The 57,671-nt window shown below is 40.0% G+C and carries 44 protein-coding genes, 10 tRNA genes, 3 rRNA genes and 1 riboswitch (2 of these 58 cut by a window edge); of the genes, 11 read left to right on the forward strand and 46 right to left on the reverse strand.

The window, feature by feature from the left end; genetic code table 11:
* The 18 genes from rlmB to RHP64_RS09145 form a co-directional block, all read right to left on the reverse strand.
* Positions 1–134: the beginning of a 23S rRNA (guanosine(2251)-2'-O)-methyltransferase RlmB gene (rlmB, locus tag RHP64_RS09060; RefSeq protein WP_025268494.1), read on the reverse strand. It extends 616 nt beyond the left edge of the window; only the first 134 of its 750 coding nucleotides appear in the window; the start codon lies at positions 132–134; its stop codon lies beyond the left edge, outside the window.
* Positions 131–538 (reverse strand): Mini-ribonuclease 3, encoded by a 408-nt coding sequence (locus RHP64_RS09065; protein WP_010287891.1) that lies wholly within the window; start codon positions 536–538, stop codon positions 131–133. The genes rlmB and RHP64_RS09065 overlap by 4 nt, the downstream gene beginning before the upstream one ends.
* 216 nt (positions 539–754) lie before the next feature.
* Positions 755–4,417 (reverse strand): DNA-directed RNA polymerase subunit beta', encoded by a 3,663-nt coding sequence (gene rpoC / locus RHP64_RS09070; RefSeq protein WP_011680407.1) that lies wholly within the window; start codon positions 4,415–4,417, stop codon positions 755–757.
* Positions 4,418–4,440: 23 nt separating this feature from the next.
* Positions 4,441–8,049, reverse strand: coding sequence for a DNA-directed RNA polymerase subunit beta (rpoB, locus tag RHP64_RS09075; RefSeq protein WP_011680408.1), 3,609 nt, complete (start codon positions 8,047–8,049; stop codon positions 4,441–4,443).
* 249 nt (positions 8,050–8,298) lie between these two features.
* A tRNA-Leu gene (locus RHP64_RS09080) sits at positions 8,299–8,382 on the reverse strand.
* A 26-nt stretch (positions 8,383–8,408) separates the two neighbouring features.
* Positions 8,409–8,481: transfer RNA gene (locus RHP64_RS09085), tRNA-His, on the reverse strand.
* 2 nt (positions 8,482–8,483) lie between these two features.
* A tRNA-Trp gene (locus RHP64_RS09090) sits at positions 8,484–8,557 on the reverse strand.
* Between the two features lie 98 nt (positions 8,558–8,655).
* Positions 8,656–8,729: transfer RNA gene (locus RHP64_RS09095), tRNA-Asp, on the reverse strand.
* Between the two features lie 2 nt (positions 8,730–8,731).
* A tRNA-Val gene (locus RHP64_RS09100) sits at positions 8,732–8,804 on the reverse strand.
* Between the two features lie 4 nt (positions 8,805–8,808).
* A tRNA-Ser gene (locus tag RHP64_RS09105) sits at positions 8,809–8,899 on the reverse strand.
* Between the two features lie 40 nt (positions 8,900–8,939).
* Positions 8,940–9,056 (reverse strand): 5S ribosomal RNA (gene rrf, locus RHP64_RS09110).
* Positions 9,057–9,154: 98 nt separating this feature from the next.
* A 23S ribosomal RNA gene (locus tag RHP64_RS09115) occupies positions 9,155–12,070 on the reverse strand.
* A gap of 188 nt (positions 12,071–12,258) precedes the next feature.
* A tRNA-Ala gene (locus tag RHP64_RS09120) sits at positions 12,259–12,331 on the reverse strand.
* A gap of 114 nt (positions 12,332–12,445) precedes the next feature.
* Positions 12,446–13,996, reverse strand: a 16S ribosomal RNA gene (locus RHP64_RS09125).
* Together the 16S, 23S and 5S rRNA genes with 7 tRNA genes alongside form the textbook arrangement of a ribosomal RNA operon.
* Before the next feature lie 504 nt (positions 13,997–14,500).
* Entirely contained in the window at positions 14,501–15,559 is a 1,059-nt protein-coding gene (locus tag RHP64_RS09130) for a PTS sugar transporter subunit IIC (protein ID WP_025268495.1), read from the reverse strand.
* Between the two features lie 34 nt (positions 15,560–15,593).
* Entirely contained in the window at positions 15,594–16,583 is a 990-nt protein-coding gene (locus tag RHP64_RS09135) for a D-2-hydroxyacid dehydrogenase (protein WP_025268496.1), read from the reverse strand.
* Positions 16,580–17,773, reverse strand: a complete 1,194-nt coding sequence (locus tag RHP64_RS09140) for an aminotransferase class I/II-fold pyridoxal phosphate-dependent enzyme (protein WP_025268497.1) — start codon at positions 17,771–17,773, stop codon at positions 16,580–16,582. The genes RHP64_RS09135 and RHP64_RS09140 overlap by 4 nt, the downstream gene beginning before the upstream one ends.
* A 275-nt stretch (positions 17,774–18,048) precedes the next feature.
* On the reverse strand, positions 18,049–18,639 hold the full coding sequence (locus tag RHP64_RS09145; RefSeq protein WP_011680410.1) for a nucleoside/nucleotide kinase family protein: 591 nt from the start codon (positions 18,637–18,639) through the stop codon (positions 18,049–18,051).
* 116 nt (positions 18,640–18,755) lie between these two features.
* Between RHP64_RS09145 and RHP64_RS09150 the strand changes: the two genes are divergently transcribed.
* Positions 18,756–20,156 (forward strand): APC family permease, encoded by a 1,401-nt coding sequence (locus RHP64_RS09150; protein WP_025268498.1) that lies wholly within the window; start codon positions 18,756–18,758, stop codon positions 20,154–20,156.
* A gap of 51 nt (positions 20,157–20,207) precedes the next feature.
* Here RHP64_RS09150 and ezrA read toward each other — a convergent pair whose 3' ends face one another.
* Entirely contained in the window at positions 20,208–21,923 is a 1,716-nt protein-coding gene (ezrA, locus tag RHP64_RS09155; protein ID WP_025268499.1) for a septation ring formation regulator EzrA, read from the reverse strand.
* Between the two features lie 305 nt (positions 21,924–22,228).
* On the opposite strand from ezrA, the gene rpsD reads away from it, so the two are divergent.
* Positions 22,229–22,840, forward strand: coding sequence for a 30S ribosomal protein S4 (gene rpsD / locus RHP64_RS09160; protein WP_011680413.1), 612 nt, complete (start codon positions 22,229–22,231; stop codon positions 22,838–22,840).
* 124 nt (positions 22,841–22,964) lie between these two features.
* Here rpsD and RHP64_RS09165 read toward each other — a convergent pair whose 3' ends face one another.
* Complete coding sequence (locus tag RHP64_RS09165) at positions 22,965–24,674, reverse strand: ABC transporter substrate-binding protein (RefSeq protein ID WP_025268500.1); 1,710 nt, start codon at positions 24,672–24,674, stop codon at positions 22,965–22,967.
* Between the two features lie 110 nt (positions 24,675–24,784).
* Here RHP64_RS09165 and RHP64_RS09170 point away from each other — a divergent pair, with 110 nt between their 5' ends.
* From RHP64_RS09170 to RHP64_RS09185, 4 genes are all read left to right on the forward strand, one after another.
* Positions 24,785–26,014: an MDR family MFS transporter gene (locus tag RHP64_RS09170; protein WP_462785046.1), complete on the forward strand. Its 1,230-nt coding sequence runs from the start codon at positions 24,785–24,787 to the stop codon at positions 26,012–26,014.
* A gap of 94 nt (positions 26,015–26,108) precedes the next feature.
* Positions 26,109–26,483, forward strand: a complete 375-nt coding sequence (locus RHP64_RS09175) for a DUF1694 domain-containing protein (RefSeq protein WP_011680416.1) — start codon at positions 26,109–26,111, stop codon at positions 26,481–26,483.
* Positions 26,484–26,489: 6 nt separating this feature from the next.
* Positions 26,490–27,776, forward strand: coding sequence for a replication-associated recombination protein A (locus RHP64_RS09180; RefSeq protein WP_011680417.1), 1,287 nt, complete (start codon positions 26,490–26,492; stop codon positions 27,774–27,776).
* A 390-nt stretch (positions 27,777–28,166) separates the two neighbouring features.
* Positions 28,167–28,610, forward strand: a complete 444-nt coding sequence (locus RHP64_RS09185) for a universal stress protein (protein WP_011680419.1) — start codon at positions 28,167–28,169, stop codon at positions 28,608–28,610.
* A gap of 56 nt (positions 28,611–28,666) precedes the next feature.
* Here RHP64_RS09185 and RHP64_RS09190 read toward each other — a convergent pair whose 3' ends face one another.
* Together RHP64_RS09190 and RHP64_RS09195 are read right to left on the reverse strand one after the other, a co-directional pair.
* On the reverse strand, positions 28,667–30,106 hold the full coding sequence (locus RHP64_RS09190) for an amino acid permease (protein WP_011680420.1): 1,440 nt from the start codon (positions 30,104–30,106) through the stop codon (positions 28,667–28,669).
* Positions 30,107–30,179: 73 nt separating this feature from the next.
* A riboswitch (Lysine riboswitch) is annotated at positions 30,180–30,347 on the reverse strand.
* Between the two features lie 17 nt (positions 30,348–30,364).
* Entirely contained in the window at positions 30,365–30,793 is a 429-nt protein-coding gene (locus RHP64_RS09195; RefSeq protein ID WP_223318531.1) for a hypothetical protein, read from the reverse strand.
* A gap of 679 nt (positions 30,794–31,472) precedes the next feature.
* On the opposite strand from RHP64_RS09195, the gene RHP64_RS09200 reads away from it, so the two are divergent.
* Complete coding sequence (locus tag RHP64_RS09200) at positions 31,473–32,651, forward strand: LCP family protein (RefSeq protein WP_011680422.1); 1,179 nt, start codon at positions 31,473–31,475, stop codon at positions 32,649–32,651.
* 228 nt (positions 32,652–32,879) lie between these two features.
* Here the strand turns inward: RHP64_RS09200 and RHP64_RS09205 are convergent, their stop codons facing one another.
* Together RHP64_RS09205 and trpS are read right to left on the reverse strand one after the other, a co-directional pair.
* Positions 32,880–34,211 carry an APC family permease gene (locus tag RHP64_RS09205; protein WP_025268502.1) on the reverse strand — a complete coding sequence of 444 codons (1,332 nt, stop codon included), beginning with the start codon at positions 34,209–34,211 and terminating at the stop codon, positions 32,880–32,882.
* Positions 34,212–34,296: 85 nt separating this feature from the next.
* The gene (gene trpS, locus RHP64_RS09210) at positions 34,297–35,316 is read right to left on the reverse strand and encodes a tryptophan--tRNA ligase (protein WP_002815607.1); all 1,020 of its coding nucleotides are present in this window, start codon (positions 35,314–35,316) and stop codon (positions 34,297–34,299) included.
* A gap of 293 nt (positions 35,317–35,609) precedes the next feature.
* Here trpS and hflX point away from each other — a divergent pair, with 293 nt between their 5' ends.
* Positions 35,610–36,911 (forward strand): GTPase HflX, encoded by a 1,302-nt coding sequence (hflX, locus tag RHP64_RS09215; protein ID WP_025268503.1) that lies wholly within the window; start codon positions 35,610–35,612, stop codon positions 36,909–36,911.
* Between the two features lie 29 nt (positions 36,912–36,940).
* On the opposite strand, the gene RHP64_RS09220 is transcribed toward hflX, so the two are convergent.
* From RHP64_RS09220 to mutY, 4 genes are all read right to left on the reverse strand, one after another.
* Positions 36,941–37,013, reverse strand: a tRNA-Thr gene (locus tag RHP64_RS09220).
* A gap of 75 nt (positions 37,014–37,088) precedes the next feature.
* Positions 37,089–37,170 (reverse strand) — tRNA-Leu (locus RHP64_RS09225).
* A gap of 90 nt (positions 37,171–37,260) precedes the next feature.
* Positions 37,261–38,370, reverse strand: a complete 1,110-nt coding sequence (locus tag RHP64_RS09230) for an AI-2E family transporter (RefSeq protein ID WP_462785047.1) — start codon at positions 38,368–38,370, stop codon at positions 37,261–37,263.
* A complete protein-coding gene (gene mutY, locus RHP64_RS09235; protein WP_014325137.1) occupies positions 38,354–39,382 on the reverse strand; it encodes an A/G-specific adenine glycosylase in 1,029 nt (342 codons plus the stop codon). The genes RHP64_RS09230 and mutY overlap by 17 nt, the downstream gene beginning before the upstream one ends.
* Positions 39,383–39,470: 88 nt before the next feature.
* On the opposite strand from mutY, the gene RHP64_RS09240 reads away from it, so the two are divergent.
* The 3 genes from RHP64_RS09240 to proC all read left to right on the forward strand — a co-directional run bounded on the left by RHP64_RS09240 (position 39,471) and on the right by proC (position 41,920).
* The gene (locus RHP64_RS09240; protein WP_002815612.1) at positions 39,471–39,614 is read left to right on the forward strand and encodes a hypothetical protein; all 144 of its coding nucleotides are present in this window, start codon (positions 39,471–39,473) and stop codon (positions 39,612–39,614) included.
* 84 nt (positions 39,615–39,698) lie between these two features.
* Positions 39,699–41,096 (forward strand): MDR family MFS transporter, encoded by a 1,398-nt coding sequence (locus tag RHP64_RS09245; protein ID WP_025268505.1) that lies wholly within the window; start codon positions 39,699–39,701, stop codon positions 41,094–41,096.
* 56 nt (positions 41,097–41,152) lie between these two features.
* The gene (gene proC, locus RHP64_RS09250) at positions 41,153–41,920 is read left to right on the forward strand and encodes a pyrroline-5-carboxylate reductase (protein ID WP_002815619.1); all 768 of its coding nucleotides are present in this window, start codon (positions 41,153–41,155) and stop codon (positions 41,918–41,920) included.
* 72 nt (positions 41,921–41,992) lie between these two features.
* On the opposite strand, the gene RHP64_RS09255 is transcribed toward proC, so the two are convergent.
* The 18 genes from RHP64_RS09255 to helD all read right to left on the reverse strand — a co-directional run.
* Positions 41,993–42,064: transfer RNA gene (locus RHP64_RS09255), tRNA-Glu, on the reverse strand.
* A gap of 55 nt (positions 42,065–42,119) precedes the next feature.
* Positions 42,120–43,364 (reverse strand): NADH-dependent flavin oxidoreductase, encoded by a 1,245-nt coding sequence (locus RHP64_RS09260; RefSeq protein WP_025268506.1) that lies wholly within the window; start codon positions 43,362–43,364, stop codon positions 42,120–42,122.
* 60 nt (positions 43,365–43,424) lie between these two features.
* Positions 43,425–44,063, reverse strand: a complete 639-nt coding sequence (locus RHP64_RS09265) for a LysM peptidoglycan-binding domain-containing protein (protein WP_011680432.1) — start codon at positions 44,061–44,063, stop codon at positions 43,425–43,427.
* A gap of 369 nt (positions 44,064–44,432) precedes the next feature.
* Positions 44,433–44,879, reverse strand: a complete 447-nt coding sequence (locus RHP64_RS09270) for a F0F1 ATP synthase subunit epsilon (protein WP_011680433.1) — start codon at positions 44,877–44,879, stop codon at positions 44,433–44,435.
* A 14-nt stretch (positions 44,880–44,893) separates the two neighbouring features.
* Positions 44,894–46,294, reverse strand: a complete 1,401-nt coding sequence (atpD, locus tag RHP64_RS09275; protein WP_002815624.1) for a F0F1 ATP synthase subunit beta — start codon at positions 46,292–46,294, stop codon at positions 44,894–44,896.
* Positions 46,295–46,456: 162 nt separating this feature from the next.
* Entirely contained in the window at positions 46,457–47,365 is a 909-nt protein-coding gene (locus RHP64_RS09280) for a F0F1 ATP synthase subunit gamma (protein WP_011680434.1), read from the reverse strand.
* Positions 47,366–47,379: 14 nt separating this feature from the next.
* A complete protein-coding gene (gene atpA / locus RHP64_RS09285) occupies positions 47,380–48,897 on the reverse strand; it encodes a F0F1 ATP synthase subunit alpha (protein WP_014325140.1) in 1,518 nt (505 codons plus the stop codon).
* 12 nt (positions 48,898–48,909) lie between these two features.
* Complete coding sequence (gene atpH / locus RHP64_RS09290) at positions 48,910–49,452, reverse strand: ATP synthase F1 subunit delta (protein WP_025268507.1); 543 nt, start codon at positions 49,450–49,452, stop codon at positions 48,910–48,912.
* Positions 49,453–49,463: 11 nt separating this feature from the next.
* Complete coding sequence (atpF, locus tag RHP64_RS09295) at positions 49,464–49,967, reverse strand: F0F1 ATP synthase subunit B (protein ID WP_002815628.1); 504 nt, start codon at positions 49,965–49,967, stop codon at positions 49,464–49,466.
* A gap of 26 nt (positions 49,968–49,993) precedes the next feature.
* Positions 49,994–50,221 (reverse strand): F0F1 ATP synthase subunit C, encoded by a 228-nt coding sequence (atpE, locus tag RHP64_RS09300; protein ID WP_002815630.1) that lies wholly within the window; start codon positions 50,219–50,221, stop codon positions 49,994–49,996.
* Between the two features lie 172 nt (positions 50,222–50,393).
* Positions 50,394–51,119 (reverse strand): F0F1 ATP synthase subunit A, encoded by a 726-nt coding sequence (gene atpB / locus RHP64_RS09305; protein WP_002815631.1) that lies wholly within the window; start codon positions 51,117–51,119, stop codon positions 50,394–50,396.
* Positions 51,120–51,476: 357 nt separating this feature from the next.
* Entirely contained in the window at positions 51,477–52,748 is a 1,272-nt protein-coding gene (locus tag RHP64_RS09310; RefSeq protein WP_036092568.1) for a uracil-xanthine permease family protein, read from the reverse strand.
* A 126-nt stretch (positions 52,749–52,874) separates the two neighbouring features.
* A complete protein-coding gene (gpmA, locus tag RHP64_RS09315; protein WP_011680438.1) occupies positions 52,875–53,588 on the reverse strand; it encodes a 2,3-diphosphoglycerate-dependent phosphoglycerate mutase in 714 nt (237 codons plus the stop codon).
* Between the two features lie 107 nt (positions 53,589–53,695).
* A complete protein-coding gene (locus RHP64_RS09320; protein ID WP_002815634.1) occupies positions 53,696–53,896 on the reverse strand; it encodes a cold-shock protein in 201 nt (66 codons plus the stop codon).
* 178 nt (positions 53,897–54,074) lie between these two features.
* On the reverse strand, positions 54,075–54,752 hold the full coding sequence (locus RHP64_RS09325; RefSeq protein WP_011680439.1) for a DUF4811 domain-containing protein: 678 nt from the start codon (positions 54,750–54,752) through the stop codon (positions 54,075–54,077).
* Entirely contained in the window at positions 54,749–56,260 is a 1,512-nt protein-coding gene (locus tag RHP64_RS09330) for an MDR family MFS transporter (protein ID WP_025268509.1), read from the reverse strand. The genes RHP64_RS09325 and RHP64_RS09330 overlap by 4 nt, the downstream gene beginning before the upstream one ends.
* Positions 56,261–56,380: 120 nt before the next feature.
* On the reverse strand, positions 56,381–57,070 hold the full coding sequence (locus RHP64_RS09335; protein ID WP_462785048.1) for a nucleoside/nucleotide kinase family protein: 690 nt from the start codon (positions 57,068–57,070) through the stop codon (positions 56,381–56,383).
* Positions 57,070–57,671, reverse strand: partial view of an RNA polymerase recycling motor HelD gene (gene helD / locus RHP64_RS09340; RefSeq protein ID WP_025268511.1) — the 3' end only. Its footprint extends 1,762 nt past the window's final position; only the last 602 of its 2,364 coding nucleotides appear in the window; its start codon lies beyond the right edge, outside the window; the stop codon is at positions 57,070–57,072. The genes RHP64_RS09335 and helD overlap by 1 nt, the downstream gene beginning before the upstream one ends.

Below are 57,671 nucleotides of genomic sequence, written 5' to 3' on the forward strand. Positions count from 1 at the left end.
TGCGTAATTTCGTTACGAATTTTGTCTTGTAATCCTGTTTGTAGCCAAACCTTATTTATTTCTTGCGTGCTTTTTAACGATTCAACACTGGCATGATGCCCGTAAACGAATTCTGTTGGTTCTGTTGGTTTCATTTGTTTGTACTCCCTGTCTCCACCTGTTCAAAAATCCATGTCATTAGTTCTAAGATGCGCTCATGTTGTTCAGACATATACAAATAACCAAATAATGCTTCAACCCCTGTTGAAATTCGATACGTAATGACATCGGTATTTTTTGCTTTTGTATGTGACTTAGCATTACGTCCACGTTTGAAGTAATCTAATTCATCATCGGTTAGGATATTGCTTACCATCATTTGCTCAAATAACGCAGCATGCGCTTTCGCGGAAACATAATGTTTACTACGTTTTTGTAGTTCATTTACTTTTGTTAAGCCTAAAGACAATAAGTGCCGTCGTACTTCTAGTTCATAGATTGCATCGCCAATATAAGCCAGCGATAATCCGTTCATTTGTCTGTAATTTAAATTATGCATAATTCAATTATACGCAATTATATTGACTTGCGTACAAATTTCAATAAATGTTCTGCAGAACTATTTAAGTTTACCTATTTTTAATGAATATGAGAAGCTCTTTGGCATAAACGGTATCATTTTTGGCATAATATGCACATTTGTTTTAAAAATACTTTTTTTATAATTAAAAAAAACACTTATCATATATGATAAGTGTTTTTTAATACTATGCTTTTAGTTGTCAAATGTTTTTGCAACATCGTCTAACTTAGGAATATCTGAAGCTTCTTCGCTTTCAGACTCAGGTTGAGCGATAACATCCCCGACAACTTTACTCTTGATCTTGCGATATTCAGCCATACCAGTTCCGGCAGGAATAATCTTACCAATAATAACGTTCTCTTTCAAACCAACAAGTGGATCGTTTTTGCCACGAATAGCAGCATCTGTCAAAACACGTGTTGTTTCTTGGAAGGATGCGGCAGATAAGAATGAATTTGTCTCAAGCGCAGCCTTAGTAATTCCCAACAGAACTGGACGAGCAGTCGCTGGTACTAAGCCTTCAAACAAAGCTGGTTCGTTAGCGCGCTTGAAATCAGCGATATCCATTAATGTTCCTGGCAACAGGTCTGTTTGACCTGGATCCATGACACGGATTTTACGTAACATTTGACGAATCATTACTTCAATATGTTTGTCAGAAACTTCAATACCTTGCAAACGGTAAACCTTTTGAATTTCAGTTAGCATATATGATTCTGTTGTCAAAGTGTCTGTAACAGCTAACAACTCTTTAGGATCAATTGGTCCTTCGTTGATAGCCTCACCACGCTTAATTTCGTCACCTTCACCAAAACGCATACGTGTTGTCAAAGGTAATGTATAAGTTCTTGTATCAGTTTCGCCTTCAATTGTAACTGACTTTGTGCGGTCTGCAGGATTTTCTTCAATCACAGTAATTGTACCCGTAACTTCAGAAATTTCTGCACGTCCCTTAGGAATACGCGCCTCAACAATTTCTTGAACACGAGGCAAACCTTGCGTAATATCATTACCACCGGCAACTCCACCCGTGTGGAAGTTACGCATTGTCAATTGCGTACCTGGCTCACCGATTGATTGTGCAGCAACAGTTCCAACGGCTTCACCAACTTCAACTTCTTCACCAGATGCTAAGTTTCGACCATAGTCAAGCACTGAAACACCATGTTCCGTTGTTGATGTAAAGACTGAACGAATAGTTACTTCTTTAATGCCAGCATTCACAATCTTCTTGGCAACATCTTCATCAATCATTTCATTACGTGAAACAATCTTTTCATCTGTTTCAGGGTCAAATACAGACTTCATTGCATAACGACCGAGAATACGATCGTACAATGGTTCAACCACAGATGTGCCATCCATAATTGCTTGAACAGCAACACCACGATCTGAATCATTGTCAAACTCACGCACAATAACATCTTGAGCCACATCAACTAGTCGACGTGTCAAGTAACCTGAGTTAGCTGTCTTCAAGGCCGTATCTGACATTCCCTTACGAGCTCCGTGAGTAGAAATAAACATTTCCATCACTGTCAAACCTTCACGGAAGTTAGCTGTAACTGGCAATTCAATAATCTTACCACCAGGTCCAGCCATCAATCCACGCATACCAGCCAATTGAACGAAGTTCGAAATGTTACCTCGAGCCCCAGAATCTTGCATCATAAAGATAGGGTTCGTTGGTTCAAACGATTCAATCAACTTGTCTTGAATAATATCCTTGGCTTTTGTCCAAATTTCGGTTACACGTTGATAACGTTCCGAATCAGTTATCAAACCACGACGGAACTGCTTTGTTACTGTGGCAACTTGACTATGAGCGTCTTCAAGAATAGCAGGTTTTTCCTCTAATTCCAATACATCCGTCATTGACACTGTTAAACCAGATTCAGTAGACTTGTCGTAACCCAAATCTTTCATACGATCCAACAATAATGAAGTTTCTGTCACCTTATAACGCTTATATACTTCAGCGATAATATCTGACAAGAAGCCCTTCTTGAAAGGATTAACGATCGATGTATCAGCCAAATAATCATGTATATTTTCACCAGCATCAATAAAGAAACTATCATCAACTCGCTTAAAGTTATCTTCTGATGGTTCGTTGATATATGGGAAATCTGAAGGCAAGATTTCGTTAAAGAATAACTTACCTACCGAAGTGATCATAATCTTTGAACGTTGCTCGTCAGTAAATGGCTTTTCGCTTGGAAATGAAGAAGTCTGAATACCTACTCGTGTATGATAATGAACAACCTTGCTTGCAAAAGCAATTCGTGCTTCATCAACGCTAGAGAAGATCATTCCTTCGCCTTCACGACCGGCTTCTTCAGTAGTCAAATAGTAGTTTCCAATAACCATATCCTGTGATGGCGCAACAATTGGCTTTCCATCTTTAGGTGCCAAAATATGCCCAGCAGCAAGCATTAACAAACGCGCTTCAGCTTGTGCTTCATCAGATAATGGTACGTGGATGGCCATCTGATCACCATCGAAATCGGCGTTATAGGCTTCAGTAACCAATGGGTGCAAACGCATTGCTTTACCTGAAACTAACACTGGCTCAAACGCTTGAATTCCAAGACGGTGCAATGTAGGTGCTCGGTTCAAAAGAACAGGGTGTTCCTTGATAACATCTTCCAAGACATCCATCACGTCGCCGTCAGCTTTATCAATCTTGCGTTTAGCAGACTTGACATTGCCAGCCAACTTACGTGTTGTTAATTCTTTCATGATAAATGGACGGAATAGTTCAATAGCCATTGGTACAGGCAATCCCATTTGGTTCATTTTCAAGAAAGGTCCAACATCAATAACCGAACGACCAGAATAATCAACACGCTTACCAAGTAAGTTCTGACGGAAACGACCTTGCTTACCCTTCAACATGTGTGAAAGTGATTTCAATGGACGATTACCTGGACCAGCAACCGGACGACCACGACGACCATTATCAATCAACGCATCAACAGCTTCTTGTAACATACGCTTTTCATTTTGCACGATAATGCCTGGCGCATTCAAATCAAGCAAACGCTTCAAACGATTGTTACGGTTGATAACACGGCGATATAAATCATTCAAATCAGACGTGGCAAAACGGCCACCTTCCAATTGAACCATCGGACGCAAATCAGGAGGAATAACTGGAATAACTTCCATTACCATCCATTCAGGTTTGTTATCTGACTGGAGAAAGGCTTCAATAATGTCCAAACGACGTACCGCACGTACTCGTTTTTGTCCTGTTGCTTCTTGCAATTCACGCTTTAATTCATCAGCTTCCGTAGCTAAATCAACGTTTGCAAGTAATTCTTTGATTGCTTCTGCGCCCATGCCAGCCTTAAAGCCAGCACCATATTCTTTTTTCAGTTGACGGTACTCACGTTCCGTCATCATTTGCTTCTTTTCAACAGGTGCATCACCTGGTTCAATAACAACATAAGAAGCAAAATATATAATTTCTTCAAGTGAACGTGGAGACATGTCTAAAACAAGTCCCATACGTGAAGGAATTCCCTTGAAATACCAAATATGTGTAACAGGAGCAGCTAATTCGATGTGACCCATACGTTCACGACGAACTTTTGATGATGTTACTTCAACACCACAGCGGTCACAAACAATACCCTTATATCGGATTCGCTTGTACTTACCACAGGCACATTCATAATCTTTTGTAGGTCCGAAAATACGTTCATCGAACAAACCGTCTTTTTCTGGCTTAAGTGTTCGATAGTTAATCGTTTCTGGCTTCTTTACTTCACCATAAGACCATGAACGAATCTTATCAGGGGAAGCCAAAGCGATTTGCATACTTTCGAATTTATTAACATCGATTGCCATCTATTTGCTGTTACCTTTCTAAATTATTTTTCCTCAAATGTTTGACTTTGTTCTTCAACCTTAGAGAAGGCTGCAGCAACTTCTTCATCATCTTTGTTTAACAGATCAGGATTTGTACGGGCTAGCTTTTCAAGTGCATCAACAGGCAAAATTGAATCATCTTCATCCATTTGACGCAACTCAACTTCATCACCTGCACCATCTAGTACTTGCATGTCCAAGCCAAGTGCCTGCAATTCTTTAACCAAAACACGGAAAGACTCTGGTACACCAGGACGAGGAATTGGTTCACCCTTAATAATTGATTCATACACTTTAACACGGCCTGCAACATCATCTGACTTATACGTCAAGATTTCTTGCAATGTGTAAGCTGCACCATAAGCTTCCAAAGCCCAAACTTCCATTTCACCGAAACGCTGTCCACCAAACTGAGCTTTACCACCCAAAGGCTGTTGTGTAACAAGTGAGTAAGGACCAATTGAACGTGCATGAATTTTATCGTCAACCATGTGCGCTAGTTTCATATAATGCATGACACCAACACCAACACGCTTGTCAAAAGCTTCACCAGTGCGACCATCATAGACAACTGACTTACCGTCTTGTGGTAACCCAGCCTCACGTAAGGCCATTTCAATTTCATCATCACTGGCACCATCAAAGACAGGTGAAGCAACATGAATACCAAGTTTCTTGGCAGCAAATCCCAAGTGCAATTCAAGTACTTGCCCAATATTCATACGTGATGGCACACCCATGGGTGACAATAGAATGTCAATAGGTGTTCCATCAGGCATATATGGCATATCTTCTTCTGGCACAACAACAGAGACAGTTCCCTTGTTTCCATGACGACCAGCCATCTTATCACCGACTTGAATTTTACGCTTTTGTGCAATATAAACACGAACCATCATGTTGACACCTGGTGCTAATTCATCACCATTTTCAGGTGTATAAATACGAACGTTTTGAACGACACCGCCGCCACCATGAGGAACACGTAATGATGTATCACGTACTTCACGCGCTTTTTCGCCAAAAATGGCATGCAATAAACGTTCTTCAGCAGAAAGTTCAGTAACACCCTTAGGTGTTACCTTACCAACTAAGATATCACCATCGTGCACTTCAGCACCGACACGAATAATACCGTCCGCATCCAAATCCTTTAACTGATCTTCACCAGTGTTAGGAATTTCACGAGTCATTTCTTCCGGTCCGAGTTTTGTGTCTCGCGCTTCTGAATCGTATTCTTCGATGTGAATTGAAGTATAAACATCTTCACGGACCAAACGTTCATTTAAGACAATGGCATCTTCGAAGTTATATCCTTGCCAAGTCATGAAAGCAATTAAGGGATTTTGCCCCAAGGCCAATTCACCTTGTTCCATTGAAGGACCATCTGCCAAAACCTCGTCGGCTTCAATATGCTCACCGACATGTACAATTGGCTTTTGGTTATAGTTTTTACCACCGTTTGAACGACGGAATTTCATCAATTCATAAGTATCCAATTGACCATCTTCACGACGAACTCGGATTTGGCGACCGTCCACATACTCAACTTCACCAGATGCGCGTGCAATCATCGCAACACCAGAATCATGAGCTGCTTTATACTCAATTCCTGTTCCTACTAATGGTGAATGTGGATCAAGCAAAGGCACTGCCTGACGTTGCATATTGGCACCCATCAAAGCACGGTTGGAATCATCGTTTTCCAAGAACGGAATAGCAGCTGTTCCAACAGAAACAACCTGCTTTGGCGAAACGTCCATGTAGTCAATACGATCAATTGGTGTTTCAATGTTTTCTTCACCAAAACGAGCCATAACTGTGTTGTGGACAAAGCTACCATCTTCATTTAATGGTGAGTTAGCTTGAGCAACAATATAGTTATCTTCTTCATCGGCTGTCAAATAATCAATCTTATCTGTAACCTTATGAGTTGTCCAATCAACACGACGGTATGGTGTTTCAACGAAACCATATTTGTTAATGCGACCATAAGTGGCCAACGAGTTAATCAACCCAATGTTAGGACCTTCTGGTGTTTCAATCGGATCAATACGACCGTAATGTGTATAGTGAACATCTCGAACTTCAACGCCGGCACGATCACGAGTCAAACCACCCGGTCCAAGAGCTGACAAACGACGTTTGTGGTTCATTTCACCCAATGGGTTAGTTTGATCCATAAACTGCGACAATTGTGAAGAACCAAAGAATTCTTTGACAGCGGCTACAACAGGACGTATATTGATTAACTGTTGTGGTGTAACCGTGTTGGCATCTTGAATTGACATGCGTTCACGAACAACACGTTCCATACGCGTTAAGCCAATACGGAATTGGTTTTGCAACAATTCACCAACAGAACGAATACGACGGTTACCCAAGTGGTCAATATCATCAACATGACCAACACCTTCTTGCAAGTTCAAGAAGTAGTTCATACCTGCCAAGATATCAGCTGGACGTACTGTACGATCATCTTCATCAATGTGCCCATTGCCAATCAACAATAATGTCTTTTCTGGGTTTTCGGGAGATTCGATTTTGATTTTTTGAAGGGTTACAGGTTCTTCAAGAACAGCATCACCTGATGGAGTATATGTTGTTGTCTTAAAGTCTTCACGATCCAAATATGGTGTTAATTTAGAAATAACTTCCTTATCAACTAACGTACCTTTTTCAGCAATAATTTCACCAGAATCAGGGTCAGCCAATGTTTCTGCTAGTGTTTGGTTTAACAAACGTGTCTTAAGTGACAGCTTTTTATTAATCTTATAACGGCCCACAGAAGCTAAATCATAGCGCTTTGGATCAAAGAAACGAGCAACTAATAGTGCACGTGATGAATCAGCTGTCTTTGGTTCACCTGGACGCAAACGTTCGTATACATCCTTCAATGCTTCTTCAACACGAGAATCTGACATATCCTTATGGACATCTTTTTCAAGAGTCATGTTCAATGCATCATATTGATCTGAAAAAATATCAATAATGTCTGAATCCGAACCAAATCCAAGTGCACGTACTAATTCAGTCATTAGCAACTTACGCGTGCGATCAATGCGGACGTTAGCAATGCCCTTGGCATCAGTTTCATACTCCAACCATGCGCCACGGTTAGGAATAACAGTCGTTCCAAAATGCGGACGTCCGTTTTTATCAGTTGTCTGATTATAATAAATACCGGGTGAACGAACAAGCTGTGAAACAATAACACGCTCTGCTCCATTAATAATGAACGTTCCTTGCTCTGTCATTAATGGAAAATCACCAAAGAATACATCTTGCGACTTAATTTCACCAGTTTCGTGGTTCGTTAAACGCAATGTAACGTGTAGTGGTGCAGAATAGTTTGCATCATGTTCACGTGCTTCGTCAATATTATATTTTGGTTCCATTAATTGATAATCAACGTATTCCAAAGATAAAGTACCTTGGAAATCATCGATTGGCATGATGTCGCCAAACATTTCCTTAATACCATCGTTCAAAAACCATTGATATGATGCCGTTTGAATTTCAATCAAATTCGGCACATCAAGTACTTCTTTGATGCTAGCATATGAACGACGAGTACGGTGCTTACCGTATTTTACTAAATGTCCTACCACATTTATCACCTCATTTGTTTTTTACTGTGTTTTGATATTACAATATGATTACAAAACAAGATATTCCACCAATTTTGCTTGCCAATAGGCACAAAAAAAGCAATCGCCGCTGTTTCCGCAGTGAACGTTTGCCTCAATATAAAGGGATTGCGGACAATATTTCGCAAAATTCCGAATTTATTCACAGTACTACAATAGTCAATTATACAGAAAATTAAAAAAAAAGCAACCACCCGGTTACTTTGTGTATGCCGCCGGTGGGAGTCGAACCCACACGGTGTTGCCACCACTGGATTTTGAGTCCAGCGCGTCTGCCAATTCCGCCACAGCGGCATAATATAAAGCCCTAAAGCTTATAGGGCGGTAGAAGGGGATCGAACCCTCGCATGCTGGATCCACAAACCAGTGTGTTAACCACTTCACCACTACCGCCATGGCAGGGATAGAGGGAATCGAACCCCCATCAACGGTTTTGGAGACCGCTATTCTACCGTTTAACTATATCCCTATAACCTTAAGCTCAGTCATTAGACTGAAATAACATGGTGAGGAATTGCACCCCACATTACACTGGCTTGTACATGTTTGTCAGTAGTACTTTTATAGCGGTCACAGCGGGGCTCGAACCCGCGATCTCCTGCGTGACAGGCAGGCGTCCTAACCAGCTAGACCATGCGACCAATGGACGCTACAGGGATCGAACCTGTGACCCCCTGCTTGTAAGGCAGGTGCTCTCCCAGCTGAGCTAAGCGTCCATGATGGAGAGGAAGGGATTCGAACCCTCGAAGCAAGTTCCTCTGCTTACACGGTTTCCAACCGTGCTCCTTCGGCCAGACTCGGACACCTCTCCGATTATCTTCCTACTGCTCTCTACTTCTTTTCTATGTACGGCACCGCATCGTCCTATCCTCGCAGGAAGCGATCCTCCAACTACTTTCGGCGCTATAGAGCTTAACTTCTGTGTTCGGTATGGGAACAGGTGTGTCCTCTATGCTATCGACACGACACCTTGAGTGTTAGCCACTCAAAACTAAATAGTAACAAATTCTTCTTCTATCCTAAACCACTCATAATTGCTTATTCGAATATTTCTATCCGTTTGACTTTGGTTAAGTCCTCGACCTATTAGTACTAGTCCGCTCCATTGATCACTCAACTTCCACTTCTAGCCTATCTACCTCATCATCTCTAAGGGGTCTTACTCTATTAAATAGATGGGAAATCTCATCTCGAGGCGAGTTTCACACTTAGATGCTTTCAGCGTTTATCTCATCCATACATAGCTACCCAGCAATGCTCCTGGCGGAACAACTGGTACACCAGCGGTATGTCCATCCCGGTCCTCTCGTACTAAGGACAGCTCCTCTCAAATTTCCTGCGCCCGCGACGGATAGGGACCGAACTGTCTCACGACGTTCTGAACCCAGCTCGCGTACCGCTTTAATGGGCGAACAGCCCAACCCTTGGGACCGACTACAGCCCCAGGATGCGATGAGCCGACATCGAGGTGCCAAACCTCCCCGTCGATGTGGACTCTTGGGGGAGATGAGCCTGTTATCCCCAGGGTAGCTTTTATCCGTTGAGCGATGGCCCTTCCATGCGGAACCACCGGATCACTAAGTCCTACTTTCGTACCTGCTCGAGTTGTAGCTCTCGCAGTCAAGCTTGCTTATGCCTTTACACGCTACGAATGATTTCCAACCATTCTGAGCAAACCTTTGAGCGCCTCCGTTACCTTTTAGGAGGCGACCGCCCCAGTCAAACTGCCCGCCAGACACTGTCCACGATCACGTTGAGTGACCAGTGTTAGAATGTTCATACAACGAGGGTAGTATCCCACCGTGCGACTCCGACTAGACTAGCGTCCAATCTTCTACGTCTCCTACCTATTCTGTACAAGCAGCACAAACATTCAATATCAAGCTACAGTAAAGCTCCATGGGGTCTTTCCGTCCTGTCGCGGGTAACCCGCATCTTCACGGGTATTTAAATTTCACCGAGTCCCTCGTTGAGACAGTGCCCAGATCGTTACGCCTTTCGTGCGGGTCGGAACTTACCCGACAAGGAATTTCGCTACCTTAGGACCGTTATAGTTACGGCCGCCGTTTACTGGGGCTTCAATTCGTACCTTCGCCGAAGCTAAGCACTCCTTTTAACCTTCCAGCACCGGGCAGGCGTCAGCCCCTATACTTCATCTTACGATTTTGCAGAAACCTGTGTTTTTGATAAACAGTCGCCTGGGCCTATTCACTGCGGCTCATGTTTTACCATGAGCACCCCTTCTCCCGAAGTTACGGGGTCATTTTGCCGAGTTCCTTAACGAGGGTTCTCTCGCTCACCTTAGTGTTCTCCACTCGACTACCTGTGTCGGTTTGCGGTACGGGCAGTGTAATACTTCCTAGAAGCTTTTCTCGGCAGTGTGACGTCTCAGACTTCTCTACTTTATTTCGATCCGCATCACAGCTTGTCCTTATAGAAAAAAGCATTTCACTCTTTTCAAGACTTACTGCTTGCACGCACATATCCATCAGTGCGCATCTGGTAGCCTCCTGCGTCCCTCCATCGGTAATAACGCATTACAACTGGTACAGGAATCTCAACCTGTTATCCATCGACTACGCTTCTCAGCCTCGCCTTAGGTCCCGACTAACCCTGGGTGGACGAGCCTTCCCCAGGAAACCTTAGTCATTCGGTGGACAGGATTCTCACCTGTCTTTCGCTACTCATACCGGCATTCTCACTTGTAAGCGCTCCAGCAGTCCTTACGATCTACCTTCGTCGCCCTTACAACGCTCTCCTATCGCGCACTTACGTGCACCCGCAGTTTCGGTAATATGTTTAGCCCCGGTACATTTTCCGCGCAATGGCACTCGACTAGTGAGCTATTACGCACTCTTTAAATGGTGGCTGCTTCTAAGCCAACATCCTAGTTGTCTATGCACTATCACATCGTTTTCCACTTAACATATATTTAGGGACCTTAACTGGCGATCTGGGCTGTTCCCCTTTCGACGGTGGATCTTATCACTCATCGTCTGACTCCCATTCATACATATCTGGCATTCGGAGTTTATCAAACTTTGGTAACCCGAGATGGGCCCCTAGGCTTAACAGTGCTCTACCTCCAGTATGCTTATAATGAGGCTAGCCCTAAAGCTATTTCGGAGAGAACCAGCTATCTCCAAGTTCGTTTGGAATTTCACCGCTACCCACAGTTCATCCGAGCATTTTTTAACATGCACCGGTTCGGACCTCCAGTAAGTTTTACCTCACCTTCATCCTGACCATGGGTAGGTCACTTGGTTTCGGGTCTACAGCATCGTACTATTCGCGCTATTCACACTCGCTTTCGCTGCGGCTCCGGTCTTTCCACCTTAACCTCGCACGATACCGTAACTCGCCGGTTCATTCTACAAAAGGCACGCCATCACCCATTAACGGGCTCTGACTTCTTGTAGGCGTCGTGGTTTCAGGAACTATTTCACTCCCCTTCCGGGGTGCTTTTCACCTTTCCCTCACGGTACTGGTTCACTATCGGTCACTAGGGAGTATTTAGCCTTACGGGATGGTCCCCGCAGATTCCGACCGGATTTCACGTGTCCGGCCGTACTCAGGATCCTGAAAAGAGTGTGCTTCATTTCGCTTACGGGGCTATCACCCTCTATAGCCAAGTTTCCCAACTTGTTCTGCTATAAAACACTTTTGTAACTCTTATATATCAGTCCTACAACCCCAACATGCAAGCACGTTGGTTTGGGCTCTTCCCCGTTCGCTCGCCGCTACTTAGGGAATCGATTTTTCTTTCTGCTCCTGCTGCTAATGAGATGTTTCAGTTCACAGCGTATTCCGTCAAATATCCTATGTATTCAGATACAGACAACTCTTACGAGTTGGGTTTCCCCATTCGGAAATCTTTGGGTCATAGCGTACTTACCGCTCACCAAAGCTTATCGTAGTTAGTCACGTCCTTCATCGGCTCCTAGTGCCAAGGCATTCACCACGCGCCCTTATTAACTTAACCTATACAACCGAAGTTGTGGTTTAAGTTTATGAGTTGGTCATTTTTCAGACCTGCGATTAAACCGTTCTTTTTAAAGAACTTTTTGTGTTGTTTCTCGGTTCATTTTAGTGCAATCTTACGATTGCTTTTAAAAGAATTTGTTACTATTCAGTTTTCAATGTACAACATGCTAGCCTTTCGACTAGCTATGGAGAATAGCGGGATCGAACCGCTGACCCCCTGCTTGCAAAGCAGGTGCTCTCCCAGCTGAGCTAATTCCCCATAGGATCACTTTGAGACCATGATACCTATTAAAGTATCACACTCAAAACTAAACAAAACTTTGAAACAAACAAATTGACACTTAAGTCCCTGTCGCTTTCCGATTATCCTTAGAAAGGAGGTGATCCAGCCGCAGGTTCTCCTACGGCTACCTTGTTACGACTTCACCCCAGTCATCTGTCCTGCCTTAGACGGCTCCTTCCTAAAAGGTTAGGCCACCGGCTTTGGGCATTACAAACTCCCATGGTGTGACGGGCGGTGTGTACAAGACCCGGGAACGTATTCACCGCGGCGTGCTGATCCGCGATTACTAGCGATTCCGACTTCATGTAGTCGAGTTGCAGACTACAATCCGAACTGAGACGTACTTTAAGAGATTAGCTCACCCTCGCGGGTTGGCAACTCGTTGTATACGCCATTGTAGCACGTGTGTAGCCCAGGTCATAAGGGGCATGATGATCTGACGTCGTCCCCGCCTTCCTCCGGTTTGTCACCGGCAGTCTCGCTAGAGTGCCCATCTGAATGCTGGCAACTAACAATAAGGGTTGCGCTCGTTGCGGGACTTAACCCAACATCTCACGACACGAGCTGACGACGACCATGCACCACCTGTCACTTTGTCTCCGAAGAGAACACTTCTATCTCTAAAAGCTTCAAAGGATGTCAAGACCTGGTAAGGTTCTTCGCGTTGCTTCGAATTAAACCACATGCTCCACCGCTTGTGCGGGTCCCCGTCAATTCCTTTGAGTTTCAACCTTGCGGTCGTACTCCCCAGGCGGAACACTTAATGCGTTAGCTTCGGCACTAAGAGGCGGAAACCTCCTAACACCTAGTGTTCATCGTTTACGGTGTGGACTACCAGGGTATCTAATCCTGTTTGCTACCCACACTTTCGAGCCTCAACGTCAGTTGCAGTCCAGTAAGCCGCCTTCGCCACTGGTGTTCTTCCATATATCTACGCATTCCACCGCTACACATGGAGTTCCACTTACCTCTACTGCACTCAAGTTAACCAGTTTCCAATGCCATTCCGGAGTTGAGCTCCGGGCTTTCACATCAGACTTAATAAACCGTCTGCGCTCGCTTTACGCCCAATAAATCCGGATAACGCTCGGGACATACGTATTACCGCGGCTGCTGGCACGTATTTAGCCGTCCCTTTCTGGTATGGTACCGTCAAACTAAAATCATTTCCTATTCTAGCTGTTCTTCCCATACAACAGTGCTTTACGACCCGAAAGCCTTCATCACACACGCGGCGTTGCTCCATCAGGCTTTCGCCCATTGTGGAAGATTCCCTACTGCAGCCTCCCGTAGGAGTTTGGGCCGTGTCTCAGTCCCAATGTGGCCGATCAGTCTCTCAACTCGGCTATGCATCATTGTCTTGGTAGGCCTTTACCCCACCAACTAACTAATGCACCGCGGATCCATCTCTAGGTGACGCCGAAGCGTCTTTTAACTTTTTGTCATGCGACACTAAGTTTTATTCGGTATTAGCATCTGTTTCCAAATGTTATCCCCAGCCTTGAGGCAGGTTGTCCACGTGTTACTCACCCGTTCGCCACTCACTTGAAAGGTGCAAGCACCTTTCGCTGTGCGTTCGACTTGCATGTATTAGGCACGCCGCCAGCGTTCATCCTGAGCCAGGATCAAACTCTCAATTTGAAAATTTGAAGATTGCTCTTCGATTAAACTGACTATATTTCGCTATATCTCTATAACGTAATCCGTTTATTGTTTGTTACGAATTGACTTCGCAAATTTGTTTTTGTTACTTTACGTAACAGCTACAGATTCGTTTGTTCAAAGTTTTGTTCAGTTTTCAATGTGCTACTCGTTGTCGCTGAGACAACTATATTATCTTACCACGCTCGTTTCGCTTTGTCAACTACTTCTTTTAAGAAGTTTTCGTTGACCTCACTGTCCTTACGCTGCCGCTCCCCCTTGCCTCGCAACGCTTTGCGTCGCTTCGCTCCGTCGGAACATATACTAATATACCAACTTTATTCCCCCTCGTCAACTACTTTTTTTACTTGTTTTTTATCTCTTTCCTTCGTTCGCTTTTTATCCCCTTTTATCCCCTTACTTTACCTCCTCATTCGCTTTATCCGCCCTTTTTTTACCCCTTCCCTCCTTTTCGTTCTTTTGCCTTTACCTTTACTTAAGTAATTACTGCAACGTTAGCTTGAGATCTTCTGCTTTAATCATTTTTAACTTAGTCATGAATAACCATTTTAAAACTGTGGCGATAATAACAGGAAGTATGACAAATACCAGCAGAATGCTGAATATAGATACAAGACTTTTGTCTGATTCCGACCAAGCCGTCAACGGACCGACTAATCCAGAGAATCCAAATCCTGCGGAAAATGGCGTCCCTTTGATATTCAACATAGTTGCTACCGCCCCCATTATTGCCGCACCAATACTTGTTGGTATAAATAGTTTGGGTTTCACTAACATATTTGCCATTTGAATTTTTGGCGAGCCAACAAAATGCGCCAACGTACCACCAATGGGATTCACACTAGCGCCCATTAACGCTAATGTAAAACTTGCCACTGTAATTCCTGCATTAGCAGCGCCTGATCCAACTCCTGCCAGGCTAATAGCCATTGCAATACCTACCGAAGATAACGGGGAAACAATAAGAAAAGCAAAAATCACCCCCAAGACCGCGCCCATTACTAGTGGTGTTAATTCAGTAGCATAAGCGACGCCATCCCCTATCCATGTTTGCAAGACACTGATCGGCTGTAAAGTCATCAGCCCAATACCGCCGGCAATAACCGCTACAAATAATGGCTGTAATAATATTTTAAAATGTCCAAAAGATTTCTCAGTGAACTTCACCAATATAGATGCCAAAAACGCTACGAGCAAAATATTGAGCATCACACCGCTACCAGAAATGATTGCGCCATTGGCTGTGCTTTTCACAACACCAGCAGAAACAAACATCGAAAGCGCGATGGCGCCTGAATCAATTACTGTCAATTTTAAAATTTGACCCACAGCAAATCCTGCTACTAATGGCAATGTACTTTGAATCAGTGTCGTCATAAACGCAATCTGGGTAGCAATTTCGTTACCAGAAAACAATAACAGTAATTGACTGACCAATGCACTAGGAATTAAAGTCAAAACTACACCCAAGCTCGTACCATTCAATATATCAATAATGAATTTTTTTATTGTTGCCGCGGAACTATTTTTAACTGATTTCATATTTCTTTCCTATGTATGCGCCGAAGCGCTTAATTTAAACTTCGTGTGGTGAAGATTGTCCGTTTAGTATCATTAAAGTATCATCTAACGAAATGTCAACCATGTTCTTGACGGCTATGTTAGTAAAGAAGCCAACATGTGGCGTAATAATGACGTTTGACATTGATAATAGTTTTTGGATGCGTGCATCTTGCACCCCCTGATCATGTAAATCGTGATTGAAAACACCGGACTCATTTTCCACCGTATCCAGTGCCACGGCACCCACTTGACCATTCTCTAAAAAAGTAATTAAATCACTTGTGTTGATAACTGGGCCACGCGAAGCATTTATTAACAACACACCCTTTTTCATTTTTAGGAAATCCGCCTCAGAAAGCAAATGAATTGAAGTTTCATTTAAATCGACATGTAAACTGATTACGTCACTTTGTGCCAATAGCTCATCTTTTGTAACGTAGGTAATCACATCACAAAGTGAAGCATCGCGGTCTGTATCGTAACCTAAGACATTGACACCAATACTATTTAGTAGTTTTGCCAATGTCCCACCAATTCGTCCTACACCGACAATGCCGATAGTAACAGAGTGAATTTCTCTCGCTTGAAGACCTGTCCAGCGAAAATCATTGTTAGCAATCCGTTTGTCAAATTCTGGCGTATGACGCAATAATCTCAGGATCTGCATAAGCGCCATTTCGGCTACTGATCTTGGTGAATAGGCTGGTACATTTGTTATTTTCAAACCAGCTTTTTTAGCCAGATCAACTTCAATCATGTCATAACCAGCAGTCCGTGTCGCTATTTGAGTTATTTGTTTAGCAATATGATGATAAAATTGTTGATCCCCACCAATTTTTGCAGTTTGTTGTATGACTAATCCGTCAATTTCTGTTAAATCAGGTAGTGTTTCAGGATGGAAATCATCACGAGAAATCACTATTTCCACATTATTCTTTTCAGCGTAGTGACGAATAGCCTGCTCTTCGTCACTACGCACACTTGTCATCAATATTTTATTCATTTACCATTTTCTTCCATATAAGCAGTCAAACGGTGCATAGCTTTTTGCAATGTTTCAATGGATGCCGCATAGCTTAGTCGAACATACCCTTCTCCTCCAGGACCAAATGACGAACCTGGAATCAAAGCTAGACCATTATTTTGAGCTAAATCACGAGCAAAAGCAAAATCATCCTGAATATAGCCAGCCGGTATTTTAGCAAAAATATAAAATGCTCCATCTGGTTTAGCAACTTTAAAACCAAGTTGTGTCATTGTGTCATAGACATAATCACGTCGTTGAAGATACTCAGCCTTCATGACTAACGTATCTTGCCGCCCTGCCTCTGTTCCTAACGCCTCTGTAGCTGCAGCCATAGCTGGATTAGAGGCAGTTGTTGTTGCAAATTGGTGAATCATCGCTATTTTTTGAACCAATTGTGCTGGGCCAGCCAAAATACCAATGCGATAACCAGTCATTGCATGTGATTTTGAAACACCATTCAGCAAAATTGTTTGTTCAGGCAAATATTTAGCCATTGATACATGACTATTTTCATATGATAGCTCAGAGTAAATCTCATCGGAAATAACAATAATGTCAGTACCACGCAAAACATCTGCAATCGCTTTTATTTGTTCATCATTGTAAGTAACCCCAGTTGGATTAGATGGAAAGTTTAATACAACAGCTTTGATATCATCCCCATGCTTGGCAATTGCAGCCTTGAGCATCTCTGGACTTAACACAAAATCATTTGAAGAAGTGTCGATAAATACTGGTTCAGCACCATCTACTAATCCCACTGCTATATATAATGGAAAAATCGGTGTAGGGAGTATTATTTTATCCCCCGGATTTAATATAGTTGTGAGCGTATCATAAATAGCTTCAGTTGCCCCTATAGTTACAATAATTTCGTTAGTAGGATCGTAATCGATATCATAACGGTCTGCCAAAAATCCAGCCGCAGCCTCACGTAAATGGATCGTACCATTTGATGCAGCATAGTGTGAATCATTTGCTTCAATCGACCGAATTGCCGCTTGTTTGATGTGATCGGGTACATTAAAATCCGGTTCCCCTAACGTCAGCTTAATAATATCTGGAATCTCACTCACCTCAATATCAAATGCTCGAATAGCAGATGGACCAACAAGTTTCAAATGTTGATTGAGATTATTCAATAACGAGGGTTTTACTTCTGGCATAATTTTCTCCCTAATTTAACACAAAACGCACATCCAGAAAAAATTCTGAATGTGCGTTTGCTCAAATGTAGATGAACTCACTAGGCATTCAGAGGGTTAATCCGAATACCTACGCAAAATGCCTTAAGTACTTGGATAGTTAGCCAAAATACTTAAAGTAAAAATTTGCTGTAGTTTTGTTCATTAAATGTGACATTGTGTTAAAACCTTTTTTATTTTTATGAGATTAATTTTAATATTAATTCCATCATTTGTCAAGTTTCTTATTAACAAAATCACATTTTACCTTTTTTGGGAAGACTACGGCCGCTCATAATATCATTGACAAGTAGATCGAGACGTACTTTAGTTTTTGCCCAATCATCGTTCGCTAGTTCGTAGGCAACATTCTTCAGTTCTTTTGGCAAAGTTACGTCGCGTAAAAATTCTGGCGAGGCTATTCGTTGTTCAACCACTAATGGATCATCTCCTCGAACTTGCACGCGGTCAATTAACATATCAGGATGCGTGACTGTAACGAAAATGATTACAGCTTGTTCACCTAGTTCCTGAGAATACGTAATAGCCCCCGCAGTGTCCAAGACAATTGTTGCATATGGATTTTTTCCCCAAGCGCGCTCTAATGCCTCGTATGATGAGCCGTACTTATACCCAGCATACTGCACCCGTTCCAAATAATGATTCTTTTCAAAACTATTATCAGTTTCAAAATAATAGGCTATGCCGTCCTCTTCCCGCTCCCGCGGGGGGCGCGTTGTATGCGTTAAAACTCGTGGCATCCGATATGTATCTTGCAAATAGCGGGCAATTGTTGTCTTACCGACACCTGTGGCACCAGTAATTACAAAAACTTTGTTATTTTTCATCATTCAAATTCCTTAGTTATTATTGTATCGTAAAACTATTTATAAAGTTCGACAAGTATACTTGAAATTGATAAAATAGCTGGTGTACAAAAACTATTAAAAATGGGAGAACTATTATGTCACTTCTTGCACGAGCTTTTAAGCGGGAATCTGTTGATAATTACCTGAGTGCAGATTCACATATGTCGCGTGTTTTAACAACGCGCGACTTAATTAGTCTAGGAGTAGGCACAGTCATTGGTACAGGAATATTTATTTTACCCGGCCACGAAGCCGCTGATCATGCAGGTCCAGCAGTCGCTATTGCATTTCTAATTGCTGCAATTTTCTCTGGATTATCAGGTATGGCTTTTGCTGAGTTCTCAGCAGCCATGCCAGTTGCTGGCTCAGCTTACTCATACGGGGGTGCTATTTACGGAGAAATCATTGGTTGGCTATTGGGTTGGTCATTAATTGTTGAATATTTCTTAGCAGTATCAGCAATTGCAACCGGATTTTCAGCCTACCTTGGTAATTTATTAGCTATATTTGGCATTCACATCCCTAAATATCTATCTGCCGGTCCAATGGAGGGCGGAATTGTCAATTTATTTGCAGTATTAATTATTTTATTCGTCGCTGCTATACTATCACGAGGATTAAACACCTCAAAGAAAGTTGAAAATGGCGCAGTCGTTATCAAAATTGCCATTTTAATCTTGTTCATTGTTGGCGGATCATTTTTTATTAAAACAAGCAATTATGTACCATTTTACCCTAAAGAATTTCACAGTGGATTTGGCGGTTTGAACGGAATTTGGGCCGCAACCGCCAGCATTATTTTTGCTTTTCTAGGCTTTGATACCATCGCCGCCCACGCTGCTGAAGTTAAGAACCCACAAAAGACAATGGCCAAGGGTATTGTTGGTACGGTTATTATTTCAGCCCTATTATATACACTCTTCTCTATAGTGTTAACGGGAATTGTCAATTATAAAAAACTTGGTGTTGATGACCCAGCAGCATTTGCTCTGCAAGTTGTCCATCAAACACAGTTCTCTATCGTCATTACTATTGGTGCGTTAATCGGTATGTTCACAGCTGTATTAGCCTTGATCTATGCTTCATCCCGTTTAACTTATTCCTTCGGGCGTGACGGTTTGCTCCCCCGCAGCCTAGGTAAAATATCACCAGGATCGCATTTACCAGTAAATGCACTAATTTTGGCAGTTGCCGTTGAGGTTATTTTTGCGGGCCTTATCCCCCTCAGCACATTGGCTAGTTTAATTAATGCAGGTACTTTAACAGCATTCGCCTTTATCAATTTTGGTATCTTAATCCTTCGTCGTCGTAAAGATTTAGCTCACGATGGTTTCAAAGTACCTGGCTATCCAATTGTACCGTTTATTGCAGGTATGATAAGTTTGTTCTTTATTACACAGCTATCTGACGAGACACTCAAAATGTTTGGCCTCTGGTTACTACTTGGTGTTATCTGGTACTTCTCCTATGGCATTAAGCATTCTAAATTATCATAACCTAACATAAAAGGAGCCACCGCTCAATAGCGGTGGCTCCTTTTATTTTTACTATACTAATGGTGTTTTTCGACGCATGTATGAATCAACTAATCTTTCATAAACACCCGGTTCAGCACTGTCAAGAGCTGAGCCGAGGATATCCATTGCCTGCTTGAAATTATAATCCCTCTCGTAAAACATCCGTGCTTGCTCGCTTGCAGCAGCAACACGCTCATTCGAAGCACGATAACGATTAGCATATTGTAATAGCTGTTCCGTCAGTGCAGCCTGATCAACAATTTCTTCTGTCTTTTCTTTTAATGTATCAATGTCAGCTGATACAATGTTCAATTGACGTTGTACCTCATCCATATCAATCAAATTTGTATTTAATGACTTAGCGAGACGCTTTAATTCGTTTGATACAGCGTAAAAATATTCTAGATAAGCGACTGGTAAGCCAGGCAAATTCATCCGTTCAACAGCATGCTTAATGGCTTCAACTTCTTTTTGGTATTGCCCACCCAGCTGTCTAGCTGATCGGTCAGCTTTTTCTAGACCAGAAATTTTATCCCAATTGTCTACCTGTTGTGTCTCAATTTCTTCAAACTGCTTCAGCAATTTTTCTTGCTGAATTTGCAACTCACTGTATGATATTTCTTTGGCCTCAAGCAAATCATCATTATGATTAATTTGCTCCTCTGCCATGTTGATTTGTTCAAGTAAAGTACGTCGTGTTTCCAACTCTTTATGATTAAATTGGAAGCTTTGACCTAATCTATCCAGCTCGATCGATAGTGTCTGATTCTGCTCACGCAGACGTAACAAATCAGAAGATAGACGATCGGCATTTTTAGTGACGTGCTTGCGCGCCGTTACTTCCGTTTCCATCGTTTCGTACATTGCATCAATGCGCTGTTCGATATATCCAGTTTGTTCCGTTACTTCCTTTAGCTTCAAATCTGCTAATAAATTCAAAACTTGCTGACGTTGTGAGTCAATTGCTTGAAGTTCTTGCTCCACGCTATCGTTTGGAAAAACATAACCGGCTTCTACAAGCTTAGTGTGCCCTTGGGCTAGTTCATTTAATTGATCAACATACTTAATGTTTAATTGATCAAACAAATCTGGAATATCAGCCATCATTTTTTCCATTTGAGTTGTTTCCATCGCTAATTGCTCATAAATATCAGAGGCCGTAGCGTGGTCACCATTCTCTGTTAACTCTGTAAACTCATCGTAGTCTGCTTCTAATTGACTCAAAAACTTATCTAGAGCAGGGTTAGCTGGTCCAAACTTAAAGTTTTCAGCAAGCAAACGCTTACGCAATCCTTCATACTTCTTCTTAAGATCGTTGATTGCCTCGCGATGCTCTTCATCAGTTTTCTTTAAATCAAGCAGACCAGCCCGCACATCTTTAATGGTGGTTTCCGTATCATCCACCATACCTTGCAAACGTTCTAATTCATTACGCGTTTTAATAAAGTTGATGCCTCGAGCCTCAAAAAGTACTAAATTAGCTTGTTGATCAATTTTCAAAAACTTATTATTTTGAACATCATTAAAAGAACTCTCAAATTTCTGATAGTTCTTTAAAGACTGACCTGTTAAAGGTAACTTTCGTCCCTCGACAAGCTCTTCGCGAACTTTCAAAGATTCAAGCTGATCTTTTCTTGCTCTGAGGTCACTAACTTTTTTGACCGTAGTTCTTTGCATCACAAATATTGCTAAATAAGCGATGACAACCAAAAGTAATATAATTGCTAAGACTGTAAAGTTAAACATATGGATAGTTTCCAACCTTTTAATTTTCACTTTCCATCTTAGCACTTATACGATTCAATTAAAGAAGATTTGCTAAATCTCAAATCGTTTACAATTTTCTTAACAATTTGCTATTCCTTAATGGTTCTGATATTATGTAATAAGTTGTTAAATTGAGTAGCAGTAAGTAAAGAAGCGCGTCAACAACGCCCCAAATCGTTAGTAAGGCCATAGCTACTGGCTCTGAGAAACGTCAAGATAGGCGCTGCACGCATCTGGTACTTACCCTCAAATGTACAGCATAATACATTTTGGAGGACATATACATGTCACGTTATACAGGTCCAAAGTGGCGTATCTCACGTCGCTTAGGTGTTTCATTGTCTGGTACTGGTAAAGAATTGTCACGTCGTGCTTACGCACCTGGTGATCACGGTGCCGGCCGTCGTGCTAAAATTTCTGAATACGGAATGCAATTGCGCGAAAAGCAAAAGTTGCGTTTTACTTACGGTTTGACTGAACGTCAATTCAAAGCTTTGTTTAACAAGGCTGGTAAGATTCGTAAGGGTACTCATGGTACTAACTTCATGATCTCATTGGAACAACGTTTAGATTCAGTTGTTTATCGTCTCGGTTTGGCAACAACACGCCAACAAGCACGTCAACTTGTTAATCATGGTCATATCTTAGTAGATGGTAAGCGCGTTGATATTCCTTCATACAGCGTTCAACCTGGACAAGTTGTATCAGTTCGCGAAAAGTCAAAGAACATCTTGCCTATTCAAGCTGCTATCGAATCAGTTGTGGCTCGCCCACAATTCGTATCATTAGACACTGAAAAGCTTGAAGGTTCACTCGTTCGTTTGCCAGAACGTGAAGAGCTAGATGCTGACATCAACGAAGCGTTGATCGTCGAATATTACAACCACTTGGGTTAATATTTTAATTCTTAGTTGGTTGAAACGTCACCATATTTGGGTGACGTTTTTTAATTTTTATTAGTAACGAGCAAAAAGGCAGCCTGATTTTGGGCTGCCTTTTTGTGCGAACTTTTTTATTCGTTTAATTATTTATTTCTGGCATTTTCCAAGCATTTTTATAATCATATTGATACCCTTCATTTACTAAAAAATGATGGACATATATTTCTCGAACAGCATGAGTCGTGTAAAATAAGATGTTTTGTTTTATTAGCCAATTATCAATTTTCAAATAAATAAGATGTCGGTCTTTTTCATTTTCAGTTTGTTTGAAAAGAAAAATTAAATACTGAAGTTGTTCTAATAACGACGGCGTTAGCATTCTTTGTACAAGCAATGTCGGACTACTAACAAATTCAATGTACGCAAATTCATCGAGGTTCATGGGAATGTCAGCCAACATGACTAAGTCTGCATTTTTTTCTAAAAATTCAGTATAGTAATCTGTAGCAAAATTATAGTAAATTATTTCCATGTTCAATCCGATTTTCTTAGCACGCCTTTGAATCCATTTTGAAAGTTCTTCAGCTTCTTTTGAATGTGATAACGTAGCTAGAACGACAGGCTCCCCTTGATAGTTCGCTTGATTTAATTTTTTTTGAGCCTGCGCTAATGTTTTATCCCTTCGTACTGCTGAATCACGAGAATCATAATGACTGGCAGGAATTCCGCCAATGCCATCGTAAACTCGTGTATCAATAACATGATATAAAGCTGATCGAACGAATGGTTGTTGAATTATTGTTGGGCGTTTTAAGTTGGAAATAATAAACTCTGCACCAGGAAATGTATGCTTCTTTTTCACATAATCATGATTGCCGTAATCCGCCGGATTAAGGAGACCTGACACAACTTTCCAGTCATCTACTAAATAATAAACTACTTCATCTATCATCGGACGCAACCCGTAATAATCATCAAAAGCCGCCAGTTTGAACGTCGTATCAGTACTTTCCGTCACCTGAAATGCACCTGTCCCCACCCAATGAATTTCATCAAATTCAACATCACAATCAACAATAACATATTTTGCATCAACAACATATCTCACGAATAAGGGTTCAGGTGCTGAAAATTTGAACTGGACAATATCATCTGCTAGCAAGATGATATCCACTAAATTAACAAGTTGCCAGTACGATTCCCCCACTTCATTTCGAACTCGTTCAAACGTGCGTTTCACATCAACCGCTGTCATCGTTTTCCCATTATGAAATCGTACCCCTTTGCGCAAATAAAACGTCCAAACGGTGGCATCGTTATTTGACTGCCAATGGTGAGCCAATCCAGCTTTCAATCCTTCATCGAATTGAACTAATGTATCTCCCAACTGCAAAACTAATTGATACTCACGTCGAATGGCCACTTGAACAGGATCTAAAGTAGTAATAGGACGTGTCGCCAGCTGTCTTAAAACACGCTTATTTTCACTATACGTTTGTATGCCTAAAAAATTAGTGAGATTTCCCCGAAAAGATGCCAGCCAGCTGGCAGGTACTGATAATTTTAGCAAGTAGAAAATCGTTATTGTGTCCTCAGTAACAATTGCTTGCTTCATCTCCATAATCACCTCATCTCTGAAGCTACTTTGAAAAATGATTTGCGTTAGATGTCCACGCCCTTGTCCGGGGTAATAATGCAAAAGTTTTTGCTCTTCATAAGCGCGTAAACGACGTTTAACCTGCTTTGTTGATATCGACCAAAACTTAGCTAATTCAGAAATACTGATAGTTAGTTTTTGCCCAAATTGTTGATATGTCATTCGTAAATCAAAGTATGTCTGGTCAATCATTAATTTCACTCACCTTTTAAAGTGGACATTTTTCTATATAGATGTCCATTTTAATATCTAGATGTCTATTTTATAATCTTAACATATCGTTTGAAAGTAGGATAAACAATATGTGGAAAAATTTACATCCAAACATCAGAAAAAGAATCCAAATTGAATTTTTAAGTCGCCTCGGAAGTTCTCTCATATTTCCTTTTATGTCGATTTACCTTTTTCATGCTTACAATGCACAAATCACCGGTGTGTTAATGATGATAAATATCATCATTTCTTTTCTAGCTGGCATTTATGGTGGATACTTAACGGATGTATTTGGGAGACGACGTTTACTTCTTTTTGGGGAGTTCATTAAGTTATTGGCTTCTATTGGTATTGTCTGCGCTAATCTACCCGTTTATCATTTTCCTTGGCTTACCTTCGTGATGATGTTTCTTGGAAATATTGCTAGTGGCTTGATTAGCCCAGCTAGCGAGGCAATGCTCATCGACGTCTCAACTGAAAAAACACGTGCCTTCATGTATGCCATCAATTATTGGGCGAATAACCTGGCATTGATGATTGGGATGATCATTGGTGGCTGGTTATTTGAACGGCATTTCTTATTACTTACTACTATTCTAGTCATCATAAATATTAGTTCGTTACTTTTGACCAAATATTTAATTACTGAAACCCATGAACAAATGGTTAATATAAAAAGTCACGTTGGGTTTCAGTCTGTATTTCATAGTTATCAGATTGTATTATGCAATGTTCGTTTTGTTATCTTCACATTAGGTGGCATCTTATTACTTAGTGTTGAATTTCAACGCACTAACTTTATCGCCATTCATTTGGCACAAAGTTTTATCCATACAAAATGGTTGGGTATATCATTTGATGGTGTAAAAATGTTAAGTCTATTGACAAGCATTAATACAGCTATTATTGTTTTGTTTACTGCACCAATATCTCGTTGGATAACTAATCGCAACACGAAAAAAATATTTGTAATGGGTACTACAATATTTACGTTAGGCTACGCTCTGCAAGCATACGTCAACACGCTACCCTTATTAATTTTTTCAAGCTTTATATTATCTTTTGGTGAATTGATGTATGTCCCAACACGTCAATCAAAATTAGCCGATTTAATGCCAGAAAATAAACGTGGCGCCTACCTTGCTTTTAATGGTTCAATTTTTCAATTAGGAAAAGTCATTGCATCATCAATGCTGATTGGCGCCCCATTTCTTGGTTCGTTTGGTATAGCTACCGCGATTATTTTTCTGGGCTTAGGAGCGATTATCTTAACTCTTTGGGCATTACGTTTAATACCAGATAACCAAAGCAACATGTAGGTTTAGCATTGCGCCCCATTGACTGAGAGTTTAGGTACAAATTAACGACTAAGATAACGTATAATAGAAGTATCAAATATTAATGGAGAAAATCATGGACGTCAATGAACGCTTACAACAAGAACAGCTTGGTAATGGCAGCCCAAAAATTAACCCTGATGAGCAAAACCGCTATCTTGGCACGTTCCGAGAACGTGTCATTGTCGCAATTAAGGTATCTCAATTGGGCAATTCAAACATCCAATCACAATTTGCCGCATCACTTAAATCACATAGCATTGGCAAGGTTCTAATTGATCAGCAACTTGCCGGCGACTATTTTTCAACGTATGTTGGTTTAGCAACGCAGAGCAAACATAGTTTCACCTTGCTTTCCGACTCTACAAAATCCGCACATCAAGAAGATCCAATTGCAGTGGTACTAGCCGCTAATACTGCTGTCAACGTAGATAATATTTACTTAGGATAAACGTTTATGACACAAGAACCGCTAGCGTACCGTATGCGCCCCACAAAAATTGAAGAGATTGTTGGCCAACAACATTTAGTTGGTGAAGGCAAAATCATCTGGCGTATGGTCGCTGCTCATCGTCTGAGTTCGATGATTTTGTACGGGCCGCCTGGTACTGGTAAAACATCAATAGCTAGTGCCATTGCCGGTTCATCAAAATATGCGTTTCGCATGCTAAACGCTGCTACCGATAGCCAAAAAGATTTACAAATCGTTGTCGAAGAAGCAAAAATGTCAGGGACTGTCGTCTTGTTACTAGACGAAATTCATCGCTTAAACAAAATCAAACAAGACTTTTTACTACCACATTTGGAGTCCGGAGCAATTATATTAATCGGTGCGACGACAGAAAACCCTTATATTAATGTCACACCAGCTATTCGTTCTAGAACGCAAATATTTGAAGTTAACAGTCTAAGTGAAACAGATATCACAAGCGCTGTTAAAAGAGCCATTGCTGATAAAGAAAAAGGCCTTGGGCAATACAATATCGTTCTCGATGATAACGCTATGTTACAGTTATCGCGAGCAACAAATGGTGATTTACGCAGTGCTTTAAATGGTTTAGAATTAGCGGTTTTATCAACAAAAGCAGATAAAAAGGGTGTCGTTCATATCAGTTTGCCAATCATTGAAGAGACTGTGCAACGCAAAGCATTATCCGCAGATAAAGATGGGGATGCGCATTATGATGTGATTTCAGCACTACAAAAATCAATTCGCGGATCCGACACCGATGCGGCGTTACACTACGCTGCCCGCATTATCGAATCCGGTGATTTACCGATTTTAGCACGCCGACTGACCGTTATTGCATACGAAGATATTGGGTTGGCAAATCCACCGGCAGCTCAGCGGGCAGTAACTGCTATTCAAGCCGCGCAAACACTAGGATTTCCAGAAGCCAGAATTCCGATCGCCAATGCTATTATTGAACTTTCTCTCTCACCTAAATCTAATTCGGCCTACAAAGCAATTGACTTGGCTATTAGTGATGTTCGTCATGGCAAATCTTACGATATACCTGATCATTTAAAAGATGCACATTATAAGGGATCTTCGGAGTTGAATCACGGTGTAGATTACACATATCCGCACGACTATGATAATGATTGGGTAGCTCAACAATATTTACCAGATAAAATGACAAACACTCAGTATTTTCATCCTAAAGGTAATTCGAAAATTGAACAACAATTATTTGATGTCTATCAGACACTAAAATTGCGACAAGAAAACGGGCTAAACTAAAAAGTCAAGTCTTTCAGTTAACGAGTTTTCGCGTTATAATACTATATGAATTCCTCAGATATACGCATTGCTACATCATCAGCTTTTTCCTTACAACTTTTATTTTCGGTTGGGAATTCAGGACTTAGAAGATATGCCCTTTCATTCGGTAATCTGACAATCTTGATGAACCATCCACCTCGATAATTTCGAGGAAAATCTGCGTAGCGATTAACGGTATCAATTGAGTGTTCCGGGCTAAGCCTGTGCGTCCACATTTGTGGGCGTTTTTTTGTATAAATTAAAACCAGTGTTTAATTAGGTTAAAGAACATACTATTAATTTTATTATGAAAGCGCTATACTAGAGATATAGAAGAACGCATTGCATATTGCAAGAAGGGATGTTATTATGACAGCAAATTATCATAGGATTTTAGTACCAATGGATGGATCAAAAGAATCTGAAGCTGCATTAACGCGCGCGATTGAACTGACCTTGGATGCTGGTGATGAAGGCATCTTGTCAATTTTAAACGTTATCGATACCCGTGCATTTCAAAATGTGGCTAGTTTTGACGATACAATGGTTGAAGCAGTTTCAGATGAAACGCGTAAAAGCTTAGAAAAATACAAAGCACAGGCAATTGAAGCTGGTGTTAAAAATGTCGATTATCTAATCGAATATGGTTCACCCAAGTCGTTAATCGCTAAAGATGTACCTAACGAAGTCAATGCTGATTTGATTGTTATTGGTGCAACTGGATTAAATGCTGTAGAACGTTTAGTTATTGGTTCTGTTACTGAATTCGTAACGAGATCTGCTAAAGTTGACGTCCTAGTAGTTCGCGGTTAAGTTATTGCTCATATAAAAAAGACACTACAATGATGTAGTGTCTTTTTTATATGTCTTTATTTATATTGTTTTAGATCAACATCTTTTAGAGCAATTAGCTTCGTTTTGTGAGAAACCTTGTACCAAAAGTATAAGATTACAAACAAAGGAACTGATAAGTAGGTCACAAATATTTTTTCCCAATTTAGATGGGCAAAACTGTCCGGATCCTGACCAATAATAACACCAATAGAAATCACTAGCGCAAATAGTGGACCGAATGGGAACCACTTAGCCTTGTATTTCAAATCAGACAGACTCTTTCCTTGCGCCACATAAGCTCTTCGGAAGCGATAATGAGAGATAGCAATGCCGACCCAAGCGATGAATCCAGTTAACCCAGAAGCATTGACCAGCCAAGTATAAGCAACTGATCCCCCTTTGGTGTTAGCAATAAATGCTAATAACCCAATCGCAGTAGTTAATACTAAGGCTGCAACTGGAACCCCTCTAGTTGAAAGCTTGGCAAAAATTTTAGGGGCATCCCCTTTACGCGCCATAGCGTACAACATACGTGTAGAAGCATATGAACCTGAATTTGCTGACGAAACAATTGACGTTAAGATAACTGCATTCATTAAACTAGCCGCAAAAGCAATTCCTGCGTTTTTAAATACGATTGTAAATGGTGAGACCGCAATGTTTTGTGTGGAAGAACTCAACAAGCGCGGATCTTTATAGTAAACCAGAGCGGAAATGACAAAAATTGCCAGAATATAAAACAATAAGATGCGCCAAAACACTTGATTTATCGCCTTGGGAACTGACTTATCAGGATCCTCTGCTTCTCCAGCAGTAATACCAATTAACTCAGTTCCTTGAAAAGAAAATCCAGCAACAACGAATACTGACAAGATAGCTTGAGGTCCACCAACAAATCCGTGATTACCGACCGACAAGTTCTTCATGACATTGATGTCAGAATGAATTACACCAAAAATAGTAGCCAGACCAACAATCAAGAAGGCAATAATAGTTACTACCTTAATCATCGACAACCAGAACTCAGCTTCTCCAAAAGTTCCAACTGAAAAAATATTAATTAAGAAGATAAGTAATAAAGCAATCGCGGAAAATATCCACCCTGGTGTATTTGGAAACCAAAATTCAGCCACCAAGCCAACTGCCACAATGTCGACAGCTAATGTTATAGCCCAATTAAACCAGTAGTTCCATCCCATGGCAAATCCCAATGCTGGGTCAACATATTTACCAGCATAGTCGGAAAATGAACCTGAAGTTGGTGAATAAGTAGCCATTTCACCCAGCGAAGTCATTAAGAAATAAACCATCACACCAATAGCTAAATAAGCGACAATAGCACCCAGAGGACCTGCTTGCGCAACAGTGGCTCCCGAAGCTACGAATAAGCCCGTTCCAATTGAACCACCTAATGCAATCATTGACACATGGCGCGTTTTTAAATTACGCTGTATGTGCCCTTTATGTTCAGACATAAAATCTCCTTCTCAAAATAAAAAAACCTCTCCTTAGCAAACAGGAAGAGGTTTAAAAAGTCATTATATAATCACTTTTCAAAGCGCACCGCATTTCTGCGACAGTCTAGCAACTCTTAATCACTAGCCCAAAGGTTATCTTGCCTGTTAACCCTTTCGGCAACCTTCCCTTTTACATGATTTCAACATCCTGGCGGACTCATTCATGTGACTCATGTTGGCTGCAACCTCTTTGACAATATGAAAATAATAACACACTTACACGCGCCCGTCAATTTCAAGTACCTTTTGCCAATGTCGCGCCCGTTTATAATATTGTTGTGCACTAAACTGCCACCAAAAATAACCAAAGGTAATTGCTCCCAAGCCACTAGTCAATGCCATATGATGAGATTGAATACGGGCTAACATAATTGATAACCAAAATAAACCAATTAAAATATTGATCATCACTTGAATTTTTCTCGACTTAACCAAATGTGGCATAATAATGACTAGCAGTAAGAGCAATTGCAACCACCACACCAACAATAAGTTAGGAATAGTTTCACCTATTTTAGGACCATCCTGCCAATGGATGCGCAAAATAATTGTAATAACCCATGTCAGCAACATCGCAACAAGTTGTGTAATGGCAAACCACCAGGCAGCAATTTTGTAATTTATTAAATAAAGAAATGCTACCATAACCGCTATCAATGGGATGACGACCCAATAATGGGAAAAAAGATTACCTAACCCTAAGTATAGGGGTATTTTCAACGATAAAATATTGTTTACTGCAAAATCTGTAGTCGCGTCCAGAACTTGCATAAATATCATATGAAATCTAACTTGAATACCTAAAAAAACAAAAATAATGCCAAAGGTAATGATTAAAATTTTTCTTAATTTATCCGGTGGAATTAACATTGTTTATAATTGTGATGATACGGATAAGCATATTCAATATGCTCAATTGACCCCGCTTGCTCACATTCTCCCAAATATTAAATTTCTACAAACTCATTTGCTTATAGCTCTTAATAATTGTAGCATTATATGAGATATAATTATAAAAAAAAGCTGATATGGTTAAAATTTAATCTTGACTTTAACTTGGTCCGATATCATTACTATCAGTTGGTTTTTTGCCGATATTTTTAGTCGTGCCCTTAAATATCTATACATGGCAGATGAATTATTGCTAGATGAATAATCTCAAAATATGGTGAGAACACTGGTTACTATTTTTTGATTGATCGTTAGTTTCAAGCCTTTTGCCTTTGTTGCCCAAAAATGGTAGTATATCGATAAAACTCGGTAGCTGTCTTTATTATCTTACAAACCGCCATATTTCATTGGCCAAAACAATCGAGAGACCGTTATGAAAAAAAATAAACAAACTGCAGTTAAGTCCAGAATTGATCGCTATTCAAAAAGTAGTCACAGACTACGAAATATTATCTTGCTTATTGTCGGTCTCTTACTTATCGTGTCAGGCACATTTGCTTGGATGGCTATCCATAATACTAAATCAGCAATTGATAAAACATACAAGAGCAGTGGCGTCACTAAATCCCGAAACGTCTCAAGCGTTGTTCAAAGTGGAAAGCCCTTGTCTATTTTGTTATTTGGAACGGATACCGGTGAATTAGGACGTACATACAAAGGACGTACCGATTCAATGATGTTGCTTCTTGTTAACCCCAAGACAAAAAAAACAACAATGATTTCTATCCCTCGTGATGCAATGGTTTCTATTCCGGGGTACGAAAGTACTTTCCCTCAAAAAATAAATGCAGCCTACGCCTATGGTTCAACGGCAACTGCCATTAAAACTGTAGAATCTTACTTAAACATTCCTATTGATTTTTATGCCTTAGTTAATATGTCCGGCTTGGAAAAAATGGTTACTCAAGTTGGGGGAATTTCTGTTAAGTCCCCCATTGACTTCACTTATAGTCAGGAAACAGCCCATGCTTACGGTGCAAACCTATACCGTTTCCACAAGGGAAGCACAGGCTATGAACATTCTGATGATAATGGGGTCACTTGGTCGGCAACCAAACACGTCATGACTGGTGATGCAGCCCTTGCATTCTCGCGCATGCGTTACGATGATCCAGATGGTGACTATGGGCGTCAAAAACGTCAACGATTGGTATTAGAGGGTTTGATCAAAAAGTCAGCTAATGTTTCAAGTTTGTTAAATACAAAGTTTATGAATACAATGAGTTCAAATGTTCAAACTGATTTGTCATTTGGAGATATAACGACAATTGCTAGCAAATACATTAATGCAGCGAAAAATATTGTCACCGAGCATATTCAGGGTGTCAGCACGAGTTATCCTGATTCTGAAGGGAACAACGTTTCATATGAAGTTGTCACTCAAAAAGAAAAGCAACGCGTTACTAACTTAGCTCGTAAAGCACTTGGCTTAAAGCACGCTTCCACCGGTTCAGCATATGGTGGTGACATACCAAGTTCTCTACAAACAATAGCTGATTCTCTTCGACCAGCAGATGATGAATCAACAGATTCTGATGATTCTTCAAATTAAATAAAAAGACGCCTTTAAAGGCGTCTTTTTTACGTTTTTTATTTATCTATGAAATGACCGTCGCATTGCGAACAACTAAAGGACTAAAACATCTCATTTGAAAATTAAGGGATTGAAGAGGAGCACATATGATACTATTGCTATGTCAGTTCTTCGCTCAATCATATATATTTCTGTCCGATTTAATCAAACTAATAGCATTCTATTAGATCAATATTTACAAATACTTTACTCCTTATTCGTGCGGCGAGATAAGAATATATAAACAGGGTAACCAACAGCGACAATTGCTATAGAAATTATTACACCAGACAAATCGTGCATAATCTCAGAGATTTCAACATAGAGTGAACCACAAATAGCGACGATTGGTATCCAAGGATACAGCGGCATAGAAAAGCTACGCTTCTCTCCAAAAGGATCCTTTTTGCGTAATTTAAAAACACCAGCAAAAACAAGTATATAAAATAAAAAGGTTGTAAAAATCGCAATATCGGTTAATCTATCTGGATTTGTAAAGACAATCATTAAAATGCCAAGAAAAATCATAAACCAAATGGACTTATTAGGTGTTCGAGAACGCATATTGATTTTGGCAAATTGTTTGGCAAACGGAAACAATCCATCGTTAGCCATTGCAAACAACACCCGAGGGAATGAAACGATTTTCCCGTTTAGTGTTCCAAGTAAAGAAATTAATACAGCGATACTCAATAACCTGCCACCAATAATACCAAATGCATTTGTAGCCATGTATAACGTTGTGTTTTGTCCCAACTTAACAATAGTATTAGCGGGCAAACTCTGATAAACGCCAAAACTCACACCAACATAGGCAACTAGAACAATCAAAATACCAAAAATAATAGCCTTGGGTAATACTTTTTGTGGATTTTTAATTTCACCACTTATATTAGCTAGAGTAACCCAACCATCGTAAGCAAATAAGGTGGCTAATACAGCCACTCCGAAGCCACCTTGGTCACTCTGCGAAACCTGAGCAACAGTCTGTCCAATCGCATCATGCTGTCCAAAAAAAAGGCCAAAAATGATTAATGCAATAATCGGCAACATTTTCACTGTAGTTGTTATTATTTGAAAACCGGCACTGAATCGGTTTGGAATTGAGTTAATAAGACCTACAAAAGATAATGCAATAATTGCGGATGGTATAGCTAAAGACTTAGATAATCCAAATAAATCAACAAATAAAATGCCAAAATATGCTGCAATAGATCCCATCATTGCTGGGCCGTAAAATACCACTTGCATCCACCCAGCTAAGAAACCCCAAACCTTACCATAAATTTTCTCGATATAAATATAAATGCCACCAGTTTTGTCCATTTGAGAGCCAATTTCAGCTACGCTGATTCCTGACGCTAGCGTTAAAAGACCTCCAGCAATCCACGCTAGCATCGCTGCGTTTGTACTACCTGCTGATTCTAAGACACTGCCTTGCTTAAAAAATATACCAGAACCAATGATTGTTCCAACAACTAAAGCTAATGATGCTGTTAATCCAAAACCACGATTCAATTTCTGTTCATTATTTCCCATCATATCTCCAAGATAAATAGATGATATCTTTATTATTCATCAATACCCATCACATCAAATAAAAAAGTTCGGAAAGTCCGAGCTTTTAATTACTAAAATAATCCAGTCCCATCACGTGACGGACATCTTTCATTGTTTCCTCGGCGACAACATTGGCTTTATTTGAGCCTTCTTGCAACATGTTCAAAACCGCTGGGATATCTTGGGCGTATTCTTCGCGTCGTTGACGAATTGGTGCCATTTCAGCTTCCATGACATCTATCAAATGCTTTTTTATTTTCATATCACCTAAGCCACCAGCAGTATACTGATCTTTTAGTTCTTGAACACGTTTTTTATCCGGATCAAAAATATCTAAGTAAGTAAACACCACATTACCTTCAACATGACCAGGATCAGTAATATTGATATGTAAGGGATCTGTATACATTGACTTAACTTTTTTCACCAATGTATCCGCATCATCACTCAAGAAAATGCCGTTATTTAATGACTTGGACATTTTTGCATTACCATCTAAACCTGGTAAACGCCCTTGCCCCTTGGGTGGAAAAACACCAACTGGTTCAACTAGGACATCAGACTTATAAGCATTATTGAACGAGCGTACTAATTCACGTGTCTGCTCAAGCATAGGTTCTTGATCATCCCCTACTGGCACCTTTGTTGCTCGGAAAATAGCGATATCAGCTGCTTGTGATACTGGATATGTCAAAAATCCTGCAGGGATTCCCTCATCAAAGCCTTTTTGTTTAATTTCTGACTTAACTGTTGGATTTCTTTGCAACCGAGCGACACTAACCAAGTTCATAAAGTATTCTGTAAGTTCGAATAACCCTTTGATTTGTGATTGTACAAAAATGGTTGTCTTAGCTGGGTCAATACCAACCGCCAAATAGTCCAAGGCTACCTCAGTTAATGATTGACGTATTTTTTCTGGATTACGAGCATTATCTGTAAATGCTTGTGTATCAGCAATCATAACAAATGGCAAGTAATCGCCAGAATTTTGCATGCTCACACGGTTTTTTAACGATCCAATATAATGACCAATATGTAGTTTACCAGTGGGACGATCACCAGTTAAGTAAATTTCTTTTGACATGTTCAAAACCTTCTATTAATTAGTTAACTCATTCTATTATACGTTAAATCTAGGAGCAGCGTTGAAGAAATTATCACAAAACAAAGTACGTTATTATTGACATTTTCCTATAAAACTTATACACTATCACTATTAAGAAGAAAGAGGTACGAGAACTTGTTGAACAATTTTTAAGATGTGGTGAATAAAAGCAATAGATTGTTTTTATACGCTTTTCTTGAGATTGGTCTGCCTTTTTCGTACTAAACACGTAAACTGCCACCAGTCTCGCAAGTTGATTGGAGGCATTTTTTATGCAAGAAAACCCTCGCAAAGTATTTTTAGTTGGCTTAACAACTAATCAGGGAAACCTAGACTACGAATTAGAAGAACTAGCGAACCTAGCAAAAGCAAATAATCTTGAACCCGTTGAAACTTTTACCCAAAAGCTAGAACGACCAAATCCTAGCACTTACTTTGGTAAAGGTAAGGTCGAAGAGTTAGGTGAAGCTGTAAAAACTTATGACGTTGATATGATTGTTGTCAACGATGAATTGACACCTTCTCAAATTCGTAACCTAGAAAAAACAACAGATGCTACTGTTGTCGATCGTACTGGTTTAATTCTCGAAATTTTCGCACAACGAGCCCAGACTAAAGTTGCAAAACTCCAAGTTCAGTTAGCACGTTTACAATATCAATTACCACGCTTACGTACAAGCATGTCAATTTCATTAGATCAACAAACAGGTACAGGTGGCGCAGGTTTCACCTCACGTGGTTCTGGTGAAACAAAGCTAGAACAATCTCGCCAACGTATTACGTCTCAAATGGTTCATGTTCGTCAAGAACTGGCTGATTTAGATAAAAGTGAAAATACGCGTTCAATGCAACGACACGCTAACAACTTACCAAACGTAGCACTGGTTGGCTACACAAACGCTGGAAAGTCTACCTTGATGAATCGTTTGTTGATGCGTTTTGGTGTTGGTGCAGACAATGATGATAGTAAGCAAGTGTTTGAAAAAGATATGCTATTTGCTACGCTAAACACCACAGTTAGACAACTGACTCTTCCTGATAAAAGACAGTTTTTATTAAGTGATACGGTTGGTTTCGTATCCAAGCTACCTCATAACTTAGTTGCTGCTTTCAAATCAACATTACAAGAAGCGGCAAATGCAGATCTAATACTGCACGTGGTGGATGTTTCAGACGAGCATTATAAAGCTATGATGGAAACAACTGAGAAAACATTAACTGAGATTGGTGTTACTGGTAAACCCGTTATTACAGTATATAACAAAGCTGATCGCACTGATTTGCACTATCCGGACATCTCTGGCGATAACGTGATTACTTTGTCAGCACTAGATACCAATTCTCAAGATGCATTGATTGATCTCATTGTTAAACATATTTTTAACGACAGCGAAGTCGTAACTTTGCATATACCCTTTGATAAAGGAAATGTTGTTGCCCAATTAGCGGCAAAACATAAATTTATAGAAGAACAATATGACGAAACCGGTAGTTGGTTAACCATTGAGCTATCTGAAGTTGAGCGAAACTTATTTCAACAATATATTACGAAAGAAAAAAGCATGAATTCATAAGAATTCATGCTTTTTCTTGAAAGTAATTATGCCGACCGCCGGGCTCAAACCGGCGACCCCCTCATTACTAGTGAGGTGCTCTATCAACTGAGCTAGGTCGGCAAATTAAAGTACTCAGGTACTACAAGTGAATAATACCAGATACCTCAATATATAAATATGGCGGCGGCCATATTATACGGGTGACAGGAATCGAACCTGCACGGATTACTCCACTGGAACCTAAATCCAGCGCGTCTGCCAGTTCCGCCACACCCGCATGTATCACACAACCCTTTAATTCTACTGGAAAAACCTAAATCAGTCAAGAGGGTAATACAACTTAAATCAAAAAAATGTTAAAAAACTGCTATTCTAACGATTCCTTAGTCAATTGACGCATTTCAATGGCAAATTTAACAACAGTTCGAGCAACTGCATACATTGGCACAATCAATATCATGCCAAAAATACCCCAAAGATTACCGGCTACCATCAAAAGAATCATAATTGTTAATGGGTGAATTTGTAATGATTTTCCAATAACATTTGGATAAATAAAGTTTCCATCCAATTGCTGAACAACCATCATCACAATCATTACCAACAACATTTGTTTCCATGATTGTGTACTGGCAACAATCAACGCTGGTATAACCCCAATCCAAGGGCCAATATATGGCACAATGTTAGTAATACCAGCAATCACACCCAGTAACCATGCGTATGGTTCACCAATAATTAAATAACCCACAGCCATGGTCACCCCGACAAACAACATTTCAAGAGCTTGCCCCGATATATATCTTTCAATAGTTTTATCCATTTTAAGTGTCAATTCTTTGACATTATCAGCAAAACGAACCGGAAAAAGCTTCTGGATTGCTGGTAGCAAGCGATCACCATCACTTAGCATATAAAATAAAACGACTGGAATAGTCACGACATTAATCGTGACCGATGTAACCATCGAGACAGCACTGCCTAATGTACCTGCCGTAATAGTTAAAAAAGAAGCCGAGTACTTGCCAACAGCACTCTTTACTTCATCTATATCAATTGACAAATTTAAATTTGATAACCACTTACTTTGTAGTGAATCTGTTACAAAGCGCTGTACGTTTTGTGCAAATTCAGGTAATGCAGTAATTAAATTAGTAATTTCCGCCACTAGAGTTGGTATCAATAAAATCAAGGAACCAGCTATCACGGCTAGGAACAACACAAAAGTAATTATAACAGCCAGTTGATGCGGCATTTTATGCCCTTTAACTGTAATTTTCTTTAAAAGTGTCAAAACAGGTTTCAAAACATAGTACAAAAATCCGGCGAGAATCAATGGTACAAAAACCGTGGAAATAAATACTGAAATTGGTTTCATTAGAAAATCAAATCGGGAAACAATCAAAATTAAGAGCGATAGCGCTAATAATTCAATGGTCCAAAAAAATATATTTTTGTATTTAGAATTCGGTATCATATAATTTCTCCAATAATTTATGTTGTACCTTTGGTAAGCTTAATGCCGACCACTCATCAGAACTAAAATATTGTTGATTATCATTCAACATAGCTGTTTCTTGCTTCACTAACCAAATTTCCCATCGACGATGTGTAAAAATATGTGTCACGGGCTTAATATTTAACTGTTGACCCGTAATTGATTCTATACTTTCAATTTGCGTTAGTGGAAATGTCCAAAATCCAGCCAACAAACCGCTATCCGGTCGTTTTTCAAATAATAATTTACCATCTTTTTCAAAAACTGAAGCCATAAACAACTGTTTTACTGGTCGTTGTTTCTTGGTTTTAACAGGGTATTGATCCTCAACACCATCTCGAAAAGCCGCATTAAATTCACGCACCGGTGAATACAAGCTATCGGGATTTTTGGTTGTCATATAACTTGATCCCAAATCCATAATTGCTTGGTTAAAGTCCCCTGGTCTTTCCGGATCAACAATTGGCGCAATAATATCATAAAATATCTTACGTGATTTTGTATCAGCAATGTCAGCGTCAATTTTAAGTAATCTACTAAAAACACGATATTGGTTGCCATCAACTGCTGGGACTACCTCATTGAAACTTATTGACGCAATAGCTGCCGCTGTATATGGACCCACTCCTGGCAAGCTTTGCAGATCATCACTACTCTCTGGCCATTGCCCATGCAATTCATTGACAACAAACTGCGCCGCCTTTTGTAAGTTTCGCGCTCTCGAGTAGTAGCCTAAACCCTCCCATAATTTGAGCACAACATCCTCTGGTGCGGTCGCTAAATCACCAACCGTTGGTAACGATGTCATAAAGCGATCAAAATACGGAATAACTGTATCTACGCGTGTCTGTTGCAGCATAATTTCCGAAACTAAAACGCGATAAGGATCATGATTGACACGCCATGGCAAGTGCACTCGCCCTTCTTTATCATACCAATTGAGCAATGTTTTACGAAATTCTTTAATTGTTTGTTCATTCCAAGTTTCCATAATATATATTGTAACACTTGTAATCGTATAGATTTTGCCGTATAATTATTATTTGTATGAAATCATTGAATAAAAAAGGAGCACAATCATGGTATTAAAGAAGCCACTTAACTCATTTGCACGTGCCCGCAAAGTTAGTCATAGCGCTGCTAAGAAACAACGTCAAGCTGCTATCGCAAAATTGCAACAATGGGCAAAAGGTAAGTCAGAAGAATTACCTTCTACAAAGTAATTTTATTGACTACTTAAAACCAGTATTTATACTGGTTTTTTGTTTGCATTTTTATGAATAAAAACCATGAAAGGTAGGATACTGTTGAATATAACACAAAAGCAAAAAACAATCTTAATCATATTAGTTATCGGCACCTTTTTAGGCTTTTTGAATCAAACATTAATGAATGTTGCCTTGCCAGATATCATGCGTGAATTTCATATTTCCACAGACTTGGGTCAATGGATGACAAATGGCTACATGTTAGTCAATGGTGTGATGGTTCCGTTAACAGCTTTTCTGATTCAACGCCTAACAACACGTACACTATACTTGACCGCCGCTGGACTATTCGCCGTCGGAACAGCAACTGCTGGATTTGCGCCAACATTTGATGTCCTCATTATCGGGCGTATGATTCAAGCAATGGGCGCCGGTGTATTCGGCCCTTTAATGAACGTCGTTGTCATGAACTTGTTTTCGCCCAATGAACGCGGATCTGCAATGGGGACAATCGGTTTGGCGCTTAATTTCGCCCCTGCTTTGGGTCCCAGCTTGTCGGGATTAGTCGTTACTAATTTAAGTTGGCGCTTCCTATTTTATCTTGTCGCACCATTAATTATTGCGAACTTCATCTTGGCTTATTTCTTACTACAAAATATTGGGCAACAAAAGAGGTTAAAATTCGATTTTATCGGTGTTGTTTTGTCAAGTATTGGTCTTGGATCATTACTTTACGGATTTTCTAACGCAGGTGCAACCCCTTGGAATGAGTTTACTGTATGGGGATTTGTATTAATAGGTATTATTGTTACAAGTTTATTCATTTGGCACCAGTATACAACTAAAACACCATTGTTAAATATGTCCGTATTTAAATATAGACAATTTAACGTTGCTGTTTTAATCAACGTTGTTTTGATGATTGCTATGTACGGTGGTGCACTGATGTTACCCCTCTATATGCAAAATGTGCGTGGTACCACGGCTTTTCAATCAGGTCTAGTGTTGTTTCCTGGTGCCTTAGTAACCGCATTTTTATCACCGTGGAGTGGTCGTTTATATGATCGCTACGGTGCTAAATACTTAACATTAGTTGGTATTATGATTACAGCGTTTGGCACTTTTATTTTAGCTTCTCTGACATTAACAACTTCACTTTGGCTCGCTGTTCTCGGACAGTTTGTCCGTCAACTTGGACTAGTCTTGGTCCTGATGCCAATTCAAACAGAGGCCTTCAATGCGTTACCTTTAACACTCATTCCTGATGGATCTGCCATGTTTACTACAATCAGACAACTTGCAGCATCATTTGGTACAGCCGCTTTGGTAACAATTATGACGAAAAGTGCACTTAACTATGGTCATAAACACGCACACCTCAGTGCTGAAATAGTTGATTTGCATGGTGTACAAGTAACTTTTTTAACTGCTGCATTCTTAATGTTGGTTGCAGCAAGTTTAACTAGCCTACTAAAACTTAAAACACGCGCCACATAAAATAAACAGCTATTGTTTGCTATAATGTAACTATAAAACACAAAGGAGTCTCGACTATGAATTATGGTTTCATTGGTGCTGGCAACATGGCTACTGCGATGATTAAAGGCTTGATTTACGCAGGTATTGATAGCAAAAATATTTATGTTTCCTCTCCACACAGTGCGGCTAAATTGGCAGCAAATTTACATATCCAAGCAGCCGACTCAGAAACAATCACAAAAAAGTGTGATATTGTCATTATCGCTTTCTTGCCTAACCAACTACGTACGCTGGGTAATTCTTTAAACCTAGACGGTAAAATTGTTATTTCAGTACTTGCGCAAGTGACGATTGCGGATCTTGATGAAGTGTTCCCAACAGCTTTTAATGTTCGTTCATTACCCAATATTAACTCAGCAATCGGTAAAGGTAGTACCGCTTTAGCATTTTCAAAGCGTTTAAGCGAGAGTCAAATTGAAGTAGTGCAAAATTACTGGCATTTGTTAGGTACTACTAGTGTCCTTGATGAACAACATTTCGCTATTTTTTCAGCAATCGCGGGTTCAGGTCCTGCATTTGTCCTCAAATTTATCGATGCATTAACTCAGGCTGGCATCAACAACGGATTAGATGGCGAGAGTGCAGCCGCCATTGCTGCTTCAACTGTGGCTGGTACAACTGAAACCCTACAAAAATCAAATAGCGATGCAGTAACATTAATGAACAACGTTGCTTCTCCAGGCGGGTCCACTCGTGCTGGATTGGATAATTTTGAACAGAATGATTTTGATACTATTGTGAACTCAGCCATCAATGCTACCGTTAATCATAAACATACTTAAGTGTTCTTAGAACGCTTTTTATTTGCATTTTTTATACACAAAAAAAGCCACAACCTAAGTTGTGACTTTTGATAGCTCGTGAGAGAATCGAACTCTCGATTCTGCCGTGAAAGGGCGGCGTCTTAACCACTTGACCAACGAGCCATGATCAATATGTCATTTGTTTCAATCAAACAACTATATTAGTATATCAAGAATACTAATTATCGTCAACCCTTTTCTTCAAAGTCATTAATTTTGTCGGATCAATCTGTTGTCTGGGCTGAGTTGGCATACTTTTATAGTATTTCCAAGGTGTCTTTGGATCGAATTCTATGTCAGTTGTTACTGGGAACCCATTTTTAAAACGAGTTAATAACCACTTTTTTAGTGGCTTGGGTACTCCCAATAGATCAAAATCGGCTGGAGAAACAGCGTACCTAATAGACTTTTCATCATTTAATTTTACTTTCTGAACCCAATTTGGGTCAGCAATCAGCGCTCTACCCATGGCTGCAAAGGTCACTCCTTCATCGAGTAATGACTCAACTTGCATCGGTTGCTTAATGAGTCCTGCTACCATTAGTGGCACATTATCTGGTAAAACTTCCGTATAATAAGTCGTTATTTGTTTGACGGCTTTTGCGTCACGAAAAGGCTTTTGAAAAGCATCCTTTAGTGATAGATGTAAATAATCTATCTGTAGAGTAACCAACCTTTGTACAAAAGCTAATGAGTCTGCCAATGTAATCCCTGGGGTAGTTGATTCCTCTGGAGACTGCCTATAGCCCAGTAAAAATGGACGCTCTGCATACTTATCGATGGTATCACCGACCTTAGCGGCAACCGCTAACCCAAAACGCATTCTTTTTTCTAAAGTCCCACCCCAAATGTCTTGACGTCGGTTACTTTCTGGTGAAAAAAACTGTTGTAATAAATACAAATTGGCACCATGCAACTCAACACCATCGAATCCAGCTAATATGGCCCGTTTTGTTGCTGCTGCAAAATCCTCAATTGTTTGCGAAATTTCCTCATGTTTAAGCTCACGAGGCGTTTCATGGCTACCGTGAGGGTAAGGCTGAGCAGAAGCTGAAACAATTTGTTCACCACGCAAAATTGTTTGGTTTGATTGACGACCAGATGCAAATAACTGCAAAATAGCCTTAGCACCACCAGAATGAATTGCACTAGCTAACCTTGACAGTCCCTCAATCTTATCGTCATCAGCAGCTGAAAGGCCACCTTCCCAGCCTTTTCCGAGTTCATTAACATATGCTGCCTCAACAATAATCATTCCCGGACCATTTGAGCGCATTTGATAATATTTCAGTTCATTATCTGACACACTGCCATCTTCCAGAGAGCTTTTTAGCGTAGTTGGCGCCATAACTACATGGTTTCGAACTGTTATTGGTTTATTTTTAAATGTATATGAGTCTAAAAAATCGTAATTTATTTGCATAAATTTATTATAACGAAAAAAAACGCCAAATGGCGATTTTCTTTTTTATAAAACTAAATTTTAATACCAACCAGTAGAATTTGAATGTGCCAAAGCGTTAACAGCAGTACCATAACGGGCTGCAATATATGCCTTCATAGCATTCAATTGATCATTGTAGTCGGCAGTGTTACCACCGTAAATAGAACGTGCTTGTGCAGATAATTGACCCAAGCCATAGTATTGACCGTTAGTAGCATTAACATTTCCACTTGATTCACGTGCAATCAGTGCATTCAAAGCAGCTGTTTCTGATGATGAAGATGATGACGTTGTTGTTGAGCTAGTAGCAGCTGTTGTTGTTGAAGCTGTTTGTGTTGAAGTTGAAGCTGTGTTATCAGTTGAAGATGTTGTTGAGGCTGCTTGTGTTGTTGATGAAGTATCAGCAGCAGCTGTTGTTGTTGAAGCTGTTTGTGTTGAAGTTGTGTCATCTGTGGCAAAACTCAAATGTTGTCCTGTAACGATCCAGTTAACATTTGAAATGTTGTTTTGAGCAGCAATTTTGTCAACTGAAACGTTGTACTTTGCTGAAATTTTATTTAATGTGTCACCTGATTGAACAACATAATCTGTTGTATCGGCACTTGCATGGGCTCCTCCGAACGCTAAGGCACCGGCAACACCGGCAGCGATTGTCAAAGTCTTCTTAATATTAAACATATATATTTGTACTCCTAAAGTTGTCTGTTCTGATTTAGATACACCAGAATTGGCACATCCATGTAATTAACTTACGAGTATTAGTTTAGTCGTTGAATATAATAGACAAACGTCTGGAACATATCAAGAATATTACATACTATTATTTACTATACACTCTACTATCACCTTGTCTTATAACAATCTTAATATTTGGTTATCTGCTTAATATAGATGTTTTCTGTCTTTTTTAATTGCACTAAAATGTAGTTTTTAGCCTAAAAATGTCATTATATCTTACTTTGAACTAGGACTTATTATCGATATTCAATCATTTTTCATTATAAAAACCCTCGAAACAATTATTTCGAGGGTTTAAATTCTTTTTATTTAGCGGCCCGATTTCAGAGCAGCAACGTGAATACGGTTCACCGCACGCATTAAGGCAATTCGTGCGCGACGTAATTCAGCGTCATTATGATCATCTTGTGCATGTGCCAAACGTGCTTCCGCACGCTCCTTGGCGCTTTCAGCACGTGACACATCAATCACATCCGAAGTTTCAGCACTATCGGCTACAACTGTCAAAGTATCATTTGAAAACTCAGCAATACCACCATTAACAGCCAATGATTCCTTATCATCACCGCGCTTGACGATTAACTCATCAATTGTTAGAGCTGCTAATATCGGTACGTGCTTTGCCATGATACCCACTTGGCCACCTTGAGTGTTTACAACAGCGATATCAATACCACTTTCATTGTAAACTTCACCCGCTGGTGTCACGATTTGAACAGTAATGCCTTTTGTTGCAGTTGTTGTTTCATCTGCCATATGTCAATACCCCCTTATTGGGCCATTGTCTTGGCTTTTTCAACAACCTGCTCAATAGCACCAACGTTACGGAATGCATCTTCTGGCAAATCATCATATTTACCATCCAAAATTTCCTTGAATGAACGTACAGTTTCAGCAACTGGTACATATTCACCATTGATACCAGTAAACGTTTCGGCAACTGAAAATGGTTGTGACAAGAAGAATTGAATACGACGTGCACGGTTAACAGTCGTCTTCTCTTCATCTGATAATTCATCCATACCCAGAATTGAAATGATATCTTGCAATTCACGATAACGTTGCAGTGTACGTTGTACTTCAGTAGCAACTTCATAATGTTCTTGACCAACAATTTGTGGATCCAAAGCAGAAGAAGTTGATGCCAAAGGATCAACGGCTGGGTAGATACCTTGTTGTGTCAATGCACGTTCCAAGTTAGTTGTTGCATCCAAATGCGCGAATGTTGTAGCAGGCGCTGGATCAGTATAATCATCGGCAGGCACATAAACGGCTTGAATTGAAGTAACTGAACCCTTCTTAGTTGAAGTAATTCGTTCCTGCAATTGGCCCATTTCTGTTGCCAATGTTGGCTGATAACCAACGGCTGATGGAATACGTCCCAACAAAGCTGACACTTCAGAACCAGCCTGAGTGAAACGGAAAATGTTATCGATAAACAACAACACATCCTTACCTTCATTATCACGGAAGTTTTCAGCCATTGTCAAACCTGTTAAGGCAACACGCATACGTGCACCTGGTGGTTCGTTCATTTGACCATAAACCATGGCAGTTTGTTTCAAAACGCCTGATTCTTCCATTTCATGGTACATGTCATTACCTTCACGGGTACGTTCCCCGACACCAGTAAAGACCGAAATACCGTTGTGGCCTTGCGCAATGTTGTGAATTAATTCTTGAATCAGAACTGTCTTACCAACACCGGCACCACCAAACAAACCAATTTTTCCACCACGAACATATGGAGCAAGCAAATCAATAACTTTAATACCTGTTTCCAATATCTCTGTCGAGCTTGTCAACTCATCATACTTTGGTGCATCACGATGAATTGAGCTACGACGAACATCAGAAGCAATTGCACCATTATTATCTACAGGTTCACCCAATACGTTGAAGACACGACCAAGTGTAGCTTCACCAACTGGAACCTCAATAGGATTACCAGTGTCAACTACTCCCATGCCTCGTTGGAGCCCGTCTGTTGAGTCCATGGCAATCGTGCGGACAACGCCGTCACCCAAAGCCAAAGATACTTCAACTGTCAATGATTGCCCATTACCCTTATCAATTACAAGGGCATTGTTGATATCAGGAACTTGTTGCCCTGCTTCAAACGCAATATCGACGACCGGACCAATCACTTGTACGACTTTTCCAGTACTCATTGTCGTTTCCTTTCAGTTTTTAAGTATAAGGCTATACATGAACTGAACCGACCAATGCCAAAGTAGCCATTGGTTTTGATTCCTTTATCATGTTATACCAAATACATTCCTACACAAATAAATGTGCGTATTTTTAATATAGATTGAATGGCATTAATTAGCTTATTCCAAAGCCGCCATACCACCAGTAATTTCAGTAATTTCAGTCGTAATTGCTGCTTGACGTGCACGGTTGAACTGTAATTCTAAACGACCAATAAGATCTTTCGCATTATCAGTTGCACCCTTCATCGCTGTAGATGAAGCAGCGTGTTCAGCCGTTTTTGCATCAAGCACTGCTTCATACACTAAACTTTGCGCAAACTGTGGCAAAACAACGTTCAATACTGCTGTTGTATCCGGTTCGATTTCATAAGTTGCTTGAACATTAAGTTCAGCTTTTTGTTCTTCCGTTCCACCCATTGCATTCAGAGTGTCCCCAGTTAGTGGCAATAATTGCACGTCCCTGTATTCACTAGTCAAACGGTTCACGAAATGGTTATAAACCACATGAAGTGCGTCAAACACTTCATTTTCATATAGACTTGTCACCGTTTTAACAACCGAACGAATTTCATTAAATGTTGGAACATCTGACACACCGCGGTGTTCTAAAATAACCTCAAACCCACGTTTCTTATAAAAATCAGCTCCATTACCACCGACAGCCAAAATCGTTGTATTGCTTGTATCCAAATTCAGATTTTGCATTAAAACATTGGTTTGTTTAATAACATTTGCATTGTATGATCCAACTAACCCACGATCTGATGTGACCACCAGAATACCAGTTTTTTTAATTGGACGTTGTGCAATCAATGGAATATGATCAGCATCTGCATTATCAAAGAGGTGAGCTGAAACTAAATGTTCAACAACTGCCTCTAAACGAGCTGCATAAGATCCATACCCTGCACTGTATTTTTGAATTTGACTTAATTTTGCCGTTGAGACCATTTGCATGGCACTCGTAATTTGACGTGTTTTTTTAGTGGATGAAATACGACGCTGAATATCTTGCAAAGAAGCCATAACAGCGCCTCCTTTTATTCTGCTGATTCAGATCCAGCAAATCCAGCCTTAAAGGCTTCGATTGCTGCATTCAAATCAGCCTCTTCAGGTAAGTTCTTTGTTTCAACAATTGTTTTGAATAATTCTGAAGCATTTGCATCAACATATGCAATCAATTCATCTTGGAAACGTTGAATATCTGCTACTTCAACATCATCCAAGTAACCATGTGTCAATGCATATAATACAACAACTTGATGTTGTACGGGCATTGGTTTGTTCAATGGCTGCTTCAAAATTTCAACAGTACGACGTCCACGAGCAAGCTTTGCTTGGGTTGCTGAATCCAAGTCAGAACCAAACTGCGCGAAACTTTCTAATTCACGGAAAGAAGCCAGATCCAAACGTAATGTACCAGCAACCTTCTTCATAGCCTTAATCTGCGCATCACCACCAACACGTGAAACAGAAGTTCCAGCGTCAATGGCAGGACGGACACCAGCATAGAATTGATCAGCATCTAAGAACACTTGACCATCAGTAATAGAAATTACGTTTGTTGGAATATACGCAGAAACATCACCGGCCTGCGTTTCGATAAATGGCAAAGCAGTCATTGAACCGCCACCTAATTCATCGCTCAACTTAGCCGCACGCTCTAGTAAACGTGAGTGCAAGTAGAAAACGTCACCAGGATAAGCTTCACGTCCTGGTGGACGACGAAGAATCAATGACAGCTCACGGTAAGCCGTGGCTTGCTTTGATAAATCATCATACACGATCAAAACGTGCTTGCCATTATACATGAATTCTTCACCCATGGCTGCACCAACATAAGGCGCCAAATACAACATTGGTGCTGGTTCGGAAGGACCAGCATTAACAACAATTGTATAGTCCATAGCGCCCATTTGACGTAAGGTTTCAACTTGTGCACGCACAGTTGAATTCTTTTGGCCAATGGCAACATAGATAACGATCATGTTTTGATCTTTTTGATTCAAAATTGTATCGATGGCCAAAGAAGTTTTACCTGTCTTACGGTCACCAATGATTAACTCACGTTGTCCACGTCCAATTGGAACAAGGGCATCGATTGCTTTAATACCTGTCTGTAATGGTTCGGAAACGGATTTACGTTCCATAACACCAGGTGCTTTTACTTCTACAGGGCGTGTCTTATCTGTCTTGATTTCACCCAATCCATCAATTGGTTGACCCAAGGCGTTAACAACGCGTCCGATTAATTGTTCGCCAACTGGCACTTCCATGATGCGGCCAGTACGCTTTACTGTGTCACCTTCGCGAATATCGTCAAAACCACCAAGAATGATAATTCCAACTTCGCTCGATTCGAGGTTTTGGGCCATGCCGTAAGTGCCATTAGCAAATTCGACAAGTTCACCAGCTAAGGCATTTGCCAAGCCAGTTGCACGGGCCACACCATCACCAACATAAGTGACAGTTCCCACTTCTTCTACAGTTAGCGTTGTGTCGAACTTTTCGAGCTGTTGCTTAATTAAAGCAGAAATTTCTTCAGCTTGAATAGCCATTATTCTTCCTCACTAACCTAATAATTGTGCCTTCATTTTGGCAATTTTTGTTTGCAAGCTACCATCAATTAAAGTTGATTGTGACTGCAAGATAACACCACCAAGGATGCTTTCATCAACTACGTTTTCAATATTAACTTGCTTTGCACCTGTTTTTGATGCAAAGACAGAAGCTAATTTATCTAAACGTCCATCGTCTAGTGCAACAGCCGTAGTTGCTTGCACATCCACGATGCCATTTACTTCATTATATTGGCTGACAAATTCATCAACTACAATTGATAAAATGTTCAAACGATTGTTAACCTGTAACAGCTTAACCAAATTTTTAACTGAGTCAGTGCTGTTACCTGTTAATGTTTTTAACAGATCATCACGTGAAGCAATAGCAACGTCCGCTGATGAAGCAATAGTTATGAAATTTTGGTTTTCATCAAGCACTGTTTTAATTGTGCGTAAATCCGTCAAAACCTCATCAACATTATCTTGTTCGCCAGCAAGTTCAAAAATTGCTTTGGCGTATTGGTTAGCAATATCTTTAATATTCTTTGCCATCCCAATACTCCTTATTTAGTTTCTAAATCTGAAATGTAAGCATCAATTAATGCTTGTTGATCATTTAACGATAGTTCTTTTTGCATTAACTTTGAAGCGATTGCCACCGAAAGGGCTGCAACATCGTTTTTTGCACCAGAAATTGCGTCTTCCTTGAGCTTTTGCGCATCTGTCTGCGCTTGTTGGCTGACAGAAGCTGCGCGATCGTTAGCTGCAGAGACGATTAGGTCACTTTGCTTTTGAGCGCTAGCTTTTGCATCATTAACCACTTTTGTGGCATTTTGACGTGTTTCAGCCAATTCAGCTTGACGTTGTGATGCTAATTCCTCTGCCTCTTGACGAGCTACTTCAGCACCATCAATGTCAGAAGAAATTTTATCAGCACGTTCATCAAGAACTTTTGTCAATGGTCCGTAGGCCACCTTCTTCAAAATGAGCATCAACAAGAGGAAGGCGATGATAATAAACAGCATATTTCCAAGTGGAAGTGCTGCCAATGTTGTTATTCCCAACATGATTTTCCTCCGCTACTATTGTGTGATTACTTGCCCATCAACATGAAGGCGAAGACAATTGACAAAATTGGCATAACTTCGACCAACGCAACACCCAAGAACATACGTGACAACAAACGACCTTCAAGTTCTGGTTGACGGCTCATGCCTGCCAAGAACTGTGAAATCAAAACACCGTTACCAATACCACCACCAACGGCGGCTCCAGCAGCTGCAAGACCTGCTGCGATTACACCAAGATTGTGCAAATCCATTAGATTTCTCCTTATTCGTAGCGCACACACAAGAACTATTTCAAGCGTGCGCATTTATACTATTTTAGATGATACGCTCTCGCGTTTTATAAGCAAACCAACTCGTGTTATAGAATCATTATTTACACAGTGCCTCTGTAACACAAATCTCATTTGCTTTGCAATAACACTCTTACTCGTTACCCGACAACTGTGAGATGAATACACCTGTCAAAATGACAAACACATATGCCTGAATACCACCGATGAAGAGTGAAAAGCCTTGCCAGACCATTTCAATCGGCAATGCCAGCACTGACCAGAGCCCATTAAAGTGCCCAGGCCAGGCCAAACTGTTAGCCACGAGCGTTAGTAACATTTCACCAGCGAAGATGTTACCAAACAAACGCAGTGACAACGTCAAGAAATTGGCTAATTGTTCAATAATATTCAACGGAAGCATCCATGAATATGGGGTGAAGAACATGTTCTTAATATAGCCCTTAAAACCAAGTTCTTGAACGCCCATACCGTGAGCAACCATCAACGACATAATTGCAAGCGTCATTGTTACAATCGGATCAGCAGTTGGTGACTTAATATAAGTCACACCATCGCCAAGCTTAAACTGTATTAGCAAGCCCATTTCGTTTGACACAATTACAAAGAAAAACAATGTAAATGCGAACAAACCAAACTGGCGCGCTTGCTTCTTTGTTAGCTGTCCATTCACGATACCGTTGGTGAAATCTAACAAATATTCGATTGCGTTTTGCCGTTTGTTAGGCTTTACACTAAGTTTGCGGGTTAACACAATTGAGACAATGATAACAATTGCCATAGCCAGCAACGTTGAAATAATCGTTGTCCAATCAAAGGTTAGACCAAGAAACTTAAACGTTGCCGTTGGGTCATCCATGCGCCTTCTCCTTTCTCATATAATTTGGCGAAATGGTCGAAATCGGCTATTCGTCATAACATAAAATATATGATACGCCTTTCATTTTGAAATTCAACTGTTTACCGCGATGTTTTTCACAAACTTTTTGTTTTCCTTAAGAGAAACGTTGTTAGTTAAGTTCTTCCGACCTAAATATAAGAATAATAACGTTTATCAGGATTTTTACATTATTTTAAATGTATACGTTTACAATTTCTGTTCGTATCACAAACTTTAACATTTTTATAGAATAGTAAATTTCAGACCAATGTTTATTGACTGTCTAATCATTAATAAAAAAGAGCCGAATTTTTAACAAATTCCGCTCTCTATGATTTACTTTTCACTTGCAGCCACTTTTGGCAACACCAAATTCAATACAATGCCCAAAATAGTAGCAATGGCAACTCCAGAAAAATCAACTTGTGTGCTTAATTGTAAATGAAAGTTTCCAATACCGACAACCATAATAGGTGCTGCAATCATTAAATTACGTTTCTTACTATAATCAACCTTATTGTCAACGATAACTTGCAACCCTGCAGCCGCAATGACACCGTACAACATAAAGCCAACACCACCCGTAACAGCGCCAGGGATCGTCGAAATCAAAGCTGATAGCTTACCAACAAAACTAAAAACGACCGCAAAAAAGGCTGCTCCACCAATGACCCAAACTGAATAAACACGGCTCAATTGCATAACGCCAATGTTTTCACCGTAAGATGTTACCGCTGGTCCACCAATCAATCCAGCAACAACAGAAGCCGTACCATCCCCCGTTAAGGTACGTTTCAAACCTGGATTTTCAAAAAAATCAGTCCCAGTGATTTTTGACAAAACCATCAAATGTCCTAGATGCTCAGACAGCGTAACTAAAGCTAATGGTGCCATGCTCAGTACAGCAGCTGGATAAAAGACGAAACCATCTTTACCAATGAACGTCTCAAAATTAGGTAATTGGAACCAATGGGCAGAAGCCACAGGGCTTAAATCTACTAGACCAGTGATTAAAGCCACAATATAACCAAAGATAATTCCAAGTAGCACTGGCAATAGTCCTAAAAATCCCCTTAAAAACATATTAAAAGCAATCGTTGCCAGCAACGTAACCAACGCGACCGTAAACACACGAATATCATAATGTCCATTCATGGTAGTCGCTGAGGAAGCAGCAGAACCAGCTAGACTCAAGCCAATTACCATGATGATAGGTCCCACGACCTCAGCTGGGAAAATATACTCAATCCAAGCAGTGCCAGTAAAAGTTACAATGAAAGCAACAACCAAATATACTAGCCCAACAGAGATAATTCCTTGCGCTACGGCTGGATAACCAACTGTCTTCAGCAAGGACGTCATGGGAATAATGAAAGCAAAGCTTGAACCCATGTAAGCTGGTACTTTACCACGTGTAATCAGTAAATGAAGCAGTGTACCGACTCCTGAGGTAAACAGGGCTACTCCAGGATTGAGGCCAACGAGTAATGGCACTAAAACAGTAGCGCCGAACATAGAAAACAGATGTTGCAATGATAAACCTAACCATGTAAAAAAGGGTGGCTTATCATGTAAATCATAAATCGCATTATTTTGATTTTTTGACATAAGGGGGTCTCTCCTGCAGAATATACTTATTTTATTATAAACAAAATTCCAAAATAATGTCGAAAGATTGCATAAAAAAAGACACACTACTCAATCTATGAAACAGCATATCTTTTATGAATTAAATTACTTAGTTAATGTCTTTTTTGATACGACTGACAAATCATCAGCCAAATCATATACCAATGGTTGTCCGTTAGCAATTTCAACATTCAAAATGTCGTCATCTGAGATGTTTTCCAAGTGCTTAACCAAGGCACGCAATGAGTTACCGTGAGCAGCAATAACCACGTTTTTACCAGCTTTTAAATCTTTTGAAATGTCTGATTCCCAGAAAGGCAATACACGTTCCAAAGTAATTTTCAAGTTTTCACCCAATGGCAATTCACCTTCAGGTACATCGGCGTAACGACGATCAAATGCTGGGTAAGTATTACCTTGTACTGTCATTGTTTCATCATATGAGTCCAACAATGGTGGCAAAACGTCGTATGAACGACGCCAGATGTGAACTTGCTCGTCACCCCACTTTTCAGCAGCTTCGGCTTTGTTTTGACCTTGCAATGCGCCATAATGACGTTCATTCAAACGCCATGACTTTGCTTCTGGAATAAACAATTGTCCTGCTTCTTCTAAAGCCAAGTGCAATGTTTGGATTGCACGCGTCAAAACTGACGTATATGCTTGGTCAAATTGAATACCTTCAGCAGCCAAAAGATCGCCAGCTTCTTTGGCTTGGGCAATACCTTTTTCAGACAACTTTGTGTCAATCCAACCATTAAACAAGTTTAATGCATTCCATTCACTTTGACCGTGACGGATTAATACTAACTTAGCCATATGTGCTAAACTCCTTAGTTTGTGTTTAATTTAACGACTATATTATACCACGTTTTGGTGACACAAAAAAACACACAACTTATATAAGTTGTGTGTTCCAAAAGAAATTAACCCTTTGTGATGTTTGTTGCTTGCAAACCGCGGTCTGAAGTTTCAACGTCAAATGTAACTGCTTGACCTTCGTCAAGAGTCTTGAAGCCGTCGCCTTGGATTGCTGAGAAGTGTGCAAATACATCTTCGCCGCTTTCGCGTGTGATGAATCCGTAACCCTTTTCTCCGTTAAACCACTTTACTGTGCCTTTTTCCATGATATGTTTCTCCTTTGGTGTGCTCACCAAGTTTTATTGTTCGTAATTTAAATAATTGGTACTGAGCGCCTTCCGAGAAAAACAAATCAAAATCAAAAACTTTTATTACTCTTACAGTGTAACACATCCATAAAAATTAGCAAGCATTACGCATATTAATTTAAATCCTATGATGAAATCATTTACTATCTAGAGCTGCCTTAACTGCCTTAACCTGCATTTGCGCTGCTTTGTCAGGATCTTTTTGAGCTAATTCTGCTAATTGCTTTTGTTGTTCAGCAGCAGCAGCTTTTTCAGCATCTGTTTTAGGCGTCATTTTAGCAGATAGTGATTTTGCCTGAGTAGTTGTCAAGGCAATCCAGGTACTTGGTACTTGATAAATAGTACGTCGATGCTTCAAACTCTTATTATTATCAGCAATTCCAAACAATAATTTGTAAGTATTGTTTTTATAAACCCAACGTGTCGTTTTTGTGACCTTGTATGCTTTGTTTCCAGCGATACTTTCTCGTCGAGAAGTTGTTTTCAAATCTGGCTTTGCCACGAAAGTTTTCTTAGCATCGGAACTTGTTTTATAAATATAAACATTTTCTTTACCATTAGTTCCAACACCTTGATACAACAGCATACCAAATCCTTGATTAGCATCACCCGCTGTATAAATTTGCTGTTTTTTGGTCGTCGTAACTGCTTTCATACCATAATGATCGTGCATGTTTGCAACAATGCCAATCACAGAAATAATTAAACCGATAAACATAATCAGAGCGGTTAGCAAACGAATAACACGGTTTTCTAACATCATATTTGCTAAAAAGCCTAGCAGCGCAAATACTGCCATAATTAAAATAATCATTTTGACGCCTCCATCTTTGATGGTGTGTTTACCTTACCGCTGTGCAATGTAAATGCAATAATAACAGCTACAATCGCAAAGGATGCTGCCAGAAGAAACGAAGCATGAAAACCTTTCAACGTCGCATCAATCATTTTTTGTGCCCATTCTAACGGATCTTGCCCTTTTAAGGCAGATGATGGCTTATTATTATCTGTTACTGATTGCATCATTGAAGCCAAAATAGCTGTTCCTAGGGATGAAGCAATTTGACGCATTGTGTTGTTAGCTGCCGTTCCTTGTGAAGCAGTCTCTGGAGACAAAGCACCCATAGCTGATGCTGTTAGCGGCATCATAACCATGGCAATACCAAACATACGCAATGTGTAAAGTGCTGTGATATATATAGACGGCGTATCAGCGGTCATATAAAACAATGGTAGTGTGCCAATAATTAAAATAGTAAAACCAGTAATAGCTAAACGCTTAGCGCCATGCTTGTCATAGAATGCACCGGCTAATGGTGAAATAAGTCCCATCATTAATGCACCCGGTAATAATGTTAATCCTGAGTGCAAAGGCGTCATGCCACGAATATTTTGTAAGAAGATTGGCAGAATCATTTCAACCCCAATCATGGACATCATAGCTAAAGAAACCAAAATTGTCGTAATCGTGAACTGCCTATTTTTGAATACTGACATATCTAAGAATGGCTTATCCATTCTTGATTGATGCCACATAAATTCTGCAATAATTAAAATACCTGCTACTAATGGTAAGATAACCCAACCAAAGTCGCCCCAACCATGTGTTGATACCATGGCAAAACCGAATAGTAACAATCCAAACCCAAATGTCGATTCGATTAGTGAACGCACATTAAGAGAAATATTCCTAGTAGGTAAAACATCGTGGAATACAAAGAATGAGGCAATAATAACAATAATGACGACTGGTAAGTCAATTAGAAATATAGAGCGCCAAGAATTTTGTAACGTGAAACCCAGAAAAGTATGATCTTTCTCCAAAATCCACCCTGATAGTGTTGGTCCGATGGCAGGTGCCATACCAACAACTAGGCCACCCAAGCCCATGGCTTTTCCACGTGACTCTGCATCAAACAGCGTCAAGGATACGACCTGCATCAGAGGCATCAAGACACCAACTGCCATTGCTTGTAATACACGTGCAACCATTAGCAACCAGAATGCATTTGTTGGTGTCATAAAGGCCAAAAAAGTTCCGGCTGTAAATAAGCTCAACGCTGATAAATAAAGCGTTTTTGTGGGAATTCTTGTCGTTAAGAAGGCTGAAACCGGCACCATAATACCGTTAGCCATTAAGAATATGGTCGTCAACCACTGTACGGTAGAGGCATTAACATCAAAAGCCTTCATCAGTGCTGGTTGTGCTGTTCCAAGTGAGGTCTGCATCAGCATCACCGAGAAGACACCAACCAATAAGACGAGCATCATAGCTAAGCGATTGACGCTTTTACCATGTGTATCTGTAATTGTATCTGACATGTGTAAATCCTTTCATTCGATTCCTGCTTTTTACAGAAAACACTTTGATACTATTTAACTTCAAATGCTTATTTTACGCTTTAACAAAAAATTGTCAACATAGTTGACAATAAATAACAGTTATTTTAATTCGATATCAAAAATACGGTGTTGTTTACCAAAATGAACAATCACGTCAGCAAGTGATTTCGTGGGTAAAATATACTGATCCAGATTTTTTTGATTAGTGTTTTCCCAAACTTGCATAACTAACTGAGTAAATTCGTCGATCGGCATTTTGGCGTAATCATAACGCCAACTAGAGGGATCATCCTTGGCTAAAGCTGTGACCTCAAGCGTTCGGGATAGATACCATTCTTTGATATCTGCCAAATCAGCATCTATATATATTTTCAAATCAAAATGTTTGGGTGGTAACTGCAAAGCAACAACGCCCTCAACGATTAGGATATTAGGTAATTCAATAATTTGTGTCTCGTTTGGATGAATATCCGCAAGTTCCTGTGTATAAACTGGAATATTGAGTGACTTTTCCCCCGCACGAAAGCGCGTGATAACTTTTTCCAACAGATCAAGATTGTATGTCTGTGGAAAACCTTTTTGATCAAATAGACCACGCTCATGGAGTTCATCATTAGACATTAAAAAGTCATCAGTGCTGATGACTGTTGTTTTGATATTCTGTTGGCTAAGCTTATCAGCCAAATCATGTGCAAATGTGCTTTTGCCGACGGCTACAGAACCTGTAATACCAATAACCATAAATGGCGCAACGTACTTGCTTTTAATCAAATTATCTAGATCAATCATTATCGAACCTCATAGAGGTTTTTTGACACATTATTTAGTAGCGGTGTCGTAGCCCTTTCTGCAATAATTGTCAGTCGATGCATAGCTCGCGATGAAACAGTATACAATAGACGGCGTTCACTATCTTCCTTATATCGTGTTTTATCTGCATGCCATATGATAACGGCATCGAATTCTAGTCCCTTAGCAAGGTATGATGGCACGATAATAACACCTGGAGCTAGCCGCTGGTTTTCTGATTGAATCAAAGTAACTGTTTTGTCATTAAGCGTTTGTGACAAAGCTTTTGCATCGGCCAATGTTTTTGTAATGATTGCTGTTGATTCTTGTTCTTCGGTGTTTTCACGCAATTGATTTTCTAGCAATTTCAGTAGTTCGTTCTCGTCTTGCCCAATATAGACTACCGGTTTCTCACCATCTCGATTAAACGCGTCAATGTTTTGACCGTCTATCAAAATTTCTTTTGTAAAATCTGTAATTTGCTGTGTAGAACGATAGGTTTGCGTTAGTTGAACATTTTCAACACGCTCTGGCGCAAATAAAGTTGCAAAGTCTTCCCGTAAATGGCTAGCATTATCCTTTGTAAATATAGCTTGGTTCA

The organism is Leuconostoc sp. XM4 (assembly GCF_055698815.1).

What these genes read in the sequence shown, in the direction of transcription:
- RHP64_RS09065 (WP_010287891.1), bottom strand. Translation starts at nt 538, where the DNA reads ATGCATAATTTAAATTACAGACAAATGAACGGATTATCGCTGGCTTAT.
- rpoC (WP_011680407.1), bottom strand. Translation starts at nt 4,417, where the DNA reads ATGGCAATCGATGTTAATAAATTCGAAAGTATGCAAATCGCTTTGGCT.
- RHP64_RS09130 (WP_025268495.1), bottom strand. Translation starts at nt 15,559, where the DNA reads ATGAAATCAGTTAAAAATAGTTCCGCGGCAACAATAAAAAAATTCATT.
- RHP64_RS09135 (WP_025268496.1), bottom strand. Translation starts at nt 16,583, where the DNA reads ATGAATAAAATATTGATGACAAGTGTGCGTAGTGACGAAGAGCAGGCT.
- RHP64_RS09140 (WP_025268497.1), bottom strand. Translation starts at nt 17,773, where the DNA reads ATGCCAGAAGTAAAACCCTCGTTATTGAATAATCTCAATCAACATTTG.
- RHP64_RS09145 (WP_011680410.1), bottom strand. Translation starts at nt 18,639, where the DNA reads ATGAAAAATAACAAAGTTTTTGTAATTACTGGTGCCACAGGTGTCGGT.
- RHP64_RS09150 (WP_025268498.1), top strand. Translation starts at nt 18,756, where the DNA reads ATGTCACTTCTTGCACGAGCTTTTAAGCGGGAATCTGTTGATAATTAC.
- ezrA (WP_025268499.1), bottom strand. Translation starts at nt 21,923, where the DNA reads ATGTTTAACTTTACAGTCTTAGCAATTATATTACTTTTGGTTGTCATC.
- rpsD (WP_011680413.1), top strand. Translation starts at nt 22,229, where the DNA reads ATGTCACGTTATACAGGTCCAAAGTGGCGTATCTCACGTCGCTTAGGT.
- RHP64_RS09165 (WP_025268500.1), bottom strand. Translation starts at nt 24,674, where the DNA reads ATGATTGACCAGACATACTTTGATTTACGAATGACATATCAACAATTT.
- RHP64_RS09170 (WP_462785046.1), top strand. Translation starts at nt 24,785, where the DNA reads ATGTGGAAAAATTTACATCCAAACATCAGAAAAAGAATCCAAATTGAA.
- RHP64_RS09175 (WP_011680416.1), top strand. Translation starts at nt 26,109, where the DNA reads ATGGACGTCAATGAACGCTTACAACAAGAACAGCTTGGTAATGGCAGC.
- RHP64_RS09180 (WP_011680417.1), top strand. Translation starts at nt 26,490, where the DNA reads ATGACACAAGAACCGCTAGCGTACCGTATGCGCCCCACAAAAATTGAA.
- RHP64_RS09185 (WP_011680419.1), top strand. Translation starts at nt 28,167, where the DNA reads ATGACAGCAAATTATCATAGGATTTTAGTACCAATGGATGGATCAAAA.
- RHP64_RS09190 (WP_011680420.1), bottom strand. Translation starts at nt 30,106, where the DNA reads ATGTCTGAACATAAAGGGCACATACAGCGTAATTTAAAAACGCGCCAT.
- RHP64_RS09195 (WP_223318531.1), bottom strand. Translation starts at nt 30,793, where the DNA reads ATGGTAGCATTTCTTTATTTAATAAATTACAAAATTGCTGCCTGGTGG.
- RHP64_RS09200 (WP_011680422.1), top strand. Translation starts at nt 31,473, where the DNA reads ATGAAAAAAAATAAACAAACTGCAGTTAAGTCCAGAATTGATCGCTAT.
- RHP64_RS09205 (WP_025268502.1), bottom strand. Translation starts at nt 34,211, where the DNA reads ATGGGAAATAATGAACAGAAATTGAATCGTGGTTTTGGATTAACAGCA.
- trpS (WP_002815607.1), bottom strand. Translation starts at nt 35,316, where the DNA reads ATGTCAAAAGAAATTTACTTAACTGGTGATCGTCCCACTGGTAAACTA.
- hflX (WP_025268503.1), top strand. Translation starts at nt 35,610, where the DNA reads ATGCAAGAAAACCCTCGCAAAGTATTTTTAGTTGGCTTAACAACTAAT.
- RHP64_RS09230 (WP_462785047.1), bottom strand. Translation starts at nt 38,370, where the DNA reads ATGATACCGAATTCTAAATACAAAAATATATTTTTTTGGACCATTGAA.
- mutY (WP_014325137.1), bottom strand. Translation starts at nt 39,382, where the DNA reads ATGGAAACTTGGAATGAACAAACAATTAAAGAATTTCGTAAAACATTG.
- RHP64_RS09240 (WP_002815612.1), top strand. Translation starts at nt 39,471, where the DNA reads ATGGTATTAAAGAAGCCACTTAACTCATTTGCACGTGCCCGCAAAGTT.
- proC (WP_002815619.1), top strand. Translation starts at nt 41,153, where the DNA reads ATGAATTATGGTTTCATTGGTGCTGGCAACATGGCTACTGCGATGATT.
- RHP64_RS09260 (WP_025268506.1), bottom strand. Translation starts at nt 43,364, where the DNA reads ATGCAAATAAATTACGATTTTTTAGACTCATATACATTTAAAAATAAA.
- RHP64_RS09265 (WP_011680432.1), bottom strand. Translation starts at nt 44,063, where the DNA reads ATGTTTAATATTAAGAAGACTTTGACAATCGCTGCCGGTGTTGCCGGT.
- RHP64_RS09270 (WP_011680433.1), bottom strand. Translation starts at nt 44,879, where the DNA reads ATGGCAGATGAAACAACAACTGCAACAAAAGGCATTACTGTTCAAATC.
- atpD (WP_002815624.1), bottom strand. Translation starts at nt 46,294, where the DNA reads ATGAGTACTGGAAAAGTCGTACAAGTGATTGGTCCGGTCGTCGATATT.
- RHP64_RS09280 (WP_011680434.1), bottom strand. Translation starts at nt 47,365, where the DNA reads ATGGCTTCTTTGCAAGATATTCAGCGTCGTATTTCATCCACTAAAAAA.
- atpA (WP_014325140.1), bottom strand. Translation starts at nt 48,897, where the DNA reads ATGGCTATTCAAGCTGAAGAAATTTCTGCTTTAATTAAGCAACAGCTC.
- atpH (WP_025268507.1), bottom strand. Translation starts at nt 49,452, where the DNA reads ATGGCAAAGAATATTAAAGATATTGCTAACCAATACGCCAAAGCAATT.
- atpF (WP_002815628.1), bottom strand. Translation starts at nt 49,967, where the DNA reads ATGTTGGGAATAACAACATTGGCAGCACTTCCACTTGGAAATATGCTG.
- atpE (WP_002815630.1), bottom strand. Translation starts at nt 50,221, where the DNA reads ATGGATTTGCACAATCTTGGTGTAATCGCAGCAGGTCTTGCAGCTGCT.
- atpB (WP_002815631.1), bottom strand. Translation starts at nt 51,119, where the DNA reads ATGGATGACCCAACGGCAACGTTTAAGTTTCTTGGTCTAACCTTTGAT.
- RHP64_RS09310 (WP_036092568.1), bottom strand. Translation starts at nt 52,748, where the DNA reads ATGTCAAAAAATCAAAATAATGCGATTTATGATTTACATGATAAGCCA.
- gpmA (WP_011680438.1), bottom strand. Translation starts at nt 53,588, where the DNA reads ATGGCTAAGTTAGTATTAATCCGTCACGGTCAAAGTGAATGGAATGCA.
- RHP64_RS09320 (WP_002815634.1), bottom strand. Translation starts at nt 53,896, where the DNA reads ATGGAAAAAGGCACAGTAAAGTGGTTTAACGGAGAAAAGGGTTACGGA.
- RHP64_RS09325 (WP_011680439.1), bottom strand. Translation starts at nt 54,752, where the DNA reads ATGATTATTTTAATTATGGCAGTATTTGCGCTGCTAGGCTTTTTAGCA.
- RHP64_RS09330 (WP_025268509.1), bottom strand. Translation starts at nt 56,260, where the DNA reads ATGTCAGATACAATTACAGATACACATGGTAAAAGCGTCAATCGCTTA.
- RHP64_RS09335 (WP_462785048.1), bottom strand. Translation starts at nt 57,070, where the DNA reads ATGATTGATCTAGATAATTTGATTAAAAGCAAGTACGTTGCGCCATTT.